Annotated in this window: 50 protein-coding genes (1 of these 50 running past the window's edge); 35 read left to right on the top strand and 15 right to left on the bottom strand. The window is 70.7% G+C overall.

The genetic code is table 11. From position 1 onward, the window contains the following. From glmU to cysN, 8 genes are all read left to right on the top strand, one after another. Window positions 1-663, top strand: partial view of a bifunctional UDP-N-acetylglucosamine diphosphorylase/glucosamine-1-phosphate N-acetyltransferase GlmU gene (glmU, locus tag AB0M36_RS11155; RefSeq protein ID WP_364155333.1) — the end only. The gene continues 786 nt to the left of window position 1, outside the view; the window shows 663 of its 1,449 coding nt (coding positions 787-1,449); its start codon lies beyond the left edge, outside the window; its stop codon occupies window positions 661-663. A 179-nt stretch (window positions 664-842) separates the two neighbouring features. After that, window positions 843-1,823 carry a ribose-phosphate diphosphokinase gene (locus AB0M36_RS11150; protein ID WP_364155331.1) on the top strand — a complete coding sequence of 327 codons (981 nt, stop codon included), beginning with the start codon at window positions 843-845 and terminating at the stop codon, window positions 1,821-1,823. A gap of 310 nt (window positions 1,824-2,133) precedes the next feature. Next, on the top strand, window positions 2,134-2,766 hold the full coding sequence (locus AB0M36_RS11145; RefSeq protein WP_364155329.1) for a 50S ribosomal protein L25/general stress protein Ctc: 633 nt from the start codon (window positions 2,134-2,136) through the stop codon (window positions 2,764-2,766). Between the two features lie 65 nt (window positions 2,767-2,831). Beyond that, complete coding sequence (gene pth / locus AB0M36_RS11140) at window positions 2,832-3,419, top strand: aminoacyl-tRNA hydrolase (RefSeq protein ID WP_364155328.1); 588 nt, start codon at window positions 2,832-2,834, stop codon at window positions 3,417-3,419. Between the two features lie 534 nt (window positions 3,420-3,953). After that, window positions 3,954-5,405, top strand: coding sequence for a sugar transferase (locus AB0M36_RS11135; protein WP_364155432.1), 1,452 nt, complete (start codon window positions 3,954-3,956; stop codon window positions 5,403-5,405). 15 nt (window positions 5,406-5,420) lie between these two features. Then, window positions 5,421-6,311 (top strand): 3'(2'),5'-bisphosphate nucleotidase CysQ, encoded by an 891-nt coding sequence (locus AB0M36_RS11130; protein ID WP_364155326.1) that lies wholly within the window; start codon window positions 5,421-5,423, stop codon window positions 6,309-6,311. Window positions 6,312-6,349: 38 nt separating this feature from the next. After that, a complete protein-coding gene (gene cysD, locus AB0M36_RS11125; protein WP_364155324.1) occupies window positions 6,350-7,261 on the top strand; it encodes a sulfate adenylyltransferase subunit CysD in 912 nt (303 codons plus the stop codon). Beyond that, on the top strand, window positions 7,261-8,559 hold the full coding sequence (cysN, locus tag AB0M36_RS11120; protein WP_364155322.1) for a sulfate adenylyltransferase subunit CysN: 1,299 nt from the start codon (window positions 7,261-7,263) through the stop codon (window positions 8,557-8,559). Before cysD ends, cysN begins: the two co-directional genes overlap by 1 nt. A 57-nt stretch (window positions 8,560-8,616) precedes the next feature. On the opposite strand, the gene AB0M36_RS11115 is transcribed toward cysN, so the two are convergent. The 3 genes from AB0M36_RS11115 to galE are packed head-to-tail and all read right to left on the bottom strand — an operon-like array spanning window position 8,617 to window position 11,010. After that, the gene (locus AB0M36_RS11115; protein WP_364155320.1) at window positions 8,617-8,838 is read right to left on the bottom strand and encodes a hypothetical protein; all 222 of its coding nucleotides are present in this window, start codon (window positions 8,836-8,838) and stop codon (window positions 8,617-8,619) included. A gap of 38 nt (window positions 8,839-8,876) precedes the next feature. Further along, window positions 8,877-10,019: a galactokinase gene (galK, locus tag AB0M36_RS11110; protein ID WP_364155319.1), complete on the bottom strand. Its 1,143-nt coding sequence runs from the start codon at window positions 10,017-10,019 to the stop codon at window positions 8,877-8,879. A gap of 13 nt (window positions 10,020-10,032) precedes the next feature. Continuing rightward, a complete protein-coding gene (gene galE / locus AB0M36_RS11105) occupies window positions 10,033-11,010 on the bottom strand; it encodes a UDP-glucose 4-epimerase GalE (protein ID WP_364155317.1) in 978 nt (325 codons plus the stop codon). A 137-nt stretch (window positions 11,011-11,147) separates the two neighbouring features. Between galE and trpS the strand changes: the two genes are divergently transcribed. The 12 genes from trpS to AB0M36_RS11045 all read left to right on the top strand — a co-directional run bounded on the left by trpS (window position 11,148) and on the right by AB0M36_RS11045 (window position 22,784). Further along, on the top strand, window positions 11,148-12,173 hold the full coding sequence (trpS, locus tag AB0M36_RS11100; RefSeq protein ID WP_364155316.1) for a tryptophan--tRNA ligase: 1,026 nt from the start codon (window positions 11,148-11,150) through the stop codon (window positions 12,171-12,173). A gap of 5 nt (window positions 12,174-12,178) precedes the next feature. Continuing rightward, the gene (locus tag AB0M36_RS11095) at window positions 12,179-12,745 is read left to right on the top strand and encodes a 2'-5' RNA ligase family protein (RefSeq protein ID WP_364155314.1); all 567 of its coding nucleotides are present in this window, start codon (window positions 12,179-12,181) and stop codon (window positions 12,743-12,745) included. A 63-nt stretch (window positions 12,746-12,808) separates the two neighbouring features. After that, the gene (locus tag AB0M36_RS11090) at window positions 12,809-13,729 is read left to right on the top strand and encodes a YhjD/YihY/BrkB family envelope integrity protein (protein ID WP_364155312.1); all 921 of its coding nucleotides are present in this window, start codon (window positions 12,809-12,811) and stop codon (window positions 13,727-13,729) included. Between the two features lie 7 nt (window positions 13,730-13,736). Beyond that, the gene (locus AB0M36_RS11085) at window positions 13,737-14,141 is read left to right on the top strand and encodes a hypothetical protein (RefSeq protein WP_364155310.1); all 405 of its coding nucleotides are present in this window, start codon (window positions 13,737-13,739) and stop codon (window positions 14,139-14,141) included. 34 nt (window positions 14,142-14,175) lie between these two features. Further along, complete coding sequence (locus AB0M36_RS11080) at window positions 14,176-14,457, top strand: hypothetical protein (RefSeq protein ID WP_364155309.1); 282 nt, start codon at window positions 14,176-14,178, stop codon at window positions 14,455-14,457. 194 nt (window positions 14,458-14,651) lie between these two features. Then, window positions 14,652-15,749: a BMP family ABC transporter substrate-binding protein gene (locus tag AB0M36_RS11075; protein ID WP_364155307.1), complete on the top strand. Its 1,098-nt coding sequence runs from the start codon at window positions 14,652-14,654 to the stop codon at window positions 15,747-15,749. 102 nt (window positions 15,750-15,851) lie between these two features. Then, complete coding sequence (locus tag AB0M36_RS11070; RefSeq protein ID WP_364155306.1) at window positions 15,852-17,435, top strand: ABC transporter ATP-binding protein; 1,584 nt, start codon at window positions 15,852-15,854, stop codon at window positions 17,433-17,435. 122 nt (window positions 17,436-17,557) lie between these two features. Next, a complete protein-coding gene (locus AB0M36_RS11065) occupies window positions 17,558-18,760 on the top strand; it encodes an ABC transporter permease (RefSeq protein ID WP_364155430.1) in 1,203 nt (400 codons plus the stop codon). A 5-nt stretch (window positions 18,761-18,765) separates the two neighbouring features. Then, the gene (locus AB0M36_RS11060) at window positions 18,766-20,034 is read left to right on the top strand and encodes an ABC transporter permease (RefSeq protein WP_364155304.1); all 1,269 of its coding nucleotides are present in this window, start codon (window positions 18,766-18,768) and stop codon (window positions 20,032-20,034) included. Window positions 20,035-20,108: 74 nt separating this feature from the next. Then, a complete protein-coding gene (locus AB0M36_RS11055) occupies window positions 20,109-20,825 on the top strand; it encodes a cytidine deaminase (RefSeq protein WP_364155303.1) in 717 nt (238 codons plus the stop codon). Further along, a complete protein-coding gene (locus AB0M36_RS11050) occupies window positions 20,822-22,099 on the top strand; it encodes a thymidine phosphorylase (protein WP_364155301.1) in 1,278 nt (425 codons plus the stop codon). Before AB0M36_RS11055 ends, AB0M36_RS11050 begins: the two co-directional genes overlap by 4 nt. Before the next feature lie 7 nt (window positions 22,100-22,106). Then, complete coding sequence (locus AB0M36_RS11045) at window positions 22,107-22,784, top strand: DUF4272 domain-containing protein (RefSeq protein WP_364155300.1); 678 nt, start codon at window positions 22,107-22,109, stop codon at window positions 22,782-22,784. Here the strand turns inward: AB0M36_RS11045 and AB0M36_RS11040 are convergent. Further along, window positions 22,781-23,584 (bottom strand): putative RNA methyltransferase, encoded by an 804-nt coding sequence (locus AB0M36_RS11040; RefSeq protein WP_364155298.1) that lies wholly within the window; start codon window positions 23,582-23,584, stop codon window positions 22,781-22,783. The genes AB0M36_RS11045 and AB0M36_RS11040 overlap by 4 nt on opposite strands. Window positions 23,585-23,610: 26 nt before the next feature. Here AB0M36_RS11040 and AB0M36_RS11035 point away from each other — a divergent pair, with 26 nt between their 5' ends. From AB0M36_RS11035 to AB0M36_RS11010, 6 genes are all read left to right on the top strand, one after another. Beyond that, a complete protein-coding gene (locus AB0M36_RS11035) occupies window positions 23,611-24,678 on the top strand; it encodes an adenosine deaminase (protein WP_364155297.1) in 1,068 nt (355 codons plus the stop codon). A gap of 443 nt (window positions 24,679-25,121) precedes the next feature. After that, window positions 25,122-28,955 carry a nitrate- and nitrite sensing domain-containing protein gene (locus AB0M36_RS11030; protein WP_364155295.1) on the top strand — a complete coding sequence of 1,278 codons (3,834 nt, stop codon included), beginning with the start codon at window positions 25,122-25,124 and terminating at the stop codon, window positions 28,953-28,955. Beyond that, the gene (locus AB0M36_RS11025) at window positions 28,952-29,356 is read left to right on the top strand and encodes a roadblock/LC7 domain-containing protein (protein ID WP_014447580.1); all 405 of its coding nucleotides are present in this window, start codon (window positions 28,952-28,954) and stop codon (window positions 29,354-29,356) included. Before AB0M36_RS11030 ends, AB0M36_RS11025 begins: the two co-directional genes overlap by 4 nt. A 92-nt stretch (window positions 29,357-29,448) precedes the next feature. After that, the gene (locus tag AB0M36_RS11020; RefSeq protein WP_071807367.1) at window positions 29,449-29,823 is read left to right on the top strand and encodes a DUF742 domain-containing protein; all 375 of its coding nucleotides are present in this window, start codon (window positions 29,449-29,451) and stop codon (window positions 29,821-29,823) included. Between the two features lies 1 nt (window position 29,824). Further along, complete coding sequence (locus AB0M36_RS11015) at window positions 29,825-30,412, top strand: ATP/GTP-binding protein (RefSeq protein ID WP_041832917.1); 588 nt, start codon at window positions 29,825-29,827, stop codon at window positions 30,410-30,412. A gap of 147 nt (window positions 30,413-30,559) precedes the next feature. Next, a complete protein-coding gene (locus AB0M36_RS11010) occupies window positions 30,560-31,297 on the top strand; it encodes a VOC family protein (protein WP_364155293.1) in 738 nt (245 codons plus the stop codon). Between the two features lie 178 nt (window positions 31,298-31,475). Here the strand turns inward: AB0M36_RS11010 and AB0M36_RS11005 are convergent, their stop codons facing one another. The 5 genes from AB0M36_RS11005 to deoC form a co-directional block, all read right to left on the bottom strand. After that, a complete protein-coding gene (locus AB0M36_RS11005; protein ID WP_364155291.1) occupies window positions 31,476-33,716 on the bottom strand; it encodes a transposase in 2,241 nt (746 codons plus the stop codon). 24 nt (window positions 33,717-33,740) lie between these two features. Beyond that, on the bottom strand, window positions 33,741-34,646 hold the full coding sequence (locus AB0M36_RS11000) for a DNA primase (protein WP_364155289.1): 906 nt from the start codon (window positions 34,644-34,646) through the stop codon (window positions 33,741-33,743). Between the two features lie 114 nt (window positions 34,647-34,760). Next, complete coding sequence (locus AB0M36_RS10995) at window positions 34,761-35,561, bottom strand: aldehyde dehydrogenase family protein (RefSeq protein ID WP_364155428.1); 801 nt, start codon at window positions 35,559-35,561, stop codon at window positions 34,761-34,763. A 145-nt stretch (window positions 35,562-35,706) separates the two neighbouring features. Further along, entirely contained in the window at window positions 35,707-37,134 is a 1,428-nt protein-coding gene (locus tag AB0M36_RS10990; protein ID WP_364155287.1) for an aldehyde dehydrogenase family protein, read from the bottom strand. A 47-nt stretch (window positions 37,135-37,181) separates the two neighbouring features. Then, window positions 37,182-38,132, bottom strand: coding sequence for a deoxyribose-phosphate aldolase (gene deoC / locus AB0M36_RS10985; RefSeq protein WP_364155285.1), 951 nt, complete (start codon window positions 38,130-38,132; stop codon window positions 37,182-37,184). A 62-nt stretch (window positions 38,133-38,194) separates the two neighbouring features. Here deoC and upp point away from each other — a divergent pair, with 62 nt between their 5' ends. Continuing rightward, a complete protein-coding gene (gene upp, locus AB0M36_RS10980; protein WP_364155284.1) occupies window positions 38,195-38,827 on the top strand; it encodes a uracil phosphoribosyltransferase in 633 nt (210 codons plus the stop codon). A gap of 215 nt (window positions 38,828-39,042) precedes the next feature. Here the strand turns inward: upp and AB0M36_RS10975 are convergent, their stop codons facing one another. Both AB0M36_RS10975 and AB0M36_RS10970 read right to left on the bottom strand, forming a co-directional pair. Continuing rightward, window positions 39,043-40,191, bottom strand: coding sequence for a glycosyltransferase (locus tag AB0M36_RS10975; protein WP_364155282.1), 1,149 nt, complete (start codon window positions 40,189-40,191; stop codon window positions 39,043-39,045). Continuing rightward, complete coding sequence (locus AB0M36_RS10970) at window positions 40,184-43,042, bottom strand: CDP-glycerol glycerophosphotransferase family protein (RefSeq protein WP_364155280.1); 2,859 nt, start codon at window positions 43,040-43,042, stop codon at window positions 40,184-40,186. The genes AB0M36_RS10975 and AB0M36_RS10970 overlap by 8 nt, the downstream gene beginning before the upstream one ends. A gap of 319 nt (window positions 43,043-43,361) precedes the next feature. On the opposite strand from AB0M36_RS10970, the gene AB0M36_RS10965 reads away from it, so the two are divergent. After that, entirely contained in the window at window positions 43,362-44,045 is a 684-nt protein-coding gene (locus AB0M36_RS10965; RefSeq protein ID WP_364155278.1) for a GPP34 family phosphoprotein, read from the top strand. 54 nt (window positions 44,046-44,099) lie between these two features. Here AB0M36_RS10965 and AB0M36_RS10960 read toward each other — a convergent pair whose 3' ends face one another. Together AB0M36_RS10960 and AB0M36_RS10955 are read right to left on the bottom strand one after the other, a co-directional pair. Then, window positions 44,100-45,740, bottom strand: coding sequence for a phospho-sugar mutase (locus AB0M36_RS10960; protein ID WP_364155276.1), 1,641 nt, complete (start codon window positions 45,738-45,740; stop codon window positions 44,100-44,102). 64 nt (window positions 45,741-45,804) lie between these two features. Beyond that, the gene (locus AB0M36_RS10955; protein WP_364155274.1) at window positions 45,805-47,730 is read right to left on the bottom strand and encodes a protein kinase; all 1,926 of its coding nucleotides are present in this window, start codon (window positions 47,728-47,730) and stop codon (window positions 45,805-45,807) included. 209 nt (window positions 47,731-47,939) lie between these two features. Between AB0M36_RS10955 and AB0M36_RS10950 the strand changes: the two genes are divergently transcribed. Then, complete coding sequence (locus AB0M36_RS10950) at window positions 47,940-49,511, top strand: methylmalonyl-CoA mutase family protein (protein WP_364155272.1); 1,572 nt, start codon at window positions 47,940-47,942, stop codon at window positions 49,509-49,511. Window positions 49,512-49,752: 241 nt separating this feature from the next. Further along, a complete protein-coding gene (locus AB0M36_RS10945) occupies window positions 49,753-51,012 on the top strand; it encodes an amidohydrolase (protein ID WP_364155271.1) in 1,260 nt (419 codons plus the stop codon). A gap of 12 nt (window positions 51,013-51,024) precedes the next feature. On the opposite strand, the gene AB0M36_RS10940 is transcribed toward AB0M36_RS10945, so the two are convergent. Continuing rightward, a complete protein-coding gene (locus AB0M36_RS10940; RefSeq protein WP_364155270.1) occupies window positions 51,025-51,999 on the bottom strand; it encodes a DUF4349 domain-containing protein in 975 nt (324 codons plus the stop codon). Between the two features lie 111 nt (window positions 52,000-52,110). On the opposite strand from AB0M36_RS10940, the gene AB0M36_RS10935 reads away from it, so the two are divergent. From AB0M36_RS10935 to AB0M36_RS10920, 4 genes are read left to right on the top strand one after another with little or no spacing between them, the layout of a single operon-like run. After that, a complete protein-coding gene (locus AB0M36_RS10935) occupies window positions 52,111-52,743 on the top strand; it encodes an MBL fold metallo-hydrolase (protein WP_364155268.1) in 633 nt (210 codons plus the stop codon). Window position 52,744: 1 nt separating this feature from the next. After that, complete coding sequence (locus tag AB0M36_RS10930; RefSeq protein WP_364155267.1) at window positions 52,745-53,755, top strand: hypothetical protein; 1,011 nt, start codon at window positions 52,745-52,747, stop codon at window positions 53,753-53,755. 42 nt (window positions 53,756-53,797) lie between these two features. Next, window positions 53,798-54,535 carry a hypothetical protein gene (locus tag AB0M36_RS10925; protein ID WP_364155265.1) on the top strand — a complete coding sequence of 246 codons (738 nt, stop codon included), beginning with the start codon at window positions 53,798-53,800 and terminating at the stop codon, window positions 54,533-54,535. A 14-nt stretch (window positions 54,536-54,549) separates the two neighbouring features. After that, a complete protein-coding gene (locus tag AB0M36_RS10920; protein ID WP_364155264.1) occupies window positions 54,550-55,488 on the top strand; it encodes a GNAT family N-acetyltransferase in 939 nt (312 codons plus the stop codon). Here AB0M36_RS10920 and AB0M36_RS10915 read toward each other — a convergent pair. Beyond that, window positions 55,485-55,946 carry a gamma-glutamylcyclotransferase gene (locus AB0M36_RS10915; RefSeq protein WP_364155262.1) on the bottom strand — a complete coding sequence of 154 codons (462 nt, stop codon included), beginning with the start codon at window positions 55,944-55,946 and terminating at the stop codon, window positions 55,485-55,487. The genes AB0M36_RS10920 and AB0M36_RS10915 overlap by 4 nt on opposite strands. A gap of 105 nt (window positions 55,947-56,051) precedes the next feature. Between AB0M36_RS10915 and AB0M36_RS10910 the strand changes: the two genes are divergently transcribed. Continuing rightward, window positions 56,052-57,452 carry an NAD(P)H-quinone dehydrogenase gene (locus tag AB0M36_RS10910; protein ID WP_364155260.1) on the top strand — a complete coding sequence of 467 codons (1,401 nt, stop codon included), beginning with the start codon at window positions 56,052-56,054 and terminating at the stop codon, window positions 57,450-57,452. The last annotated feature ends 219 nt before the right edge of the window (window positions 57,453-57,671 follow it).

The following is a 57,671-nucleotide window of genomic DNA, read 5'->3' as shown; positions in this document are numbered from 1 at the left end:
GTCTCGATCCTCGACCCGGCCACGACCTGGATCGATGTCACTGTGACCCTCGAGCCGGACGCCGTGGTCGACCAGAACTCGCAGCTTCAGGGCTCCACGACGGTCGCGACGGGTGCGGTGATCGGGCCGGACACGACGCTGGTCGACACGACCGTGGAGGAGGGTGCGACCGTGCTGCGATCGCACTCGCTCGGTGCGGAGATCGGCCCCGAGGCGTCCGTCGGGCCCTATTCCTATCTGCGGCCGGGCACGCGGCTGGGGCGCAAGGCGAAGGTCGGCGGCTTCGTGGAGACCAAGAACGCCGAGCTCGGCGCGGGCGCCAAGGTGCCGCACCTGTCGTACGTCGGCGACGCGACCGTGGGCCCGAAGGCGAACATCGGCGCGGGCACGATCTTCGCCAACTACGACGGGGTCGCCAAGCACCACACGACGATCGGCGAGGCGGCGTTCGTGGGCAGCGACACCGTGCTGATCGCGCCGGTGGAGATCGGGCCGGGTGCCTATGTGGCGGCGGGCAGCGCGATCGCCAAGGACGTCCCGGCGGGCAACCTGGGCGTGACGCGCGCGCAGCAGCGCAACGTCGAGGGCTGGACGGCGCGCAAGAGGCCGGGCACGGTCTCCGCGGAGGCGGCGGACAAGGCGACCTCCGACTCCGGCGAGTAGCGAGGTGGTCGCCTCACCGTGCCGGGAACGCGTCCGGCGCGGCCCTAGTCATCGGGCCGCCGGTCGCGCAAGCTGGGGTGAGTCATCCCACGACGCGGATCCGGCACGTGGCCTTCCGGCGGCCGCGGGTAATACTTCACGTGAACTCACCCCTCGAGCCTGTAGGAGCGGACGAGCCCATGGGCAGCATCGTCGCGGAGAACCGTAAGAGTCTGATGCTTTTCTCCGGGCAGGGCTTCCCGGAGCTGGCCGAGGAGATCGGCCAGGTGCTGGGCGTCGCCCCCACCCCGTCGGACTCGTATGAGTTCGCCAACGGCGAGCTCTTCGTCCGGTTCAAGGAGTCCGTGCGCGGCTCCGACGCCTTCGTGGTGCAGTCGGTGACCGAGGGCGTGAACCGCTGGGTCATGGAGACCCTGATCATGATCGACGCCCTGAAGCGGGGGTCGGCCAAGCGGATCACCGTGGTGCTGCCGTTCTACCCCTACTCGCGGCAGGACAAGAAGCACCGGGGCCGGGAGCCGATCTCGGCGCGGCTGGTCGCCGACCTGCTGAAGACCGCGGGCGCCAACCGCATCCTCACCGTCGACCTGCACACCGCGCAGATCCAGGGCTTCTTCGACGGCCCGGTGGACCACCTGTTCGCGATGGACATCCTGGCCGACCACGTGCAGCGCAAGTTCGAGGGCCGGCCGATGACGGTGGTCGCGCCGGACTCGGGCCGGGTGCGGGTGGCGGAGCGCTGGACGGACCGGCTGGGCGGCTGCCCGCTGGCGTTCATCCACAAGACGCGCGACCCGCTCAAGCCCAACCAGGTCGTCGCCAACCGGGTCGTCGGCGAGGTCGAGGGCCGGGTCTGCCTGGTGGTCGACGACATGATCGACACCGGCGGCACGATCACCAAGGCCGCGGACATCCTCTTCGACGCCGGTGCGGCGGATGTGATCGTGGCCTCGACGCACGCGCTGCTGTCGGACCCGGCGACGGAGCGGCTGAAGAACAGCAAGATCTCCGAGCTGATCGTGACGAACACGCTGCCGCTGCCGCCGGAGAAGCGCCTCGACAAGATCACCGTGCTGTCCATCGCGCCGCTGCTGGCCCGGGCGATCCGTGAGGTCTTCGACGACGGCTCGGTGACCACGCTTTTCGGCGGCCTGAGTTAATCCCTCCAAACGCCGCTGCAAGTTGCATCGGGCGGGTGAAAATTTCGCAGGGAGAGTGAGCCCTCGGGACCCGCCCGCTAAGGCGCGGATTAACCAGGTAAGCTGGTGCGGTTGCCACGGCGAGGGTGCCACGCGGTCTGTTGCAGTTCTGCAGAGTTCGCTTGAGGCACCGTGATCGACGCGGTGCTCCGGGCCTGTGCCCAGTGCGCCCCTGCCGAGCACTGAGCACCACCCAAGCTCGGCTCCGCCGATCACCGCCCGTAGCCCGCAGACTTAGACGCAGCCCGATCAAAGTTTCAGGAGTTTCCCCGTGTCCGAGGTAAAGATCAGCGCCGAGCCCCGCACCGAGTTCGGCAAGGGTGGTGCCCGCCGCACGCGCCGGGCCGGCCTGGTGCCCGCAGTGCTGTACGGCCACGGCGAGAAGCCGCAGCACATCGCTCTGCCGGCGCGTGAGTTCGCGGCCGCGATCCGGCACGGCGGTCTCAACCAGGTGTTCACCATCGACATCGTCGGTGGCTCGGGCACCACGCTCGCGCTGCCGAAGGCGATCCAGCGTGACCCGATCCGGGACACCTACGAGCACGTCGACCTGATCATCGTGAAGCGTGGCGAGAAGGTCCAGGTCGACGTCCCGGTGACTCTGGTCGGCGAGGCCGCCAAGAACACCCTCGTGGTGAGCGAGAGCACGACGCTTTCGGTGACCGCCGAGGCGCTGCACGTGCCGGCCGCGCTCGAGGTCTCCATCGAGGGCCTGGAGGCCGGTGCGCAGGTGACCGCCGGCGACGTGACGCTGCCGAAGGGCACCGAGCTGGCCGTGGACCCGGGTCACGTCATCGCCATCGTGTCGCAGGCGCAGTCCGCCGCGCAGATGGAGGGCGACACCGGTGAGGGCGCCTCCGCGGAGGCCGCCGAGGGCGAGGCGACCCAGGAAGCCGCCAGCTGAGACGACGAACCGCCGAACAGGGAAAGTGCCGACCGGCACTTTCCCTGTTTTCGTGAGGAGGGTTGATGGCGCAGGACGCACCCTGGCTGGTGGTCGGCCTGGGCAATCCCGGCCGGGAGTACGCGGCCAACCGGCACAACGTCGGATTCATGGTCGCGGACCTGTTGGCGTCCCGGGTTAATGGCAAGTTCGGGCGGCACAAGCGCGCGGTGGCCGAGGTGGCGGAGGGGCGGCTCGGTTTCGGTGGCCCGAAGCTCATTCTCGTCAAGCCGCTGACGTACATGAATCTTTCGGGTGCTCCGGTAGTGGCGCTGGCGCAGTTCTTCAAGGTGCCGATCGAGCAGGTGATCGCCGTGCACGACGAGCTGGACGTGCCGTACGGCCAGGTGCGGGTGAAGCGCGGCGGTGGTGAGGGCGGTCACAACGGGCTGCGCTCGATGTCGAAATCGTGGGGCAGCAAGGAGTACGCGCGGGTGCGGTTCGGCATCGGCCGGCCCCCGGGGCGTCAGGATCCGGCCGACTTCGTGCTCTCCGACTTCTCCGGCGTGGAGCGCAAGGAGCTGGAGTTTCTCGTCGATCGGGCGGCCGACGTGGTCGAGGCCGTGGTATTCGAGGGCGTCGAGTGGGCGCAGAACAAATACCACGGGAATTGATGGCGTGAGGCCGGAATGGATAGATCGTTTGGACCGTTTTGTCCGTCTATCGGTCCCGTGACGCTGCCTGCCGTTAGCGCGTTGGTCACATAGCGCACCGAATCGGTGCGCATGATCGACGGCGCGGGGGAGGTTCGGGTGACACAGGACCTGTCCGGAATCCACAAGGCGACGCTGGACGAAACGACGGTGGTCCTCCCGACGATCCAGCGGCAAGGTGGTCCGGAACCCGTCCGGGTGGACATTCCGGAGCACCAGGGCCTCGCGAACCATCCGCCGGCCAATCACGGTCCCCGCCCGCATCGCCTGGCGCCGCAGCGGGACCGCGGCCGCAACAGCAAGATTCCTCTACCCACCCGGCCCGCGAGCGACGAGGACAACGCGCCGCCGCAGGCGGGTGCCGGTGGGCTGCTGGCGGGCGAGCGGGCGAAGAACCAGGCGGCGGACCGCCTCTGGTCCCCGCGGCCCAACCGGTCGTCGGCGGCCCGGCCCGCCGCCCGGCCCTTCGTTCGGGTCCGCGGCAAGCACGCCGCGATGTCGCGGCGGCAGCGCTGGGAGCGCCGGTACGTGCGGGCCCTGGTCCTTTGTGACCTCTTCGCCGGGGTGGCGGCGGGGGCGGTGACGTTCGGACTGCGCTTCGGCGACGAGGTGACCACGTACAACCGGTGGTATCTGCTGCTGTCGGCGCTGTTGCCGGTGGCGCTGCTGGCCGTCCTGGTGGTGAGCCGGGCGTACGAACGCCGGTTCCTGTTCGTCGGCACCGACGAATACCAGCGGGTGTTCCGCGGTGGCGTCGGACTGATCGCGGGCGTGGCCGTCGTCTCGTACGCGCTGGAGCTCGAGCTCGCCCGGTCCTATGTCCTGGCCGCGTTGCCGACGGCGATCGTCTCGGCCGTGGTGCTGCGCTTCGCCCTGCGCAAACGGCTGCACCTCGAACGGGCGCGGGGAGCGAGCCTGCGCCGGGTGCTCGTGGTGGGGCACGAGCTGTCCGTCATCGGAATCACCCGGCAGCTGCGCCGCGAGCGCTACCACGGCCTGGAGGTCGTCGGCGCCTGCCTGCCCGCCGAGCACGATGGCGGCATCGACCGCGCCGAGCGGCGCGAGGGCCGACCCCGGCCGAAGGCCAGCGACGTGGACCTGCCGGTGTACGGCACCTTCGACGACGTCGCGAATGCCGTGGACGCCGCCGAAGCGGACACGGTGGTGGTGCTGAGCTGCCCGGAGCTCGACGGCGTCGCGCTGCGCCGGCTCGCGTGGCGGCTGGAACGCGACGAGGTCGACCTCGTCGTGGCGAGTGCCCTGATCGACGTGGCCGGGGCGCGCACCACGATCCGCCCGTTCGACGGATTGCCGATGCTGCACGTCGAACATCCGCGGCTGCACGGCGGCGCGCGGATCGTCAAAGATCTTTTCGACCGCTTCGGCGCCCTGTTCCTGCTGGTCCTTTTCGGTCCGGTGCTGTTAACCGTCGCACTATGCGTGCGGCTCACCTCGCGAGGGCCGGTACTCTTTCGGCAGGTTCGGGTCGGTCGCGACGGGTCCGAATTCCGGATCTACAAGTTCCGCAGCATGTATGTCGACGCCGAGGCCCGGCTGGCCGAGCTCCGGCACCTCAACGAGCACGACGGTGTGCTCTTCAAAATCCGCGACGACCCGCGTGTCACCCCGGTCGGCCGGTGGTTGCGCAGGCTCTCGCTGGACGAGTTGCCGCAGCTTCTCAACGTCCTCTCGGGCCAGATGTCGTTGGTCGGCCCGCGGCCGCCACTGCCGTCGGAAGTCGCCGTCTACGCCGACGACGTGCGACGCCGACTCGCGGTCAAACCGGGCATGACGGGCCTCTGGCAGGTTTCCGGTCGCTCGGACCTTCCGTGGGAGGAGGCGGTCAGACTTGACCTGCGCTATGTGGAGAACTGGTCGCTCAGTTTGGACCTGGTGATCCTTTTGCGGACCATGACCGCCGTGGTGCGATCGTCGGGAGCGTACTAATCCATGAGGAGAGCGATGAGCGAGCAGACAGGGACGTCGGCACGCATAGCGGGGCAGCGGGAGCCGGAGTCCGGCGGCACGCCGCCGGTGAACGACTCCGCGTTCGCCCGCTGGCTGGCGGACCGCGCCGGGCAGGTTCTGCTCCAGGTCCGTGCGGAGCTGGGCCACGCGGACGGCAAAGCCCTGAAGGCCGCCGGCGACAAGGCCGCACACGACCTGTTGCGCGCGGAACTCGCCCGCTGGCGCCCGGCCGACGCCGTGCTCTCGGAGGAAGACGACCACTCCCGGACCGCATGGCAGGACGGCGAGCGCGGCATCGTCCGACCGGACCGGCTCGACGCCTCCCGCGTCTGGATCATCGACCCGCTGGACGGCACCCGCGAGTTCTCCGAGGAGGGCCGCGCCGACTGGGCGGTGCACGTGGCGCTCTGGACCGCCGACTGTTCCAGCCCGAGCTGCCTGGCGGCCGGGGCGGTCGCGATGCCGGCCCAGCACCGGACGCTCGCCACCGACAACACCCCGGCGTACCCGCCGCTGCCCCTGACCGCGGCCACCGGCGGCCCGATCCGGATCGCCGCGAGCCGCACCCGGCCGCCGGCCTTCGTCACCGCCCTCGCCGAGGACATCGGCGCGGAGCTGGTTCCCATGGGATCGGCCGGCGTGAAGATCGCCGCGGTGATCAGCGGGGAGGCCGACGCCTACGTGCACGCGGGCGGCCAGTACGAGTGGGACAGCGCGGCGCCGGTCGCTGTGGCGTCAGCCACTGGACTTCACGCTTCCCGAATTGATGGAAGTGAGTTGAAATACAACCAGGCCGATCCCAAACTGCCGGATCTCGTGGTCTGTCGTAAGGACCTTGCTCCCCGATTGCTTGCAGCGCTGCAGCGTCACCTCCCGCTAACCTGACCCCCTGCACACACGCACATCGAAAGGCTAGGGATCCTGTGAGCCAGGCGAAGCCCTATCGCGTATCCCATCTCGATGCCCTGGAGGCCGAGAGCATCTTCGTGATGCGCGAGGTCATGGCCGAGTTCGAGCGGCCCGTGCTGCTCTTCTCCGGCGGCAAGGACTCGATCGTGATGCTGCGGCTGGCCGAGAAGGCCTTCGCCCCGGCCCGCATCCCGTTCCCGGTCATGCACGTCGACACCGGCCACAACTTCCCCGAGGTGCTCGAATACCGCGACGCCCGGGTCACCGAGCTGGGCCTCAACCTGGTGGTCGCCAGCGTGCAGGAGGCGATCGACTCCGGTCTGGTCCGCGAGCTGCCCGACGGCACCCGCAACCGCATCCAGACGCCGGTGCTGCTCGCCGCCGTGGAGAAATACCGCTTCGACGCCCTCTTCGGCGGCGCCCGCCGCGACGAGGAGAAGGCCCGCGCCAAGGAGCGCATGTTCAGCTTCCGCGACGAGTTCGGTCAGTGGGATCCGAAGAACCAGCGCCCCGAGCTCTGGTCGCTCTACAACGGCCGGCACCACCCCGGCGAGTCGATCCGCGTCTTCCCGCTCTCCAACTGGACCGAGCTGGACGTGTGGCACTACATCGCCAAGGAGAACATCTCACTGCCGAGCATCTACTACGCCCACGACCGTGAGGTCGTCGAGCGCGACGGGATGTTCTACGCGGTCAACGAGTTCATCACCCCCCGCGACGGCGAGAGGGTGGAGACCCGCCGGGTGCGTTACCGCACGGTCGGCGACGCGTCGCAGACCGCCGCCGTGCTCTCCGACGCCGACACCGTCGAGAAGGTCATCGACGAGGTGGCGGCGACCCGGATCACCGAGCGGGGCGCCACCCGGGGCGACGACAAGGTCAGCGAGGCCGCGATGGAAGACCGCAAGCGGGAAGGCTACTTCTGATGAGTCAGGCAGTTCTGGAGACCGAGGCGGCCGCCGCCCGCAACATGGACCTGCTGCGGTTCGCCACCGCGGGCAGCGTCGACGACGGGAAGTCGACCCTGATCGGTCGGCTGCTCTACGACACCAAGTCGCTCTTCTCGGACCAGCTCGAGGCGGTCGAGGCGGTCAGCGCCGCGCGCGGCGACGAGTACACCAACCTCGCACTGCTCACCGACGGCCTGCGGGCCGAGCGGGAGCAGGGCATCACGATCGACGTGGCGTACCGCTACTTCGCCACGCCTCGGCGCAAGTTCATCATCGCCGACACCCCCGGGCACATTCAGTACACCCGGAACATGGTCACCGGCGCCTCGACGGCCGACCTGGCGCTGATCCTGGTGGACGCGCGCAAGGGCCTGGTCGAGCAGTCGCGCCGGCACGCGTTCCTGACCTCGCTGCTGCGCGTGCCGCACCTGGTGCTCTGCGTCAACAAGATGGACCTGGTCGGCTGGGACAAGGACGTCTACGACCGGATCGCCGACGAGTTCACCTCGTTCGCCGCCAAGCTGGACATCACCGACCTCACGATCATCCCGATCTCCGCGCTCGAGGGCGACAACATCGCCTCCCGCTCGGAGAAGAGCCCCTGGTACGAGGGCCCGTCGCTGCTGCACCACCTGGAGCACGTGCACATCGCGTCCGACCGCAACCTGGTCGACGTCCGCTTCCCGGTGCAGTACGTGATTCGTCCCCAGTCGACGACGGTGACCGACTACCGCGGCTACGCCGGCCAGGTGGCCTCGGGCGTGCTCAAGCCCGGCGACGACGTGATGGTGCTGCCGTCCGGCATGACCAGCAAGATCGCGGCGATCGACACCGCCGACGGCCCGGTCGACGAGGCGTTCCCGCCGATGTCGGTGACGGTCCGGCTCGCCGACGAGATCGACATCTCGCGCGGCGACATGATCTGCCGGCCGCACAACGCCCCAGCGGTCGCCCAGGACCTCGAGGCGATGGTCTGCTGGATGGACGAGACGGCACCACTGCGGGTCGGCTCGAAGTACACGATCAAGCACACCACGCGCACCGCCCGTACGGTCATCCGCGGGCTGCAGTACAAGCTCGACGTGAACACCCTGCACCGCGACGAGGGCGCGCCGCAGCTCGGGCTGAACGAGATCGGCCGGGTCCGCCTGCGCACGACCCTGCCGCTGCTCGCCGACGAGTACCGCCGCAACCGCACCACCGGCGGCTTCATCCTGATCGACGAGACGACCAACCGCACGGTCGGCGCCGGCATGATCATCGAAGCCGCCTGACCGCTCACCCGGGATGTTCCAGCCCGTCCGGCTCTCGCCGGGCGGGCTGGTGTCGTGTCAGTGGTCTTCGTCGCCCGTCGTCGCGTCCTCGATCGCCGCGCTGACCGCGCCGGTGATGTCGCCGGCGGGCACCGCGATGCTCTCGCCGTCGACCCGCTCGGCCGGCTCGACCCGCTCGCCCGACTCGGCCGGCTCGGTCGTGCGGGCGGGCTCGGGGGCGGTGGCGGCGCCGGCGAAGCCGTGCTCGTTCGGCCGGTGCTCTTCCGATTCGACTGTCATGCCCTGCGCATACCCGCGTGACCCCGCGGATATGCCAGTCAGAGGCGGCGGGCGCCCGGGCCGGGGGTGGCGGACCAGGCGGTCGGCGCGGCGAAGGACCGGGCGCGGTAGGCCTGCTCGATCGCGGTCGCCACGGCACCGGCCCGGTCCGCGTCGATCAAGGCCAGGACGCACCCTCCGAAGCCGCCGCCGGTCATCCGGGCGCCGTACGCCCCCGCGGCGAGCGCCGCCTCGACCGCCACGTCGACGCGATCCACGGTGATCTCGAAGTCGTCGCGCATCGAGGCGTGCGACGCCGTCAGGAGCGGGCCGATCTCGCGGACGCGTCCCGCGCGCAGCAGAGCCACGGTGTCCAGCACGCGCTGGTTCTCGGTGATGATGTGGCGGACCCGCCGCCGCATGACCTCGTCGTCGAGCCTGGCCAGCGCCGCGCCCAGGTCGCCGGTGGTGACGTCGCGCAGGGCCGGCACGTCGAGGATGCGGGCCGCCTGTTCGCAGGATGTCCGGCGGGCGCCGTACTCGCCGTCGACGTGCTGGTGCGGGGCGTTGCTGTCGACGACGAGGATGGACAGGCCCGCGGCCGTCAGGTCGAACGGGATCTGCTCGATCTCCAGTGACCGGCAGTCCAGGAAGAGCGCCCGGCCGGTCTCGCAGCGGATGGACGCCGACTGGTCCATGATCCCGGTCGGCGCGCCCACGTAGGCGTTCTCCGCGCGCTGGGCGAGTGCGGGCCGCCGCGCGATCGGCAGGTCGAGCCCGCCCAGGTCGGCGAGCGCGGTCAGCACCGCGGACTCCAGCGCCGCCGAGGAGGAGACCCCGGCGCCGACCGGCACGTCCGAGGCGAGCGCGATCCGTGCGGGCGGTACGGCGTAGCCCGCCTCCCGCAGCGCCCAGACCACGCCGGCCACGTACGCCGCCCACCCCTCGACCCCACCGGGCGCCGGTTCGGCGAAGGTCACGGCGTCCGGGGCGAAGTCCGTGCAGACCGTCCACCCCGAGCCGTCGCCGGGCGCCGCGGCCGCCACCACCTGCTGCGGCAGGGCGAAGGGCAGCACGTAGCCGTCGTTGTAATCGGTGTGCTCGCCGATCAGATTGACCCGGCCGGGCGCGGCCCAGAGACCGGCGGGATCGGTGCCGAAGGTGGTGCGGAAGGCCGCCGTTGCCGAGGACGCGACATCCATGGCGATGATCAGATCACGCGATGTGGGCGCGGTAGAAATCCCAGGCGTCGCCGATCATGTCCCGCAGCGTGTTCTTCTCCGGCACCCAGCCGAGCTCGTCGCGGGCCCGCTGCGAGGAGGCCACCAGGGTCGCGGGGTCGCCCTCGCGGCGCGGGGCCATCTCGACGCCGAACTCGGCGCCGGTGACCTCGCGGGCCACCTCGACGACCTGACGGTTGGAGAAGCCGTTGCCGTTGCCCAGGTTGTAGATCTTGTGCTCGCCGCCGGTCGCCGCCTCCAGGGCGAGCAGGTGGGCGCGGGCGAGGTCGGCAACGTGGATGTAGTCCCGGACGCAGGTGCCGTCGGACGTGGGGTAGTCGTCGCCGAAGAGCTGCAGCTTGTCGCGCTTGCCGGCGGCGGCCTGCAACGCGATGGGAATGAGGTGGGTCTCCGGGTTGTGCCGCTCGCCGATGGCGGTGCCGTCGGCGCGGATCAGGGCCCCGGCCACGTTGAAATACCGCAGCGACACGGCGGCCAGCCCGTGCGCGAACGCCTCCGAGGTGAGCGCGAAGTCGAAGGTCAGCTTGGTGGCGCCGTACGTGTTGGTGGGTGCCTTGGTCGCGGACTCGGTGATGGGCAGCTCGGTGGGGTTGCCGTAGACGGCGGCGGTGGAGGAGAAGACGAAGCGGGGGACGCGGGCGGCGCGGACCGCGTCGAGCAGCGCCAGCGACCGCTGGACGTTGTGGTCCCAGTACAGCTCGGGCTTGGTCATCGACTCGCCGGCGGCGATGAGGCCCGCGAAGTGCAGCACGGCGTCGAAGTTCGAGCCCGGGGTCAGGACCGAGGCCGCGTCGGCGATGTCGGCCTCCACGAAAGTGGCGTCCGGTGCCACCGCTTCCCGGAAGCCAGTGCTGAGGTTGTCCAGGACGACGACCTCGTGACCGGCGTCGAGCAGCAGGCGGCTGGTGACGCTGCCGACGTAGCCGGCGCCTCCGGTGACGAGAAGTTTCACCACACGACCCTTCGTAACGGTTGAGTTCACCCCTCAGGGTTGCTCAATAACACTCACAAGTCAACATGTTCGAACACTGACCCCGAGCGCGGCGGGCGTTTGACGAGACGCCTGACGAGACTGACACAATGGCGCTCATGTCCGACGCCGACCGCCGCCCCCGGGTGCTTTCCGGCATCCAGCCGACCGCCGACTCGTTCCATCTCGGCAATTATCTCGGAGCGGTCCGCAACTGGGTGGCCATGCAGGAAACGGCGGACGCCTTCTACTGCGTGGTCGACCTGCACGCCATCACCATGGGACACGACCCGGTGGCCCTACGGAACAGGACCCGGCTCTCGGTCGCGCAGCTGCTCGCCCTCGGCCTCGACCCCGAGCGCTGCACCCTCTTCGTGCAGTCGCACGTCCCCGAGCACGCCCAGCTCGGCTGGGTGCTGAGCTGCATCACCGGCTTCGGCGAGGCCGGGCGCATGGTGCAGTTCAAGGACAAGTCGGCCAAGCAGGGCTCCGACACCACCAGCGTCGGCCTGTTCACCTATCCGATCCTGCAGGCCGCGGACATCCTGCTCTACCAGGCCGACGCGGTGCCGGTGGGCGAGGACCAGCGGCAGCACCTCGAGCTGACCCGCGACCTGGCGCAGCGGTTCAACACCCGCTTCGGGCGGACGTTCACCGTGCCCTCGGCGTACATCGTGAAGGACACCGCCAAGATCACCGACCTGCAGGACCCGACCTCGAAGATGTCGAAGTCCGCCTCGTCGCCGAACGGCATCATCGAGCTGCTCGAGGACGCCTCGCGCTCGGCCAAGAAGATCAAGTCTGCGGTCACCGACACCGGCCGGGAGATCCTCTACGACGAGGAGAACAAGCCGGGCATCAGCAACCTGCTCACCATGTACGCCGCGCTCACCGGGCGGACCATAGACGAGCTGCTCGAGCAGTACGACGGACGCGGCTACGGCGACCTCAAGAAGGACCTCGCCGAGATCGTCGTCGAGTTCGTCAGGCCGGTCCAGGAGCGCACCCGCGCCTACCTGGAGGACCCGGGCCACCTCGACAAGGTCCTCGCGATCGGCGCGGACAAGGCGCGGGCCGTGTCGGCGGCGACGCTCGCGAGTGCGTACCAGAACATCGGCTTCCTCAGCCCGTCCCGCGGAGCCTGACGCCGGTGGCGCGGACATCCACGACGCGGATCGGCGTCGCGATCGACATCCCCCAGCCGTGGGGGCACGAGCTGACCCGACGCCGGGCGGAGGCGGGTGACCCGCAGGCCGCGTACACGCCCGCGCACGTCACCCTGCTCGGCCCGACGGAGGTCTCCACCGCGGCGCTGCCGGCGATCGAGAAGCACCTCGATACGGTCGCCACCGGGCAGGAGCCGTTCGCCATCCACCTGCGCGGCACGGGCACATTCCGGCCGATCACCGAGGTGGTGTTCGTGACGCTGGCGGTCGGCATCAGCGAGTGCGAGCTGCTCGCGGAGGCGATCGCCGCCGCCGAGGGGGTGCACCGCGACTCGCGGTTCCCCTACCACCCGCACGTCACCGTCGCCCAGGACGTCTCCGCCGAGGCGCTCGACGCGGTCTTCGACGACCTGGCCGAGTTCGAGGCGCGGTTCGACGTGCCCGCCTTCACGCTCTTCTCGCACGACCTCTCCGCCGCCGGCGACGGTCCCTGGCAACGCCGCCGCGACTATCCGCTCGGCGTACCGCGGCGTTCTTCGCCGGTTCTCTGACCAAGCGTGAACGTCCGTGGACGCAGCGCCAGGTGAAAGGCTTTTTCGGGTACGGTCACCGGCGTGAACGCCATCGACCGGGCGTACGCGGTGGTCGAGGCGCGGATCATGGCCTGGCGGCACCGCTCCCGCTATTTCGACCACCTGTGCCGTGCCGCCCTGCGCTACGACGAGGTCCTCGGCGGACGGCTCGCCGCGGCGATCGCCTACTACGGATTCTTCGCGGTCTTCGCGCTCGCTTTGATCGGCTACTCGATCTTCGGTTTCTTGATCAATTCCAATGTGGGCCTCTTCGGCGTCGTCCAGGGCTTCCTGGCGAAGAACCTGCCGTTCCTTGACATCCAGGCGATCCTCGACAGTGGCAGGACGGTCGGCATCGTCGGCATCGTCGGCCTGATCTTCACCGGCATCGGCTGGGTCGAGGCGATCCGGTCGTCGCAGCGGTTGATCTGGCGGCTCAACGAGCATCCGGGCTACTTCGGCGTACGGCAGGCGGTCGACCTGCTGGTGCTGGTCGGCATCCTGGTGCTGCTCACGGTCTCGGTCGGAGCCGTCTACGGGCTGGAGGCGCTGCTCGAATGGCTCGCCGACGGGCGGGTCGGCGTCCTGCTGTCGGCGGTCAGCGTGGTGCTCACCATCGTGCTCGACATGCTGCTCGCGGCAGCGCTGCTCGCCGCCGTGCCACGGCTGCGGATGACGGCACGGCGGATGGCCCCGCCCGTGCTTCAGGTCGGCATCGGCATCTACCTGCTCAACACCGTGGGCAAGTCGGTCGTCGGGCTGATCCAGCGCAACCCCGCCTACGGTCTGGTCGCGAGCGCCGTCGGTCTCCTGGTCTATCTCTACGTCTTCAACCAGCTGCTGCTCTTCGGCGCGGCGTGGGCGGCGACGAGCCCGCACGGGCGCGTCGTCGACCTCTCGGCAGACGATAAAACCGCTCCGGTGGGGCAAAATACCTGGATTCGGCACCGCCGCCCGGAATGATGATCCCGTGGGCACTCTCGTGACGCTGCACCTGCCGCCGGGTTCACCGGTGGCCGACCTGCCGTGGATCATCACCATCGGCCCGCTGGACGACGACGAGGGCTGGGAGCCGCTGGTCTGCGGCCCGTACGAGCGGCCGCACGCCCTCGCCCTCGCCCAGGCCGTCGTCGCGGACGAGGATCTGATGGCGGTGGTCGAGCCGTTGCTGCCCCTGGCGGACGCCGAGGCGATCCGCGCCGAGGTCGAGCTCGCCAAGTCCGGTGCTGCCGGCGACGCGGGCACCGACGAGTTGTCCGCCGAGAGCTTCGACCGCGACGGACCGCGGCGCACCACGCCGGGCCGCCCGCCCACGCGGGCCGAGGTCCGCGCGGGGTTCGCCCGCATCGCCGACAAGCTGACGTCGGCCGGCTAGGGAGGGTCTCGCGCCGGACCCGCATACTGGTCCCGTGGTGCTCTCCCGGAAGTGGTCCGCCTTCCTGATCGCGGTCGGCGTCTGGACCTGGCTGATCTGGCCGCGCTTCGGCGTCGCCATCGTCAACGACGACAGGTCCTTCGCGGGCGGATCGCCGACGTCGTTCCTCTGGGTGCACGCGCTGCTGATCGTCGCGTCCCTCGCCGTCGGCACGACGGTCGGCGTCCTCGGCGTCCGCGCCTGGCGGGCGGCGGGCTCACGGCCTTCGGCCGTCGAGGATTCCGCGGCATACGCCGCCAATTCGCCGGAAAAATAGCCGGCCGGTAGCGGGCACGCTGGCTTTTCCCGCAGTTTGGCATCTGAACGCCGGTTCGTTCCGACTCGCGGTTGCGGCCAGGTAACGGTGCGCCAACAGTCCGGTCCGAATTCCTGACGCGGACTTTACCTGCGGCTACGCTCCCGACCTGAGATGCACCGCGCTGTGTCGGTGCGCTGTGGAAGGAGGGCGTCTTGCGCCCAGTAAGTGGGAAGCGAATCGTTGCGATTCTTGCGGCGGGTGGGCTGACGCTCGCCGCCGCTGCCTGTGGCGACGCCCCGAAGGAGACCCCGAGCGGTTCCGGCGCGAGCGCCGCCGCGGGATATAAGGCGTGCATGGTCACCGACACCGGTGGCATCGACGACCGGTCCTTCAACGCCTCGGCGTGGGCCGGCCTGCAGGCCGCCAAGCAGGCCCAGAGCAACATCGACCCGAAGTACGCGCCGTCGACGGCCGAGGCCGACTACGAGCCCAACCTGCGCGGCTACGTCACGCAGAAGTGCAACTTCATCCTCTCGGTCGGCGGCCTCATGGGCGGCGTGACCAAGAAGGTCGCGGCGGAGAGCACCAGCCAGCAGTTCGGCATCGTGGACAGCGCCGTCGAGGGGGCGACCAACGTCTACCCGATGCAGTTCGCCACCGAGCAGGCCGCGTTCCTCGCCGGCTACCTCGCCGCGGGCTACTCGAAGAGCGGCAAGGTCGCCACGTACGGCGGTCTGAAGATCCCGCCGGTTACCGTCTTCATGGACGGCTTCGCCGACGGCGTCGCGCACTACAACAAGACCAAGAGCAAGAACGTGGTCGTGCTGGGCTGGGACAAGGCCAAGCAGAACGGCACCTTCGCCGAGAACTTCGGCGACCAGGCCAAGGGCAAGACGATCACCAGCACGTTCGTCTCGCAGGGCGCCGACGTGATCATGCCGGTCGCCGGCGGCACCGGCCTGGGCACCGCGGACGTCGCCAAGGCGTCCGGCGACAAGCTCGCGGTCATCTGGGTCGACCAGGACGGCTGCAAGAGTGCCGAGCAGTACTGTGACGTCTTCCTGACCACCGTCGTCAAGAACATCGCCGGCGCCGTGGAGCAGGCCGTGGTCGACGGCGCGCAGGGCAAGCCCCTCGCCGCCACCCCGGGCTACCTGGGCACGCTGAAGAACGAGGGCGTCTCGCTGGCGCCGTACAGCAAGTTCGACAGCAAGATCGACGCGGGCCTCAAGTCCGAGGTCGACAAGCTCAAGGCGGACATCATCGCGGGCACCATCACGGTCGAGTCGGCCAGCGCCCCGAAGAAGTGACACTGAATTTGATCTAGCAAACCGGCCGCCGCGCGGTCGCGGGGACACACCCCGCGGCCTGCGCGGCGGCTCTGCTCGGGCAGTCGCCGCGCCCCTCGCGTCGTGCGCCCGGCCCCTCGTCTGCAGGAGATTCCGCTGAGACTCGAGCTGCGCGGCATCACCAAGCGCTTCGGCGACCTGGTAGCCAACGACCACATCGACCTGACCGTCGAGCCCGGAGAGGTTCACGCCCTCCTCGGCGAGAACGGCGCGGGCAAGTCCACCCTGATGAACCAGCTCTACGGCCTGCTGCAGCCGGACGAGGGCGAGATCCTCGTCGACGGCGAGGCGCGGACCTTCCGCAGCCCCCGTGACGCCATCGCCGCCGGCATCGGCATGGTCCACCAGCACTTCATGCTGGTCCCCGTCTTCACCGTGGCCGAGAACATCGCGCTCGGCGCCGAGAAGACCCGGGCGGGCTTCCTGGACCGGCGCCGGGCCCGGCGCGAGGTCCTCGAGGTCTCCGAACGGTACGGCCTGCCGGTCGACCCCGACGCGCTCGTCGAGCACCTGCCGGTCGGCGCGCAGCAGCGTGTGGAGATCGTCAAGGCCCTCACCCGCGACGTCGACGTGCTCATCCTCGACGAGCCGACCGCGGTGCTCACGCCGCAGGAGACCGAGGAGCTGCTCGCGGTCATGCGCGGCCTCTCCGACGCGGGCAAGTCCATCGTCTTCATCACCCACAAGCTCAAAGAGGTCAAGGCCATCGCCGACCGGATCACGGTGATCCGGCGCGGACGGACCGTGGGCACCGCCAGCCCGGACGCCGCCGAGGACGAGCTGGCCTCGATCATGGTCGGGCGCGCGGTGAACCTCGAGGTGAACAAGGCGCCCGCCGAACCCGGTCGCGAGGTCCTCCACGTCTCCGGCCTGATCGTCGATGACGACCGGGGCGTGCGCGCCGTCGACAACGTCGACCTGACCGTGCGCGCGGGCGAGGTGCTCGGCATCGCGGGCGTGCAGGGCAACGGGCAGACGGAGCTCGTCGAGGCGGTCATGGGCCTGCGCCGGCCGCGCGCCGGGTCGATCAAGGTCGACAACGAAGAGCTCACCGGCATGTCCACCAAGCAGATCCTGCGCTCGGGCGTCGGGTACGTCCCCGAGGACCGCAGCCTCGACGGCGTGGTCAAGGAATTCACCGTTGCGGAGAACCTGGTGCTCGACCAGTACGACCGGGCGCCGTACGGCAACGCGTTCCAGCTCAACCCGGCCGCGGTCGCGGAATCGGCGCGCGAGCGGGTGGAGCAGTTCGACATCCGCACGATGTCGGCGGAGACCGCCGTGGGCACGCTGTCGGGCGGCAACCAGCAGAAGGTCGTCGTGGCCCGCGAGCTGTCCCGGCCGCTGCGGCTGTTCATCGCCGCTCAGCCGACCCGGGGCGTGGACGTCGGCTCCATCGAGTTCATCCACAGCCGGATCGTGCACGAGCGCGACGTCGGCACGGCCGTGATCGTGGTGTCGAGCGAGCTGGACGAGGTCGTCGGGCTCGCGGACCGGGTGGCGGTGATGTACCGCGGACGGATCCTGGCGATCGTCTCGCCGGACACGCCGCGCGAGGAACTGGGCCTGCTCATGGCCGGCATCACCGGCTCGAGGGACACGCCGGCGACCGACGCTGACGGTGCCGAAGAGAAGGGGACGAAGTGACTACCGACGGACCGGTCGGCACGTCGAAGGACGCCGACGAGACGGCCGCGGAGACCGCGCCGGAGGCCGCCACCGCGACGGCTCCCCAAGAGCCGAAGAACGACAGCGCTGAGGAATCCTTCCTGAGCCACTTCGTGCACAACCTGTGGGCGGCCAACACCGTGACGGTGACGCTGCTCTCCGTTCTGTTGGCGATGGTCATCGGCGCGGTCCTGATCGTCATCTCCGACCCCGCGGTGCTCAGCACGTTCTCCTACTTCACCGCGCGCCCCGGCGACGCGATGAACGCCAGCTGGACGCTGGTCAGCACGGCGTACGCCGACCTGTTCAAGGGCGCGATCGTCGACCCGGCCGCCATCACCGCCTGGGCCGACGGCTCGGGCACGTGGAAGCAGGTCTTCGCCCCGATCTCCGAGACCCTCACCTACGCCGCGCCCCTGGTCTTCACCGGCCTCTCCGTGGCGGTGGCGTTCCGGGGCGGCCTGTTCAACATCGGCGGCCAGGGCCAGGCGATCATCGGCACGATCATCGCGGCGATGGCGGGCTTCCTCCTGCCGTTGCCGCCGGTGATCCACCTCTTCGCGGCACTGCTGGCCGGCGCGCTCGGCGGCGCGCTCTGGGGCTTCGTGCCGGGCATCCTCAAGGCCCGCACCGGGGCCCACGAGGTCATCGTGACGATCATGCTGAACTACACGGCCAACCTCTTCCTCGGCTGGCTGATCCTGCAGAAGGGCATTCAGCAGCCCGGCCGCAGCGACGCGATCAGCAAGACCGTCGACGAGTCGGCGCAGCTCCCGTCGTTCGGCGGCGAGCTGCGGGCCAACGTCGGCATCATCCTCGCCGTGCTGGCCACGGCCGGGGTGGCCTGGCTGCTCAACCGCTCCGCGTTCGGCTTCGAGCTGCGGGCTGTCGGGCACAACCCGGCCGCCGCCAAGACCGCGGGCATGAGCGTCGCCAAGACGTACACCATGCTCATGGTCACCGCCGGCGCCCTCGCCGGCCTCGGTGGGGCGACCCAGGTCCTGGGCACCGCGCACGCGCTGACCCCGCAGGTGGCCGGCAACATCGGCTTCGACGGCCTGCTCGTGGCCCTGCTCGGGCGCAACCGTCCCTGGGGCACGCTGCTCGCCGCGATCCTGTTCGGCGCCCTGCGCGCCGGCGGCAACCGGATGCAGTCGTTCACCGGCATTTCCCTGGAGCTCGTGACCGTGGTCCAGGCCCTGATCGTCATCTTCATCGCCGCACCGGCGCTGGTGAAGGCGATCTTCCGACTCCGCGCCGCCCGCACCGCCCGGCTTGGCGCCTCCATGGCGAAGGGCTGGTGACCGGCGTGTCGACGGCGACAGTGGAAGAGATCGTGCCGACCGCGGCACCCGCGCGGTTCTGGGACCGGCAGCGCCGCCTCGGCGTCGGCGTGGTGTTCATCGGTCTCGTGGCGACGGTGGTCTTCGGCGCCCTCGCGGCCCCGGATACCGCCCGGTTCACGCTCAGCGACGACGCCGAGGGCGCCGCGCTGTCGATCAACGGCCAGTTCGGTGCGATCCTCTTCGGCATTGTCTCGCTGGCGGCGGGCGCCGTGCTGCTGGCCGGCCTGCTCCGCAAGTACCAGACGGGTGTGCTCAGCCTCGGCATCCTGACCTTCGTCCTGTCGTTCCTGTGCTGGCAGGTGGCGGGCAAGTTCCTGCCGCTCGTGGACACCGCCAGCGGCACCCTGGAACTGGCCGTGCCGCTGATCCTCGGCGCCCTCGCCGGCGTCCTGGGTGAACGCTCCGGCGTGGTCAACGTGGCGATCGAGGGCCAGTTCCTCATGGGCGCGTTCGGCGCCGCCCTGGTCGGCACCATGGCCACCAGCGTCTGGGCCGGCGTGCTCAGCGCGGCCCTCGGCGGCGTGCTGATCGCGGCGATCCTGGCCGTGCTGGCGATTCGCTACCTCGTCGACCAGGTCGTCGTCGGCATCGTGCTCAACCTGCTCGCGCTCGGCGTGACCGGGTTCCTCTACGAGCGGCTGATGCAGCCCGACGCCCAGTCGTACAACCAGCCCCCGAAGATGCCCGAGTGGAGCATCCCGGTCCTTTCCGACATTCCCGTGGCCGGCCCGGTGCTGTTCCAGACCAACGGCCTGGTCTTCCTCGCGCTGATCCTGGTCTTCGCGGTGCACTTCGGGCTCTCGCGCACACGCTGGGGGCTACGCACCCGGGCGGTCGGTGAGCACCCGACGGCGGCGGACACCGTCGGCATCCGGGTCCGCGGCCTGCGCTACCTGAACGTCCTCATCGGCGGCCTGATCGCGGGTGCCGGCGGGGCGTACTTCACCCTGGCGGCGACCGGCAGCTTCAACAAGAACATGACGGCGGGCGCGGGCTTCATCGCGCTGGCCGCCCTGATCTTCGGTCGCTGGACCCCGTTCGGGGCGCTGGGTGCGGCGCTGTTCTTCGGCTTCGCGCAGAAGCTGGCCACGTACCTCAGCGCGGTCGGTAGCCCGGTGCCGAGCCAGTTCCTCAACATGCTGCCGTACCTGGCGACGATCATCGCGGTGGCGGGCCTGGTGGGCCGCGTGCGTGCCCCGGCGGCCGACGGACAGCCGTACATCAAGAGTTGATCCGTTGGGGTGCGGAGCGGCCCGTTGCCGGGGAGCCGCTTCGCACCGTAACGGCGTGGGGCAGAATCGGCGGCATGGAGATCGACTGGGGATCGCTGCGGGCCGCGGCCGTCGAGGCGATGCGGCACGCGTACGCACCCTATTCCGACTTTCCCGTCGGGGTGGCCGCGCTGGTGGACGACGGCCGCGTGGTCGTCGGATGCAACGTGGAGAACGCGTCCTACGGCGTCACCCTCTGCGCCGAATGCGGGCTGGTCAGCTCGCTGCACGCCACGGGTGGTGGCCGGCTGGTAGCGGTCTCCTGCGTCGACGCCACCGGGCAGCCGCTGATGCCCTGTGGGCGCTGCCGCCAGCTGCTCTACGAGCACGGCGGCCCGGAGTGCCTGGTCGAGGCGGTGCCCCGGCCGCTGCGGATGGCGGAACTGCTGCCGAACGCGTTCGGCCCCGACGACATCGACAAGGTCACCGGGCCGGCCGCCGTGCCCGCCGTGCCGGCTGAGCTCGCCCGGTGGCGCGGTCGCGGCACGGTCTTCGTGCATCCGGATCTCTCCGGCGGCACGCAGGTCTGGACCGGCTACTGGGAACGCTCCGGCGGCAGCCGCGAGGAGAGCGACGCGGACAAGGGCATCCTCGAGGAGGGGCCCATCTTCCCCACCGCCGCCGCGGCGGTGACCTGGGGTCGCACCCGTACGTCCCGGGTGGTTGTGGTGGACGCGGAAGGCGGGCTCTCATGGGCCGGCGAAGGAGAACCGCCGGAAGGCATCGGCGCTAGGTGGGAGCAACAACAATGACGGAATTCGCGGCTGTCGATGTCATCCGCACCAAGCGGGACGGGCACACGCTGTCCGACGCGCAGATCGACTGGGTCGTCGACGCGTACACGAAGGGCGTCGTCGCCGACGAGCAGATGTCCGCCCTCGCCATGGCGATTCTGCTGCGCGGGATGGCGCCCGGCGAGATCGCGCGCTGGACCGCCGCGATGATCGCCAGCGGTGAGCGGCTCGACCTGTCCGCGGTGACCCGCCCGACCGTCGACAAGCACTCCACCGGTGGCGTCGGCGACAAGATCACGCTGCCGCTGACCCCGCTCGTGGCCGCGTGCGGTGCCGCCGTGCCGCAGCTCTCCGGCCGCGGCCTCGGCCACACCGGTGGCACCCTCGACAAGCTCGAGTCGGTGGCGGGCTGGCGCGCCCGGATGAGCAACGACGAATTCGTCCGGCAGCTCCAGGACGTGGGCGCGGTCATCTGCGCGGCCGGCGAGGGCCTGGCCCCGGCCGACCGCAAGCTGTACGCCCTGCGCGACGTCACCGGCACCGTCGAGGCGATCCCGCTGATCGCCAGCTCCATCATGAGCAAGAAGATCGCCGAGGGCACCGGCGCGCTGGTTCTCGACGTGAAGGTCGGCACCGGCGCCTTCATGAAGGACCTGGACATGGCTCGCGAGCTCGCCAGGACGATGGTGGAGCTCGGCGGCGCGCACGGCGTCAAGACGGTCGCGCTGCTCACCGACATGAACACGCCGCTGGGCCTGACGATCGGCAACGCCATCGAGGTCGAGGAGTCGGTGGAGGTCCTGGCCGGCGGTGGACCGGCCGACGTGGTCGAGCTGACCCTCGCCCTGGCCCGCGAGATGCTCGCCGCGGCGGGCATCGACGCCGACCCGGCCGAGGCGCTGCGGTCCGGCGCCGCGATGGACTCGTGGAAGGCGATGATCCGCGCCCAGGGTGGCGACCCGGACGCGCCGCTCCCGGTGGCCCGCGAAACCGAGTTCCTGCGCGCCACCGAGGACGGCGTGGTCGCGTCGGTGGACGCGCTCGGGGTCGGCCTGGCGGCGTGGCGGCTGGGTGCCGGCCGGGCCCGCAAGGAAGACCCGGTGAGCGCCGGGGCCGGCGTCGTGCTCAAGGTGCGCCCTGGCGACCGGGTCAGCGCCGGCGATGTGCTGCTGGAGCTGCGTACCGATGAACCCGGCCGGATCCCCGCCGCGCGGGCCGACGCGGCCGGAGCGATCCGCATCGGACAGGACGCACCCGAGCCCGGGCGGTTGCTCCTCGACCGCATCGCCTGAGCCGGCCATGAAGGCCGCCCCCGACCCCCGCGCGGTACGCGAAGCGAGCCTGGACGAGCTCGAGCGGCTCGGCCTGCCGCTGCCGCCGCCGGTGTTCCCGCTGGTCTGGGAGCCGGGTGACGGCGTGGAACTGCGGCCGACGGCGGAGCTGGAGGCCCGGGCGGCGGTGCTGCACGTGGTCGTGGCCCGGTGCTTCGGCATGCCCGCCGAGACCGCGATGAGCTGGCTGCTCGCCTCGAAGCTTGTCGATTTCGTCACACCGCCCGAGTGGCAGTTCGTCGCCGGGGGCAAGGGCGATCACCGGTCGTTCGTGCTGCACCACGACGCGGCGTTCGCCCTGGCCTGGCTGCTCGGGCTCAGCCGGCACCTCGACCCGACGGCCCCGCCCGAGGACAGGTTCATGCGGCAGATGCCGGACCTGCCCGGCGGTGAGCTGTTCAACGCCTGGCGGTCCCGGTCGCTGATGTCGCCGCGGGACCCGGTCGAGGCCGCGGTGCTCCTCGACCTCTACTACTGCCTCGACTGGGCCTTCCAGGAGGCCGAACGGGCCGGGGTGCGCCCCCCCGGCGAGGTCGACAGCAATGCCGTCGGGCAGCGGCGGTGGGCCCTGGAGTGGGCGGTGCTCTTCTCGGGGCCGTACCACGACGCCCCGCCCGAATGGGAAGAAGTCGACCTCTCGATCTAGATCGGCTGGTAGGCCGTGAGGTCAACTGCCGCGGTCACCTCGTGGGTCCCGGCCGCGTCGCGCGGGACGTGCCGGGCACTCGGCGTCATTCCGATCAATGTACGGGTTTCCGCCTCCGACAACCGCAGCGTGCGGTGATGCCTCGACGTGCTCCGCACGGCGAAGCCGCCGCCGAGGGAGTCCGCCACCCGTTCCGCCTTGTCCGGGTCGACCTTGATCAGCCCGAACTCCGCGATGAGTTCGGCGAGATGATCCGCGGCCGGGGTGACGACCAGCAGCAGTCCGTCGGAGCGCAGGACCCGGCGGAATTCCGGGCCGTTGCGGGGTGCGAAGACGTTCAGCACCGTGCTGGCCGAGGCGTCGGCAAGGGGCAGTGGGCTCCAGAGGTCGGCGAGGGCGGCCGCGGCCCGGGGGTGCGCGCGGGCGGCGCGGCGCAGGGCCGGCTTGGAGACGTCGATCCCCAGTCCCCGTGCCGCCGGGTGGGCGTCGAGAACCCCGGCGAGGTAGCGGCCGGTGCCCGTACCAGCGTCGACCACCAGGCCGTCGCCCGGATGTGCCGCCTCGGCCAACGCCTCGGCGATGAAGTCGTAGTGGCCCTCGGCGAGAAACGCCTCCCGGTCCTCGATCATCTCGACCGAGTCGCCGGAGTGGGGGGTACGGCCCGCCGTCAGGTTCACGTACCCCTGTCGCGCGATGTCGAAAGAGTGGCCGAGTGGGCAGCGCAGCGCCCGTTCGGCGGGGCGCGTGAGTGCTCCGCCACACACCGGGCACCGCAGGTATGGCAATGCGCCGTCGATCATCTGCCGCGCCCCTCTAACATCTGCTGATGACTGCCATCTCCTACGACGACATCATCAAGGCCCCCAAGGCTCTCCTGCACGACCACCTCGACGGCGGGTTGCGGCCCGCGACGATCGTGGAGCTGGCGGCCGCCGTCGGACACGAACTGCCCGAAACCGATCCGGAACGGCTGGGGGAGTGGTTCGTCGCCGCCGCCGATTCCGGCTCGCTGGAACGCTACCTGGAGACGTTCGCCCACACGGTCGCGGTGATGCAGACCGAGGAGGGTCTGCACCGGGTCGCCAAGGAATGCGCCCTCGACCTCGCCGCCGACGGCGTCGTCTACGCCGAGATCCGGTACGCGCCCGAGCAGCACCTCGAGGCCGGCCTGAGCCTCGACCAGGTGGTCGACGCCGTGCACGCGGGCTTCGAGGAGGGCACCGCCGAGGCGGCGGCCCAGGGCCGGCGGATCCGCGTCGGCACCCTGCTGACCGCGATGCGGCACGCGGCCCGCTCCCAGGAGATCGCCGAACTGGCCGTGCGTTACCGGGACACCGGCGTCGTCGGCTTCGACATCGCCGGCGCCGAGGCCGGCTTCCCTCCCACCCGGCACCTGGACGCCTTCGAGTACCTGCAGCGGGAGAACTTCCACTTCACCATCCACGCGGGCGAAGCCTTCGGCCTGCCGTCGATCTGGCAGGCGATCCAGTGGTGCGGGGCGGACCGGCTGGGTCACGGGGTCCGGATCGTGGACGACATCACCGCCGGAAACCTGGGGCGGCTGGCGTCGTACGTGCGCGACAAGCGCATCCCGCTGGAGCTGTGCCCGTCCTCGAACGTGCAGACCGGCGCGGCCGCCTCGATCGCCGAGCACCCGATCGGGCTGCTGAAGGATCTGCGGTTCCGGGTCACGGTCAACACCGACAACCGGCTGATGAGCGGCACCTCGATGTCGCGGGAGATGGCTCTGCTGACGGAGGCGTTCGGTTGGGGCTGGAGTGAACTCCAGTGGCTCACGATCAACGCGATGAAGTCCGCTTTCATCCCGTACGACGAGCGGTTGGCCATTATCAACGACGTGATCAAGCCGGCATACGCGAAGTTGCTGGTTTAATGTCCGGTTTTAACCGGCATGTGAGACACCGACGTACTTTCGGCTTACGAAACTACCGATTCGGTGGAGGGGGTCAGCCGTTCGGACAGATGGCGTCTACAAACACTGCATAATCCGGCATCTTGCCTTGCCGTCGGCTTCTGTGCGAGCCATCGTCTGTGCAGCACGATCGAAAGAGATCGGGCCAGATCGGCACGGACGGGGACCCGGACGCGCCGACCGAATCGAGTGACGTTAAGAGACTTGCCATATACGAGCAGTGATGACTGGCCGGCGATGTCGGCGTCTCCGGACGCCGCGTCGCGTCACACAAACGGTCCGGGTCAGGCTGCTCTTTCTCTTTGACACTCGTCGTGATGGAATCTCGGGGGCCCGACCGGCGTGTCGGCCGTGTGCGGTGCCCGGTGATCCGAAGCCCGGGTCCGAATCAGGAGGACGGTGACGTGAGCAAGCGCCCCAAGACGGCGAACGCTGTCATGTCGCGGCTCCGCCGGCCGGCGGGTCGGCTGCGGGACCTCCCGATCTGGTCAAAGCTCGGGCTCATCATGCTGGTGCCCACCCTGGCGACGATCGTCGTCGGCACGCAGGGCCTCATCGACCACATCGACGAGGCCACCAACGCCGAGCGCGCCCGGACCCTGTCCGTGCTGTCCAAGGAGGCGGGTGGTCTCGTCGACCACCTGCAGAGCGAGCGCGCCTTCGGCGTGATGATCGCGACGACGCGCGCCGATTCCGAGGAACGCAAGGCCGCCGACGTCAACTACCGGCGGGAGCACCAGAAGGTCGACGCCGCCAAGCTGCCGTACTCGCAGCAGAAGGCCGCCCTGGACGACATTCCCCCGCAGGTCAACACCCTCCTCACGCGGCTCGACCGCAACCTGGAGGAGCTTCCGGCGCTGCGCAGCCAGACGACCAACGACGACCTCTCGGTCAAGATCATCGACGCCAGCTACAGCACGATGATCAACGACCTGCTCAACGTGCGTGACGCGTCCGCACAGCTGGCGCTGGACACCGCGCTGAGCGACCGCCTGCGCGTGGTGGCCGGCATCGCCCGGTCGAAGGACTTCATCGCCCAGCAGCGTGACGTCGGTCACGAGGTGCTCGGCGGTGGCGACTTCACGACGGCTCTGCGCCGCAAGTTCCTGCTGACCGACACCGGTTTCCAGATCTCCGACGCGGCCATGCGTCAGGTCGCCACCAACGAGGACCTGGCGCTCGTCGACCGCGTCATCACCGGTCCGTCCGAGCGGAACGCCACCAACCTCACCAAGCCGCTGCAGGCACTCGCCGCGACCCGGTCCACCCAGATCCCGTTCAACCGGGAGCAGTGGGAGACCGCCATGATCGGCTACAACAACCTCTTCCGCAGCGTGGAGAACCGGCTCGACGGCGAGATCGTGGCCCAGGCCACCGACATCCGTGACGACGTGCAGCGCCGCGTCTTCGTCGAGACCAGCATCCTGCTCGGCATGCTCCTGCTCGCCATCGTCTTCGCCTGGCTCGTCGCCCGGTCGATGGCCCGGTCCCTGCGCGAGCTGCGCCAGGGTGCGCTCAACGTCGCCCAGTTCGGCCTGCCGCAGGCGGTCGAGAGGCTGCGCGACCCCGCGCTCACCGGCTCGCTCACCCCGGCCCAGGTGGCCGACCAGGTCGCCGAGCCGCTGCCGGTGCGCAGCCGGGACGAGTTCGGTCAGGTGACCGAGGCGTTCAACGCCGTCCACCTGGAAGCCGTCCGCACCGCGGCCGAGCAGGCCGCGCTCCGCTCCTCCGTCTCGACGATGTTCGTCAACCTCGCCCGCCGCTCGCAGATCCTGGTCGACCGGCTCATCGGTCACCTCGACCGTCTGGAGCGCGGCGAGGAGGACCCGGACCGCCTGGCCGAGCTCTTCCAGCTCGACCACCTGGCCACCCGAATGCGCCGTAACGACGAGAACCTTCTCGTTCTCGCCGGTGCCGACTCCACCCGCGTCCAGCGCGAGCCCGCCGCTCTCATCGACGTGCTCCGCGCCGCGCAGTCCGAGGTCGAGCACTACACGCGTATCGAGTTCGGCATGATGGACCGCGACATCGAGGTGTCCGCGCACGCGGTCAACGACATGGTCCACCTGGTCGCCGAGCTCTTCGACAACGCGACCGCGTTCTCCCCGCCGAACTCCCACGTCGTGGTCGAGGCCCGGCGCCTCGGCGACGGTGTGGTGCTCTCGGTCGAGGACCGCGGCATCGGCATCAGCCGCGAGCAGCTGCGCGATCTCAACGAGCGGCTGGCCAACCCGCCGATGGTGGACGTCGCCGTCTCCCGGATGATGGGCCTGGTCGTGGTCGCCCGCCTGGCGAACAGGCACGGCGTCAAGGTCGAGCTGCGGCCCGCCGACACCGAGCGCGGCACGGTGGCCGATGTCGGCCTGCCGGTCGGCGTGCTCGCGTCGTCGGCCTCGGCCGCTCGGGTCCCGGCCGGTGCGACCGCCGGCGTCGGCTCCTTCGGGGGCCCGGAGCAGGCCCGTCCCGCGTTCGCCGAGCCGCCGCTGGCGCTCGAGAGCGGCACCAACGGCCGGGGCGGTTACCCGGGCGGACGGCCGTTCGACCCGAACCCGCCGATGCCCACCGGCGGCATGCTCGGCACCGGTGGCGGCCGCTCCACCCCGGCGTGGTCCGACCTGACCGGCGCGCCGTCCAACGGCTTCGAGCCGCCCAGCGGCTTCGGTGGCCCGTCCAACGGCTTCGGCGGACAGCCGAACGGCTTCGCCAACGGCGCGGGCGGTGCCAACGGCTTCCACGGACCGCGCAGCAACGAGCCGATCCCGCCGCTGCCGCATGCCGGCCCTCAGGGCTTCGCTGGTGGCGAGGGCCTGCCGCAGCGCCGCAACGGCGAGACGTTCCGGCCCGACGACACGGCCTCGTTCGGTCACACGATCCCGCGCCAGCTCCCGCCGAGCTCGGAGTCGCAGAACCGGTCCTCCTTCGCGCCGCCGCCCGTCTCGGCGCCTCCGGTTCCGCCCGTCTCCGCGCCTCCGGTGTCGTCCGCCCCGCCGTTCGCCGGCGGCCGCCCGATCTCGGTGCCGCCCGTGTCGGGCCCGCCGATCTCGGCTCCGCCGAGCGTCGACCGGCCGTACTCGGCCCCGCCGAGCACCAACCGGCCGCAGTCGGGCCCGCCGAGCACCAGCCGGCCGCACTCGGCTCCGCCCGCCGCCGCTTATCCGCCGGCGTGGCCGCCGGTATCGGCCGACCGCGAGCACAGCACCCCGCCCGTCCCGGAGAGCCTCGCGGCCGCCCTGGACCTGACCGCCGAGTTCCCGCACTACCGTGCGGAGCGCTCCGGCGCCGGGTCCCAGCCGCGGGCCGCCCGTCCGACCACCCCGCAGAGCGGAGCGCCGTCGACCGAGTCGACGCCGCAGAGCGAGGCCGAGCGGTCGGCAGCGGCCGCCGCGGCGGCGCACGAGGCAGCGACCCAGCAGGCCGCGGCCGCCCAGGCGACCGCCGCCGCGCAGATCGCCGCCGCGCAGGCCGCTGCCCGTCAGCGGGCCGCCGGCGACGGTCCGGCGAAGTTCTCGGACGAGACGATGGAGCTGCCGATCTTCCGGGAGCTCGAGTCGGCCTGGTTCGTCACCGCACGCCCGGCAGAGCCTCGGATCACCGAGTCCCGCGCCAGCGAGCCCCGGGCCACCGAGCCCGAGCCGTCGGCCGCGGACGAGACGATCACCTCGCAGCGCTTCTCGACCGGGGAGCCGGCCCGCACGGCCGCCGTGCCGCAGCAGGCCGCCTCGCCGGAGACGCGTGACGGTGACCGTGACCGTGACCCGGCCCCCGTGGGCGCGGTCGCCAACGGTTCGGCCGCCGCGAACGGTTCGTCGACCGCGAACGGTTCCGCTGGCGCGAACGGTGCGGCCGCTGCCAACGGCTCGGCTGCCGCGAACGGCTCGGGTGCCGCCAACGGCTCGGGTGCCGCCAACGGCACCTCTGGCCCCGGCGGACCGGTCAACCCGTGGCAGACCGCGGCCGACGAGGGCTGGCAGGCCGCCCGCAAGGCCGCCGAAATGCCGGTGGAGACCACGACGACGGCCGGCCTACCGCGCCGTACGCCGATGGCACAGCTCGTTCCGGGCGGTGTCGACCGGGCCGAGACCTCGGTCCAACGCCGCACTCCCGAGGCGGTTCGTGGGCTACTGTCCGCGTATCACCGTGGGGTGCAGCGGGGTCGCACGAAGGATCAATCGACCAACCCGGAGGAAACTCCGGGAGGGCAGCAGTCCTCGCAGGCTGGCAAGGAGCATGAGGCATGACAAGTACGCAGGATCTGGGTTGGCTGCTCGCCAACTTCGCCGACCGCGTTCCCGGGGTTGCGCACGCGATCGCGGTCTCCGCCGACGGTCTGCTGCTCGCGGCCTCGCGGGACCTCCCCCGTGACCGGGCCGACCAGCTGGCGGCCATCGCCTCCGGCCTGGTCAGCCTGACTCAGGGCGCCGCACGGTGCTTCGAGGGCGGTGCGGTGCTGCAGACCGTCGTGGAGATGGACAACGGGTTCCTCTTCCTGATGTCGATCTCCGACGGCTCCTCGTTCGCCGTACTGGCGGCCCGGAGCTGCGACGTCGGTCAGGTGGGCTACGAGATGGCGCTGCTGGTCGACCGCGTGGGTGAGGCTCTGACGCCGGCTCCGCGCTCGGCCGCCGGGGTGCTCGGCTGAACGGATGGCCGACCGGATCCGTCCGGTATCTGTCCAAAACCTTGACAACACGAGACACTTCTATGGGCCTAGGGATGGGGTGAGCGGTGACGATGCCCGAACGCGATGAGCCGACCGGCGCACTGGTCAGACCGTACGCCGTGACCCGTGGCCGGACCCGGCCCAAGCTTGAGATCGCGCTGGAAGCGCTCGTCGAGACCACCGTCCGCGGCCGTTCCACCGGGACCGGCAGGGGCGGGAGCGAACACCAGTACATCGCGGCGATGTGCGACGGCGGCAGAGTGCAGTCGCTGGCCGAAATCGCCGCACGCATGCAACTGCCGCTCGGGGTGGCTCGAGTGATCGTCGCCGACATGGCCCACGACGGCCTGGTGGCGGTCTACGAGCCGACATCCCTGGAGGATGAAACCGATGCGGTGGGTACGGAACTGCTGGAAAGGGTGCTGAGTGGACTTCGCAGGCTCTGACATGTCGCGCCGGCCGACCGCCGGACGCGTGACATCGGCGAAGATTGTAATCGCCGGTGGGTTCGGCGTCGGTAAGACGACGCTGGTGGGGTCCGTCTCGGAGATCACCCCGCTGACCACGGAGGCGATCATGACCTCCGCGGGCGTGGGCGTCGACGACAACCGGCAAGTGCCGGGTAAGACGACCACCACGGTGGCGATGGACTTCGGCCGCATCAGCATCGATCGCGACCTGATCCTGTACCTGTTCGGCACGCCTGGCCAGACGCGGTTCTGGTTCATGTGGGACGAGCTGGTCCGGGGTGCGATCGGTGCGGTCGTCATGGTGGACACGCGTCGGCTCGCCGACTGCTTCGCCGCCATCGACTTCTTCGAGCACCGGCGGCTGCCGTACCTGGTAGCCATCAACTGCTTCGACGGCATGCAGTACCACAACGCCCAGGACGTTCGCGACGCCCTCGCGATCTCCAGCGACGTGCCGGTGGTGAGTTGCGACGCCCGCAACCGCGAATCGACGAAGAACGTGCTGATCTCGCTGGTCGAGTACGTTCTCACGATGCGCCGGTCGCGTGCGGTAGCGCCCGCCTGACAGTCGGTCGAAAGTCCCGCTCTGTGCGACAGAGCGGGACTTTTGCATGCCCGGAGCTTCCTCATCTTCAGGAGGGTGCTTCCTCGGCTGTCGCGGGCGGTGCTTTATCGGCTTTCGTGAGCGTGCTTCCTCGGCTAGGAAGGACGAATGGCTGGCGAAGTAACCATTCCCCTGTTGCCCTGCGCGTCCATCGATGACCTGGCCGACTTCTACCGCGCCCTCGGCTTCGAAGTGACCTACCGGCAGACGAAGCCAAACCCCTACGTGGCGCTGCGGCGCGAGGACCTGAACCTGCACTTCTTCGGGCTGCCGGACTTTGATCCGGAGCGGTCGTACGGTACCTGTCTGGTCCAGGCGGAGGACATCGGTGCCCTTCACGCGGCCTTCGCGAAGGGGCTGCGGGAGCGGTATGGCAAGGTGCTGGTTTCGGGCATTCCCCGGATGACGCGGCCGAGGCCCAAGAAAAACATGGACGGTCTGACCGGCTTCAGCGTCATCGACCCTGGCGGGAACTGGATCCGCATCACTGCCAAGCCCGGCTCGCCCGCCGCCCAGCCCGGCCCGTCCGCCCCCGCGGTTGCCGGGCGGCTCGCCGCCGCGCTGGAGAACGCCGTCGTTCAGGGCGACAACCGGGGAGACCACGGTCAGGCCGCGAAGATTCTCGACGGTGCTCTGCGCCGCGCGGATGCCGCCGACGATCCGGCGGTGGAGGTCCAGGCCGTGGTCTACCGTGCCGAGCTGGCCCTGGCCATGAACGATTCGCGGAAGGCCGCCGAGATGTTGACGCGAGCCCGGGCGATCGAGCTGACACCGGCAGAGCGCCGCCGCGCGGAGGCGGCATTGCAGACGGCGGAAGAACTCACCCATTCCCTCGACGCCGAGTAGCCCGACTGCTGGGGAACCGCCGGCTTCCGAGCCCATAGGGCGCCGAACCCGCTGAACGGGAGGCTAAGCGCCGAATGTCCCAGGGATGCCGCCGAGGCTAGGCCTTGAAGGCTAAGCCCCGGAAATCCGCTCTGAGCCTGGATCGCCCCCGAGCTGGATATGCCCGAGTCGGGTCGCGTCAGCGGCTGGGGTAGCCCGCGTTGCGGTAGTCCTCGACTTCCTGGCCGTCGCGGCTGAAGTCCCAGCCGCCCGCCGCCTCGCGTCCGGGGCGTCCGCCGATCGCGTAGCCGCCGATTTCCTGGCCGCGACGCCAGCCGCGGAAGTAGCCGGTGGTGTGTGCCGCGATGCTGGCCGCGTCGCGGACGATCCGCAGCGGACGCTCCTCGCGCAGGGGAGAGCCCGGCACCAGGTTTGCCTGTGGGACGCGCTTGGGCAGGCCCGCCGAGGTTTCCGCGGTCACCTCCGGCGCCGAGGCCTTCTCGGCCGCGCGCCAGCCGGTGTCCATCGGGCTGGTCCAGTCGAGGTCGGCGGCCGACGATGTCGAGGACTCGTCGTGGCCGGTGAACCAGGCCGAACGGGCCGCCGCGAAGATCAGCAGGTCGCCGTCGCCCTCGGCGGGGACCGGCGGGGTGGTGCTGCGGTCCAGGGCGGTCAGCGTCGGCGCGGCGCGGCGCACCGGCGCTCGGCCGTTGCGACCGCCGCGGTCGTCGACCAGGCGCAGGGACGGCGGTTCGGTGATGGCCGCGAGGTCTGCCGAGGCGTTGGCGAGGCCGGATTCGACCAGGCGCAGGGCCGGCGGCTCCTTGGGCATGTCCTGCCATGGCGGCTTGACGCGACCGTCGGCGGGCGAGCCGCTCACCGAAGCGGCCGGCAGGGTGGCCGCCGGAGTGGCCGGGGGGCCGGCCGGTTCGTCGCTGTTGAGCAGCGGCCAGTTGGCGCGTGAGCCCGGCTCCGGAGTCTCCGAGGCCGACCGCTGGACGGGCATGGGCAGCGAGTAGTCGGTCGCGCCGTTCGCCGCTGGCGGTGCGCCGTTGCGGGTGCTGGGCGGAATGACCGTGCGCTGCCGTTCGGCGCGGGCGCTGCTCATCGCGGCGTTGGTCAGGGTCGGGCGGAACGGCTGCCCGGAGTCGGCCGGGGGCACCGAGGACGGGCGCGTACCCGGGGTGATCGGGGTCATTCCCGGCGGCGGTGGCGGCACCGAGACCGGGCGACTGGCCGGGCCCGGGTTCGGGACACGGGCCGGCAGGCTGGCGGCCGGGGCCACCGGAGGCGGCGTCACCGGACGCGGCGCCAGCGGCGGCGGCATGATCGGCTCTGGCGCGACCGGCGGGGAGGTCAGCGGGCGGGGCGTCGCCGGGCCGTTGCCGGAGACGGCGGGCTCGGGACGGCCGCGGCGGCCCATGCGCGCCGCCGCGCTGGCGGTGCGGGTGGGCAGGCTCGCGGCGTCCGGCTCGGTGGCCCGGCGGGAACCCGCCTGACGGCGACCCTGGCTGCCGGCCTGCTGGCTGACCCGGGCGGCGAGGGTGCCGACCAGGGCTTCGCAGGCCGCGTCGCAGGACCGGACCGCGGCGACCGCGTGCCGGACCGTGTCGGCGGCGGCCGGGGCGAGTGCCTTGTTGACGCCGCCTCGGCGGGGCGACTCGTTGATCGCCACGACCAGCGCGGTGACCGCCGATACGACCTGGTCCTCGGTGCCGGCGCCGGCGCGGGTCAGCTCGACGGCGACCTCTTCGGCAACTCCCTCGGCGTCCTTGCCGCGGCTGGTGAGGCGGCCGGGCTCCGGGAGCGCGTCCAGCACGGCCAGGGCCAGCGGGTGGGCGGGATCCGGGTACGCCCGCAGCGCCGCCGGATACAGCTCCCGCAGCACCTCGCGCAGGGCGATCGAGGCGGAATGCCGGCCGTTGAGCATGGCGATGTGGGCGGCGAGCACGGGCTTGTAGCTGACCAGCTCGCGCGGGGCCGGGATCGTGACGGCCGCGATGGCGCCGGCCTGGAGCGCGCGGGCGAGGCCCACGGCGCGACGGGCGGCGGGCGGCGCGGCGATCTCCTCGGGGGAGTCGTCGTCGGAGAAGCGCTCGGCGAAGTCGTCGGCGGAGTCGTCGTCGGCCACCACGAGGGGGCGTCCGGCGGCGGTCAGCAGCGAGGTGACCATGTGGTCGTCGCTGTCGGCGGCTACCGCGGCCTCGGCGAAGCCACTCGTCCTCTCCACGAGCAGCGTCCCGAGCTGGGCGTACCCGGCAGGGTCGTCACTGATCTCGTGGACGCCGAGCAGCCGCCCCGCGTCGTCCACCACGGCGATGGTCAGTGCCGATCCGGCCGAGGCCGTGCGCACCGTCTCATCAGCCGACGCCAGACCGCAGTACACGCGCACGAGCGCCACGGCGTCGTCCTCCTCCCCAGGTGAGGGTTGTTCGGCCAACGACTGATGGTCCCTGGTGAGGGGTCAGTCGCGCCAGTCCACAGCGGCAGAGATCTTGCCGATGACCGAACGCCAACCCAGACTCGCCTGCTGTGCACCGATTTTACGGAGCTTGCGGCGGCCGAAGAAACCGCCCATTCCGCCACTTTCCGCGGACCGCAGGGACTCATCCAGGTCGTCGAGTGGCGATCCGGGAGCCAACGCCAGGATCACGGGCTTCAGGCGCAACGCGTGACCCAGGTCGCGGGCCACCTCGCCCGCGGCGATGAGCAGCGGCAGGTCCCATGTGTCGTGACCGCCACGCAGGTTCTCCACCACGAGGTCGAGCTCGTAGCGATCCTCCGGCAGCGGGTCGATGTCGGTCGACTGTACCCGCTCGGCCACGGTCGCCCAGGTGTCGAGTTGCGCCAGGTCGTGCGGGGCACCCGATCGAATGAAGGCGACCAGCGACTCGGGGGACTTGAAGGCCAGCAGTTTGCCGCGGTGGCTCAGGAAGACGGGTACGTCCTCATCCTCCGGTTGGCTGTCGGCCTCCTCCACCACGTCGTCCTTGAAGTCCTCGGGGTCCGGCTCCTCGACGACTTCGCCGTCCTCGTTGCGCAGGACCTCGCCGGCCTTGCGGTCCTTCGGGTCGGCTTCCCCCTCGGCGACCAGCGCGGAGAACTCGTCGTCGACGATCACGCCCTCTTCCTCGGCCGCGCGCGCGGCCGCGGCGCGTTCACGCGCCTCGAACGGGTCGTCCTCGTCGACCTCGATCTCGGTGGGGACGAGCTCCGAGGACTTCCGGTGCGCCCGCAGGGTCAGCGCGACGCCACCCGGCATGGCGATCTCCACCGGCGAGACCCGGACGTCGTCCCAGAGCGCACGGCCTGAGAGGCCTCCCTTGGCCGACGAGGTTTCTGCGGCCTCTTCGGGCGACTGGCTGGCCACACTGACCTCCGGGTTGGTTCTCGCGAGCTGTTCGGACGGGTGAGTCTGGGCACACACCTTAGTGGTCCAACCTGGAAGCAGGCCGACCGCGGTCGGAAACACCCCTCCCGCGGGTCAGAAGCCCTTCGGGTGCCAGACGGTCTTGGTCTCCAGCAATGCCGTCATCGCACCCAGACCCGGGTCGGCGGTGAAGTCGGGCTCCGAGACCGGCGGGCGGACGACCCGCTTGAGGCTGCCGGCGGCGGACCGTTCCAGGTCGGCGGCGAGCGCCGGGTCGGTCACGCCGGTCAGGTCGAGCGCGTTCACATCGTCGTGCGAAGCCAGCCAGGGCGCGGTCTCGGCGGCGTGGCCGGTGAGGATGTTGACGACCCCACCCGGCACGTCCGAGGTGGCCAGAACCTCGGCGAGGGTGATGGCGGCCTGCGGTGCGGCGGCGAGCACCACCACGGTGTTGCCGCTGACGATCGCCGGGGCGATCACGCTGACCAGGCCGAGGAAGGACGGCGGTGCCACCACCGCGACAACCCCGGTGGGCTCGGGCGCCGAGATGTTGAAGAACGGGCCGGCGACCGGGTTGGCCCCGCCGTGCACCTGGGCGATCTTGTCGGCCCAGCCGGCGTACCAGACCCAGCGGTCGATGGCGGCGTCCACCTCGGCGGCCGGCACGCCCCGGGCGACGAACTCCGCGTGACGCGCCTCGAGCATCTCCGCGACGCGATAGAGCACTTGTCCCCGGTTGTAGGCGGTCGCTCCGGCCCACTTGGGCTGTGCCTTGCGTGCCGCGACGACGGCGTCCCGCGCGTCCTTGCGGGAGGCGAGCGCGACGTTGTCGCCGTCCACGAGATAGGTCCGTCCTGATTCGCTGCGCGGGAACGCCCCGCCGATGAAGAGCTTGTAGGTCTTACGGACCGCCAGCCGCCCGGGCGTGCCGGCCGTCCCGGCGGTCGCGACGGCGGGGACGGCCGCGGTGGAACCGGCCCGGACCGCGGACGACCGTCTGACCGCGACGGCCTTGCCGGCCGCCACGGTGCCGGGCTTGCGCGAGCGGGACGAGGAAGATTCAGGCAAGGTACGCCTCCAGACCGTGGCGGCCGCCCTCACGGCCGTATCCGGACTCCTTGTAACCCCCGAAGGGCGAGGTCGGGTCGAACTTGTTGAACGTGTTGGCCCACACCACGCCCGCGCGCAGCTTGTCGGCCACGGCGAGGATCTGGGAGCCCTTCTCGGTCCAGATGCCGGCCGACAATCCGTACGGCGTGTTGTTGGCCTTCTCGATCGCCTCGGCGGGGGTGCGGAAGGTCAGCACCGACAGCACCGGACCGAAGATCTCCTCCCGGGCGATCCGGTGCGCCTGGGTGACCCCGGTGAAGATCGTCGGGGCGAACCAGAAGCCCTGCGCCGGCAGCTCGCACGGCGGTGACCAGCGCTCGGCACCCTCCTCGGCGCCGATGTCGGAGAGCGTACGGATGCGCTCCAGCTGCTCCGCCGAGTTGATCGCGCCGATGTCTGTGTTCTTGTCCAGCGGATCGCCGACCCGCAGGGTGGCCATCCGGCGCTTGAGCGCCTCGATCACCTCGTCGTAGACGGACTCCTGGATGAGCAGCCGCGAACCGGCGCAGCAGACGTGCCCCTGGTTGAAGAAGATGCCGTTGACGATGCCCTCGACGGCCTGGTCGATCGGCGCGTCGTCGAACACGATGTTGGCCGCCTTGCCGCCGAGCTCCAGGGTGAGGCGCTTGCGGGTGCCGGCGATCGAGCGGGCTATCTGGCGACCGACCTCGGTGGAACCGGTGAACGCCACCTTGTCGACCCCGGGGTGCTCGACCAGGGTGCGGCCGGTCTCGCCGGCGCCGGTGACGATGTTGACCACACCGGCCGGCAGGTCGGCCTGGCGGCAGACGTCGGCGAAGAACAGCGCCGACAGGGGCGTGGTCTCGGCCGGCTTGAGCACGACCGTATTGCCGGTGGCCAGCGCTGGGGCGATCTTCCACGCGAGCATGAGCATCGGGAAATTCCACGGGATGACCTGCGCGGCGACGCCGAGCGGCCGGGGGTCGTCGCCGAAGCCCGCATGCCTGAGCTTGTCGGCCCAGCCGGCGTAGTAGAAGAAGTGCGCCGCGGCGAGCGGAAGATCGACGTCGCGAGACTCCCGGATCGGTTTGCCGTTGTCGAGCGACTCGAGCACCGCCAGCTCGCGGGAGCGCTCCTGGATGATCCGGGCGATGCGGAAGAGGAATTTGGCGCGCTCGGCGCCGGGCAGCGCGGACCAGGTCCCGGCCGCGCGCCGGGCGGCGGCCACGGCCCGGTCGACGTCTTCGGGTCCCGCGGTGGAGACCTCGGCCAGCACCTCCTCGGTCGCCGGGTTCACGGTCTTGAAGACCCCGCCAGAGGACGCCGGCGGCACGAACTCACCGTCGATGAAGAGACCGTACGAGGGTGCGATGTCGACGACCGAGCGAGACTCGGGCGCGGGGGCGTATTCGAACATTTCTACCGGTTTCTCCTCGCAGTGCGGCGGAGCCGCTTCTAGCCGGCTCAGTCCAGCGTGAAGTAGTCAGGGCCCGCGTAGTGGCCGGTGGCGAACTTGGTCCGCTGCATCAGCAGATCGTTGAGCAGCGAGGAGGCGCCGAAACGGAACCAGTCCGGGTCGAGCCAGTCGTCGCCGACGGTCTCGTTGATCATCACCAGGTACTTGATCGCGTCCTTCGTGGTGCGGATGCCGCCGGCGGGCTTGACCCCGATCTGCCGGCCCGTCCGGGCCCGGAAGTCGCGGACCGCCTCCAGCATCACGAGCGTGACCGGCAGGGTTGCCGCGACCGGCACCTTGCCCGTGGAGGTCTTGATGAAGTCGGCACCGGCCAGCATCGCCAGCCAGGAAGCGCGGCGGACGTTGTCGTACGTCCCCAGCTCGCCCGTCTCGAGGATCACCTTGAGATGCGCGGAACCGCACGCCTGCTTCACCGCGACGATCTCGTCGAACACGTGGTCGTAGCGTCCGGCGAGGAACGCGCCCCGGCTGATCACCATGTCGATCTCGTCGGCGCCGGCGGCGACCGCGTCACGGGTGTCGGCGAGCTTGACGTCGAGCGGCGCCTGGCCGGACGGGAAAGCGGTGGCCACGCTCGCCAGGTGAACGCCGGTGCCGCGCAGCACCTCGGCGGCGACCGGGACCATCGCGGGGTAGACGCAGACCGCGGCGACGCTGGGACAGCTCGGGTCCGCCGGATCGGGCCGCAGTGCCTTGGCGGACAGCGCGCGCACCTTGCCGGGTGTGTCGGCGCCCTCGAGGGTGGTCAGGTCGACCATGCGGATCGCGAGGTCGATGGCCGCCAGCTTGGCGCTGGTCTTCACCGACCGGGTGCCGAGCGCCGCCGCCCGCGCCTCGACGCCGACCTTGTCGACCCCGGGCAGTCCGTGCAGGAAAGACCGGAGGTTGAAGGAGGAATCGGACAGTGAGGACAGCCTCGACGTCGTCGTCGCAGTCATGAAAGGGATTCTACGCGGCCCACCGACAGTTGATCTTGAAATACCCCGGTAGGTTGAGCCACGTGGACGTACTTGTTGTTGATCACCCGCTGGCCCAGACCCGACTCACCGTCATGCGCGACGCCCAGACGGACTCCGGCGTGTTCCGTGCCGCCCTGCACGAACTCACCACCATGGTCGTGTACGAAGCCGCCCGCTCCTTCTCCGTCGAGCAGTTCCCGATCAGCACCCCGGTCGCGCCGACCCAGGGCACCCGGCTCGCCAACCCGCCACTGATCGTGCCCGTGCTGCGCGCGGGCCTCGGCATGGCCGACTCCGCGCTGGCCCTGCTCCCCGAATCGTCCATGGGCTTCGTCGGCCTCGCCCGCGACGAAGACACCTACGAGCCGCGCGCCTACATGGAGTCCCTGCCGGGCGACCTCTCCGGCCTGCCGGTGCTCGTCCTCGACCCGATGGTGGCGACCGGCGGCTCACTGGTGCACTGCTGCCAACTCCTCGTCGACCGCGGCTGCACCGACGTGACCATCTGCTGCGTGCTCGCCGCACCCGAGGGCATCCAACGCCTGAAGGACTCCGGCCTCCCGCTGCGCCTGGTGACCGCGAGCATCGACGAAGGCCTGAACGACAAGATGTACATCGTCCCCGGCCTCGGCGACGCGGGCGACCGCCAATTCGGCGGGATGCCCAGGTTCTGATCCCGGCTGGGCTGCTGATCCCGGCTCCGCCGGGATGGGGATTTGCGCCCCGGGAGGTCGGTGTCGAGGACGCCAAAACAGACCACGGCAAAGGGCGCCTAGTCTGTTTTGGCGCCCTCGACACCGACGGGCGCAAATCCGAGTTGGGTTGCGGTTACTTCCCCGGGGGTCTCAGGTGCGTTCCCGGGCGCCTTAGGTTGCGGCCATCCCGGGGGTTAGCGCTCCAGGAAGGTGAAGAGGGCTTCCCAGCGGTCGATGATGGAGTCGGGGGAGAAGCGGCGGACGGATTGCCGGCCGGCTGATCCGAGGCGTTTGCGGAGGTCGGCGTCCTTGATGAGGCGTTCGAGGGCGGTGGCCATGCCGAGGATGTTGCCGGCCGTGATGACGATTCCGCCGCTGATCTCGTCGTCGATCAGTTCGCGGATGCCGGGGGCGCAGTCGAAGGCGACGGTTGGTAGGCCGTAGGCCATAGCCTCCATGACGGCGATGGGGAAGCCCTCCTCGCGGGAGGGCAGGGCGTAGATGGACGCGGCGGAGAGCGCGGCGTCGATGTTGGTGGTCTTGCCCTGGAAGATCGGCTTGTCGTCGAGGCCCAGTTCGCGGGCCTGAGCCCGGAGCTGCTCCTCGTCGGGGCCCGCGCCGAAGACCTTCAGGTTCCAGTCCGGGTGCTGCGACGCGACGAGTGCCCATGCCTCGAGCAGCATGTCGATGCCCTTGTCGTGGGAGAGCCGGCGGAGGGTGACCACCGTTTTCTCGTCCAGCGTCGGCAGGGTCGCCGGCACGGTCATCAGCGGGTTCGGCATGGCGCCGACGTTGGTCATGCCGGCGCGGGCCCAGGCGTCCGCGTCGGCGTCGGTCAGGGCCAGGTGGATGTCGGCCTGGGTGTAGTACTCGAGGACGCGGGCGTAGCGGCTGCTGTTGCGGGACGCCTCGAAGGACTCGTGGGACATTCCCACCACCACCATGTCCGTGGTGTAGGCCCGCACGACCCACTCCATCGCCCAGATCTGGGCGGCGATCACCACGGCGCCGGGGCCGGCCTCCTTGAACAGCGCGGTCAGCTGCCGGGCGCCCCGCTCCTGGAGCGACTCGCGCAGGCGGTTGCGCCTGCGGACCGCCGGATTGAGCCGGTCGAGACCCACCATCTTGCGACGCCGGGGCAGGTGATGGTCGTGCAGCGTGATCGTCGGGTACGGCAGATCCGACCCGTAGTCGCGCGCCTCCGTGGCGGGCTCGACGCCGATCAACCGGACCCGGTGGCCGCGGGCGGTGAAGAGCTTCGCGACGTCGTGCGCCCACTGGACCAGGCCGCCGAGCTCGTTGACGCTGTTGCAGACGATGAAGATGTCACGGGTCTCAGCCACGGCGTCCTCCCGGACGGAAGAAGCGGTCGACGATGGCCTTGGCGGCGTTCCCCGTGTCGTACTCGCCGTACTGGGCGACGAAGTTCTTGCGCTGATCGCTGTAGCGGCCGGCGAGCTGATCGAGGTCGGCGATCGCGGTGAGTAGGTCGTCGGAGGTCCGGGTCAACGGTCCGGGCGCGACGGTGGCCAGGTCGAAGTAGGAGCCGCGGCTGCTGCCGACGTAGTCGTCGTAGTCGGGCACGTGGAAGATCATCGGCCGGTTCAGCAGCGCGTAGTCGAACATCAGCGACGAGTAGTCGGTGATCAGCGCGTCCGAGATTTCCAGCAGCGGCGTCACGTCGTGGACGTGTGCCGCGTTACGTACGGTGTGACCGTACTTCGGGGGAAGGGCGAAGTGGGTCAGGTAGTGCGGCCGGACGAGCAGCACGGTGTTACCGCCGAAACGCTCGACGAACTCGTCGAGGGAGAACGGCAACTGCAGTCCTGATGACCCCCGCCCGAGCTCCTGCGGACGGAACGTGGGTGCGTAGAGCACGACCCGGCGGCTGTCCGCCAAGCCGAGCGATCGGCGCAGCTCCGCGGCCTCGGCCCTGTCCTCGTGCCGCACGAGCGCGTCGTTGCGGGGGTAGCCCACCCGCATCAGCTCGGCGTCGACGCGCAGGCCCTTGGTCAGGGTGCGTACGTCGTGCTCGGAGCGCACCAGGAACACGTCGAACCGGTCGATCGCGTTCTTCAGGCGCCGCTGCTGGGCCGCCGTCTGGCTCTTGATGGTCGCCTCGTCGAAGCCCATCCGCTTGAACGCCGACCCGTGCCAGGTCTGGATGTACGTGGTGCCCCGGCGCTTCTTGATGTCGAACGGGAAGCCCTGGTTGTCCACCCAGAAGGCGGCACGACCGAGCTCCCGCAGGTACGCCAGCGACTGCCGGCGTACCAGCTTCACGCCCGCGGGGAAGCCCGTCGGGTGCTTGCCGGCGTAGGACCAGACGGCCCGGAAGTCGACCCCGGCCCGCTTGAGCTCCTCGTAGATCGCCCGGGGGCTGTCCGAGAACTGCTTGCCCATGTGGCTTTCGAAGACCACGGTCCGCTTGTCGATCGGCACCCGCGTGAACACGTTCTCGTAGAGCGCCATCTTGGTGGTTCGGCGCTCGAGCAGGGCGCGGGTCTCGCGTTGCAGGCCGCGGACCGCGTTCCAGGCGCGTCCGCCCAGACCCGTCGCGCGCAGCCGGCAGATGGTGGAACTGCCGACGACGGCCGCGCGTCCGGCCGCCCCCAGCCGCAGCCCGACGGAGTAGGCGTCGGTTCTGTAGGCCTGCAGGACGTCGGCGGCGAATCCGCTCAGCCGTGGGCGTACGGGAAGGACGAGCTTCTCCATCACGGACGGCTCGGCGAACAGATGCAGCTCGGTCGCGTCCTGCCCGGCGGTGAGGCGCAGCCGCATCGAGTAGAGGGGGTCGACGAAGCCGATCGGGCGCAGGGCCTTGGCGGGCGCGAACCGGGCCGTCCAGCGCACCCTGGTCGCGTCGACGTCGAGGCTCACCGGCACCGAGAACGTGCGTCGCGACGCACGCCGATCCCGGAAGACGAGCTTGGCCTTGGTCTTCCCGGCGGGGATTCGGCCCAACGGGTTGATGAGGACGCCCTCGAGGGTCATCTCGTCGCCAGAGGCCCGGACGTCGAGGATCTTGCTGCCCAGTTTTAGTTTGGACAGCGGGAGATCCTGGAGGCCGAGCGAGGTGACGTCGAGAATCTGGCGGCCCAGCGGGTCGTCCAGGTGGCGGTCGCACCAGAACACCCGGCCGTCGTGGATGGTGAGATCGGTCCTCAGGAACGCCCGGTGACTCCTGCTCACCATGTAGTCGTGCACGATGGCGACGCCGGCGTAGTCGCCCTCGCGCGCCAGGTAGGCGGCGACGGCCGGCAGCGGCTTGGCCTGCCGGAACGCCTCCGGATCGAGCGTCGCGAGGTACGGCCGGGCGATGTCGACCAACCTCCGCTGCGTCTCCTCCGGCAACTGGCTCAGCCCGGAGAGATGCGTCCGCAGGTCGTTCTCGATGAACCGCACGTCCTTCTGCAGCCGCAGCTCGTCGGTGCCGTACTCGACGAGGAGCTTGTCGATCTCCTGGGCGACGGCGATGCGGTCGATGAGGTTGCGCTGGTCGCCGGAGCGGTTCGTGACGGACAGCGTGGCGGCCTTGCGCTCCACGTTCCACGTGTAGATGCGCTGCGGGATCACCGCGATCTTCTTCGCGGTGAGGTAGGCGTGGGCCGAGAACAGGTTGTCCTCGTAGAGGCGCCCCTCGGGAAAGCGGAGGTTTTCCCGGGTGAGGAAGTCGTGGCGGTAGAGCTTGTTCGTCGACAGCACGTCGTAGAGCAGGTCGGGCTGGTCGCAGAGCGACTCGTGCACCACCTGGTTCTGCACGAGCCACGGCATCCAGGAGTGCTCGCTGCCGCTCAGGACGTCCCTGCGTACGCACCGGCCGATGACAAGGTCGGCGCCGGAGCGTTCGGCCATCGCCAGCAGATTGCGGCAGGCGTGCGGGTCGAGCGTGTCGTCGCTGTCCAGGAACATGACGTAACGCCCGGCGGCGTGCTCGATGCCGACGTTGCGGGGACGGCCGGCGGCGCCGGAGTTGGCCTCCAGCCGCAGCGAACGGACGCGATCCGGATATTCCGCGGCGAGTCGCCCCACCACCGCGGGGGTGCCGTCGGAGCTGTAGTCGTCGACGACGACGACCTCGTGACTGCGCAACGACTGGTCGAGCACCGAGCGGACCGCCGTCTCGACGCGCGCGGCGTCGTTGTAGACGACCACGATGACCGTGACATCGGGCCGGGGAGTTGGCGAGGTCACGGGAAACCTACCTTCCGGGTCGTCTGGGGGCTCGCCAGTCGCCTCGGGTGATCGCCGCGGAGCGGGACGAGCGACCGGGCGGTCGCGTGCCGTCGGGCGCATCACCGTGAGGCATCGACGCGCTGAGCGCAGGACGTGCAGCATGCTCGGCGTGCCAGCATCAGACTACAGCCGGTGAGCGGCGCGGAGGCCCGCGAGCGGTGCCGTTCCCGGTTTTTCGGACACCGTGTGCGACCTGGCACAAGACGGATTTCGGGCGGAAGATTGCCGGCCGCGCCCGGGACGCGGGACTGTACCCCGACCACTATCCTCGTGAGCCATGACCTCCATCCCTCTCGCCGAGGAGCTCCTCCTCCTGGCGTATGACGACCAGACCGGCAAGGCGACCGGTTCCCGCATCGGGCTCGACCTCGGCATGGCCGCGGCCGTACTGGTCGATCTCGCGTTGGCGGGGCGGATCGCGTACGTCGACGGCTTCCTCAAGGTGACCGACCCCACGCCGATCGGTGAGCCGATCGCGGACGCGGTCCTGGCGCGGGCCGCGGCCGACGAGCCGCACACGCCCGCGCAGTGGGTGCAACGACTGCGCCACCGGCTGCGGACCCGGGTGCTCGAGGACCTGGTGGCCCGCGGCGTGGTGTGCGACGTCGACGAGACCGCGCTCGGCGTCATCCACGTGCACCGCTACCCGACGACCGACCCCGCCTACGAGGCGGAGATCCGGCGACGGCTGGCGGAGGCTCTGACCAGCAACGACATCCCGGACGAGCGGACCGCCGCGCTGGCGACCCTGCTGTGTGCGTGCCGGATGGAGCCGGCGCTGCGGCTGCGTCCCGAGGAGGCGGGCCAGGCGCATCAGCGGCTTGAGGCGATCGCGTCCGGGGCCGGTTTCTCCGGCGGCGCCAACCTGGAGGACTCGATCGTGCGTCCGAGCGTCGCCCTGGTGGTCGCCACCCTGAGCCGGGCGATCCAGGCCGCGCTGGGCAACCCTAAGGTCGTCTGACCCGCGCCGCCGGCCGGGCGCTGCCACGCCCGGCCGACATCGACGCTCGCGCGGCTATGCGACGCCGAGCGTTGTCGCGATCTCGCTGCGTAGCGTGCGCAGGTTCTCGGCGGCCCGGGTACGGGCGGCCGACAGGTCACCGTCGGTGACCTCCGCGACCACTTCCAGGTACGCCTTGAGCTTCGGTTCCGTGCCGGACGGCCGGATGACGACCCGGGCGGTGTCGGTGCGGAACGTCAGCACGTCGTTGTCCGGCAGGAGGTCGAGCACCTCGGTCACCGGGGCACCGACCAGGGCGGCCGGCGGTTGCCGCCGTGCCCGGCTCATCGCCCGGCCGATGTCGGCCAGGTCGTCGACGCGGATCGACAGCTGATCGGTGGCGTGCACGCCGAACTCGACGGCCAACTCGTCCAGCCGGTCCGCGAGCGTGCGTCCCTCCACCTTGAGCGCGGCGGCCAGCTCGGCGACGGTCAGGGCGGCCGTGATGCCGTCCTTGTCGCGGACCAGGTCGGGAGCGACGCAGTAGCCCAGCGCCTCCTCGTAGCCGAACGCCAGATCCTCGGCGGCGCGCACGATCCATTTGAAGCCCGTCAGGGTCTCCGCGTACGGGACGCCGCGGGCTGCGCAGATCCGGCCCAGCAGCTGCGACGAGACGATCGTGGTGGCGTACGTGCCGGGTGTGCCCCGGCGCATGAGGTGGTCGGCGAGCAGGACGCCGAGCTCGTCGCCGCGCAGGGGGCGCCAGCCGTCCGCGGCGGGGATCGCCACCGCGCACCGGTCGGCGTCCGGGTCGTTGGCGACGGCCAGGTCGGCGGCCCGCTCGGTGGCCAGGGCCAGCAGCCCGTCCATCGCTCCCGGCTCCTCCGGGTTGGGAAACGCCACGGTGGGGAACTCGGGGTCGGGCGTCGCCTGGTTGGCGACCACCGCCGGCTCGTCGAAGCCCGCCGCAATGAACGCGGCCGTCAGCACCTCGCCGCCCACACCGTGCAGCGGCGTGTACGCGACCTTGAGCTCGCGGGCACCGGCCGGGATCACGGCGGCGGCGCTCTCGACGTACCCCCGGACGATGTCCTCGTCGAGGACCGTGCCGGGATCGCCGAGCTTGACGTCGGTCAGCGTGCCGACCGCCTGGATGGCGGCCTCGATGCCGGCGTCGGCGGGCGGCACGATCTGGCCCCCGGCGCCGCCCGGGCCGCCGAGCCGCACGCCCAGGTAGACCTTGTAGCCGTTGTCCTGCGGCGGGTTGTGGCTGGCGGTGACCATGACCCCGGCGACGGCGTCGAGCTTGCGGACCGCGTACGCCAGCACGGGCGTCGGCAGCGGGCGCGGGAGCACCAACGCCTCGCGTCCGGCGGCGGTGGCGACCCGGGCGGTCTGCTCGGCGAACTGGCGCGAGCCGTGCCGCGCGTCGTACCCGATGATCAGGGGTCCCTCGCCGCCCTGGGCGGCGAGCCAGCCGACCAGGCCGGCGGCGGCGCGGGTGACGACCGCGAGGTTCATGCCGTTCGGCCCGGCGCGCAGCCGGCCGCGGAGACCGGCGGTCCCGAAGGTCAGCGGGCCGGCGAACCGGTCGGCTAGCTCGGCGGCGCTGTCCGGGAGCCGGTCGAGCAGCGCGCGGATCTCCTCGCGGCCGGCCGGGTCGGGGTCGTCGGCCAGCCAGGTCTCGGCCAGCGTGCGAAGGTCGTCAGTTGCCATGCCATGTGGATAGCACGGCAACTGTCCCTACCTGCTCTTGCCCTTGGTTTTTGAGCCGGCGGGCTCAGCCGATGGCGAAGGTTCTGACCAGTTCCTCGAAGACCGGCTTGCTCTCGGCGAACTGTTCTTCCGTGCTGGTCAGGTAGAACGAGTACGCCTTGCCGTTGCGCATGACCGCGCCCCAGAGGCCGTGGCGCTTGTCATCGCAGGTGTATTCGAGGACAGCGCCGGGCTGTCCGGCGATGGTCCGGTCGGTGAGGCCGACCTGCGCGTACGGCTTCGGGCAGCTGGAGCCCTTCTTCTTGAGGTTGTTCTCCGCGATCTTCAGGAAGCCCTGCGGCGAGCCGTTGCCCGACTCGACCAGGAGCCGTACCTTGCGCTCGGCGCCCCCGTCCACGTAGTCGACCCAGCTGCCGCCGCTCTTCTTCGTCCAGCCCTTGGGCACCGACACGCTCGTGCCGCGGCCCTTGTAGGTGACCGTGGGGAACGGTGCCTGCGGGGCGGCGCTGGTCGTCGGCCCGCCGGCGGCGACGGGGGTCTTGGCGTCGCCGCCCCCGGAGAGGGCCAGGACGAGCGCGAGCACCAGCAGCACCGCGAGGCCGCCGCCGGCGGCGAGCTGGGTGTTGCGGGGCCAGCCCCGCACCGTGGTGACCGCCTTTGCGGTGGTCTCCCGGGCGGTGGTGATCGTCTTGTCGATGACCGCCTTGCGCTTGGCGCCGGGGCTCATCACGACGGTGCCACCCACCATCGGCTCGCGGGCCGCGCGGGCGCCGTCCCACTGCCGCCGGGGCGGGATCACGCTGGTGGTGTCGCCGCCACCCGACGGCGGGATCACGCTGGTGGTGTCGCCGCTCTGCCTGGGTCCCGGGTACGGGCCCGTCGGCTGGTCGGCGGCGGCGTTCCCAACGTCGCGGCGCGGGCCGCCGTCGGCGTCGTTGTGCTTGAGCTTGGCGAGGTGCCCCGACAGCGACTCGCCGGGCGCCAGCATGGCCCGGCCGCCGATCTGCCCGGTGGGCTTCGCCTGCGGCGGGATGGGCTGGGTCTCGGCGGCCGGCGGGCGTTGCGACGGGACCACCGAATAGGGGTCCGTCATCAGATGCGCGGGCGCCTTGCTGGCCAGCGGCCCGGCGAGCTGCTGGCGCAGCATGGTGCGGGCGGTCTGCACGTCGAAGCGGCGGGCCGGGTCCTTTTCCAGCAGGCCCATCAGCATCGGCGTCAGCGAGCCCGCGCGCACCGCCGGGGTGGGCGGGTCCTCGACGACGGCGTGCATCGTCTCGATCGGGTCACCCTTGTCGAACGGCGGCCGGCCCTCGATCGCGGTGTAGAGCGTGACGCCGAGCGAGAACAGGTCGCTGGGCGGGCCGAAGTCGCTGCCCATGGCCCGCTCGGGCGAGATGAAGTGCGGCGAGCCGAGCACCATGCCGGGCGTGGTGAGCTGCACGTCCGTGGGCATCCGGGCGACGCCGAAGTCGGTGAGCACGCAGCGGCCGTCGGTGCAGATCAGCACGTTGGCCGGCTTGACGTCGCGGTGCAGGACGCCGTGGGCGTGTGCCACCTCGAGGGCGCCGAGCAGGGCGATGCCGATCTTCGCGACCACGCGGGCCGGGATCGGGCCGTCCTCGATCACCATGTCGGCGAGGCTGCGCGCCTCCAGCAGCTCCATGACGATCCACGGCCGGCCGTTCTCGTGCACGACGTCGTAGACCTGCACGACGGCCGGGTGCTGAAGCGCCGCGGCAGCGCGCGCCTCGCGCATCGTGCGTTCATACATCGCGTCGCGGTCGGTGGGGGCCAGGCCGGGCGGGAGGATGACCTCCTTGATGGCCACGTCACGCCGCAGCAGGGTGTCGGCGGCACGCCAGACGGTGCCCATGCCGCCGTGCCCAACCGCTGCGCGCAGCGTGTATCGCCCGCCGATGAGCGTGCCCGGGGCTGCGCGTCCGCTGGTCGGAGCGGTGCTGCCACTGCTCCACGTCGGGATCTGAGTCACGTAGGTGCCACCGAAGGGGGTCTAGGGGGCGGTCGGCCAACCCCGCTATCTTGCCGGGTCATACCCCTTTTCGAAAAGCCGCTGGTCGGGTGTTCTCTGGATCTCGACCCTGCGTGGTCGCGGCGTTGCGCAGGGTGGAACTTATCGGACGGTGTGTACAAAATCCCTCACGCGCACCGGAGGATGAACGACGCCTTAGGATCCGTGGGGTGAACGCAGAATCCGGGTTCGAGATCAAGCCGGTTTACGACAGCGGCGACCTGCCCGACGACGTGGCCGAAAAGCTCGGCCGGCCCGGCGAGTACCCGTACACCCGCGGCGTCTATCCGACGATGTACACCAAGCGGCCCTGGACCATGCGGCAGTACGCGGGCTTCGGCACCGCGGCCGAGTCCAACGCCCGCTACCACCAGCTGCTCAAGGCCGGGACGATGGGCCTGTCGGTCGCGTTCGACCTGCCGACGCAGATGGGCTACGACTCCGACGAGTCGATCGCCAGCGGCGAGGTCGGCAAGGTGGGCGTCGCCATCGACTCCCTCGACGACATGCGGCGGCTCTTCCGCGACATCCCGCTGGACAAGGTGTCCACCTCGATGACGATCAACGCGCCGGGATCGGTGCTGCTGCTGCTCTACCAGCTCGTCGCCGAGGAGCAGGGTGTGCCCGGCTCGGCCCTGCAGGGCACGATCCAGAACGACATCCTCAAGGAGTACATCGCCCGGGGGACCTACATCTTCCCGCCCAAGCCGTCGCTGCGGCTGGTGGCGGACACCTTCGCCTACTGCCGGGCCGAGATCCCGAAGTGGAACACGATCTCGATCTCCGGCTATCACATGGCCGAGGCCGGCGCGTCGCCCGCGCAGGAGATCGCGTTCACCCTCGCCAACGGCATCGAGTACGTCCGCGCCGCGATCGCCGCCGGCCTCGCCGTGGACGACTTCGCTCCCCGCCTGTCCTTCTTCTTCGTCGCCCGCACCACCCTGCTGGAGGAGATCGCCAAGTTCCGGGCGGCCCGGCGGATGTGGGCGCGCATCATGCGCGACGAGTTCGGCGCGAAGAACCCCAAATCCCTGATGCTGCGGTTCCACACCCAGACAGCCGGGGTCCAGCTCACCGCGCAGCAACCCGAGGTCAATTTGGTACGGGTGGCAGTGCAGGCCCTCGGCGCGGTCGCCGGCGGCACCCAGTCGCTGCACACCAACGCGTACGACGAGGCGATCGCGCTGCCCACCGAGAAGTCGGCGCGGCTGGCGCTACGGACCCAGCAGGTGCTCGCGTACGAGACCGGGCTGGTCGACACCGTGGACCCGTTCGCCGGCTCGTACGTCATCGAGGCCATGACCAACGAGGTGGAGGCCGCCGCCACCGCCCTGATCGAGCGGGTCTTCTCGCACGGGTCCGCGGTCGACGCGATCGAGCAGGGCTTCCAGAAGCAGGAGATCGAGGCGTCGGCGTACAAGATCTCGCAGGAGATCGACGGAGGCGACCGGGTCGTGGTGGGCGTCAACCGGTTCGGCGCCGACGAGGAGGAGAAGTACGAACCGCTGCGCGTCGACCCGAAGATCGAGGCTGACCAGGTCGCCCGCCTCGCCGCCCTGCGCGCCGACCGGGACTCGACGGCGGTCGAGGCGGCGCTGGCCGATCTGCGCAAGGCCGCCGAGGGTACTGACAACGTTCTGCCATCAATGCGCGAAGCCTTGCGTCGCCGTGCCACCGTGGGAGAGGTGTGCCACACGCTGCGCGGCGTGTGGGGGGTGTACCACCCGGTGGAACACTTCTGACAGCGACGACGATTGATTCTGACAGCGACGACAATTGAACCGCGTCACCTCCGAGATCCGTAACCCGTTGTAGGAGGTGATGGGACGGATGCTGCCCGCAGAGCGCTCTTATCAGGGCTTTCGTGACACTGCGCAACCTCGTCCGTACGGGAATGGCGTTGCACAGCGTCACCAAAATGGGTCTAGGCTGTCGCGCGTCGCCGAAACCGGCCCAAACCTCGAGAGCGATAGAGAATCCGACGTGACGAGTGCATTGACGGCGCCCGAGGGCGCGGATACGGCACCTTTTCCGGGCCCGCCCCCCGGAGCCGAGCCCCTGCCCGGCCAGCTCGACCGCTGGCTGGCGTCCCGGGGCGCCGAGCTGGTGGCCATCCGCCGTCACATCCACGCCCACCCGGAGCCGTCGAACGCCGAGTTCGAGACCGCCGCGCTCATCGCCCGGGAACTCGCCGTCGCCGGGCTCAGCCCGCAACTGTTGCCCAAGGGCAACGGTCTGATCTGCGACATCGGCCAGGGCGACCGGGTGATCGCCTTCCGCGCCGACCTGGACGCGCTGCCGTTGCAGGACACCAAGGACGTGCCGTACCGCTCGACGGTCGAGAAGGTGGCGCACGCCTGCGGTCACGACGTGCACACCACGGTCCTGCTCGGGCTCGGCCTGGCCCTGGCGCAGCTCAACGAGCAGGGTGAGCTGCCCGGCCGGGTACGCCTGATCTTCCAGCCGGCCGAGGAGTGCGTGCCCTCCGGGGCGCCGGAGGTGATCGCGGCCGGGGCGCTCAAGGACGTGGACGCCATCTTCGCGCTGCACTGCTATCCGCAGCTTCCGGCCGGCCTGGTCGGCGTCCGCTCGGGACCGTTCACCGCGGCCGCCGACACCCTCCAGGTCAAGCTCACCGGCCCGGGTGGCCACACCGCCCGGCCCCATCTCACCGCCGATCTGGTGCACGCGCTCGGTCGGGTGATCGTGGACGTGCCGGCGCTGCTGGACCGCCGGGTCGACCCGCGCGCCGGGGTGTCGTTGGTGTGGGGCGCCGTGAAGGCGGGGCAGGCCTTCAACGCCATCCCGGGCGAGGGCGAGGTGCTGGGCACCGTACGCATCCTCAACCGGGAGGCGTGGCGCGACGCCCCGGAGCTGATCACCAAGCTGATCCGCGACGTGGTCGCGCCCACCGGCGCCGAGGCCGAGGTCGTCTACAACCGTGGCGTCCCACCGGTCATCAACGACCGGATGGCCGCCGCGGTCATCGCCGGTGCCGCCGGGGCCGCGCTCGGCGCCGACCGGGTGGTCGAGGCCGAGATCAGCATGGGCGGCGAGGACTTCGCGTTCTACCTGGAGAACGTGCCCGGCGCGATGATCCGCCTGGGCACCGGCACGCCGGGCGCCGAGACCAGGTACGACCTGCACCAGAGCAACTTCGACGTCGACGAGCGCTGCATCGGCTACGGCGTACGGGTAATGGTGCACACCGCCCTGGCCGCGCTCGCCACCGGCGCTTTCTGACCGCCCTCCCGTCTACTTTGTCTCGACCGCCGGGACAGTAGCCACGGCCGGCCGCACCCGGCGGCGGCGTCGCACGAGGTGGACGACGGCCCATGCCGGCAGGCCGAGCAACAGCAGCCACGGCAGCAACCAGCCCAGGATGGTCGCCAGCACGCCGAGCGAGACGAGCACGCCGTTCCAGCCGTTGCGCAGCCCGGCAAGGAACCCGGCCGGATCGTCGTCCTCCGGCGCCGCCGCGGACTGCGGGTCCAGCAGCACCAGAGTGATGGTGGACAGTGCGGTCAGGTCCGTCAGTCGGCGCTGTTTCGCCTGCAGCGACGCGAGGTCGGACTCGCGGGTCGCCACCTCGCGCTCCAGCATCACGAGGTCTTCGAGGGACTTCGCCTGGGCCAGCAGTTTGCGGCCGCTGACCACCCGGGCCTGCTGCGTCGCGATCCGGGCCTGGAGGTCGATCGTCGCGTCGGTGGCGTCCTCGGTGTCGATGCCGCGCCGCTCCTCGTCGCCGAGCTCGGCGAGCTGGTTGACCACGGCGTGGAACTTCTCCGCCGGCACCCGCAGGATCAGCGTGGCATCGGACGGCCCGTTGCCTGAGCTGCTGCGCTTGTCGCCGCCGATGAACCCGCCCACGCCGGCCACGATGCCGGTCGTCTGCGCGGCCGCGATGCCGACATCCTTGACCCGTACGGTGATCGAACCGGTGTAGATGATCGACCGCCGGCCCACGCTCAGATCCGGGGCCTGGGCGGCGCTGTCCTTGCCCTGCGGCGGCGCGGCACCACCCTGCTCGACCGCGTCGGCCTGGTCGGCGGCGCCGCCCGGGTTCGCCGGGGCGGGCGCGGCGACGCCCTCCCCGCGGCTTGACGTCGCCACCGAGTCGCTGCTGCTGTCGCCGCTGCAACCGGCCAGCGCGAGCGCGGCGGCGATCCCGACGGCGCAGAGGCCGGCGGCCGGCCGGTGCAGTGCTGATCTGTTGGTCGAACCCGCCATGGTGAATCTCCTGTCCCCGGTGAGGTCTGCCCCCTGGGACGTGCGGCGCACCTCCACCGGTTCCGGCAGACTGCGGGGTGGACGGTCACGATTCGGCAGCGGAGGAGACCCGTGCGCGTCACCAAGTTCACGCATTCCTGCCTACGTTTCGACGGCGACGGCGTGCTCGTCGTCGACCCCGGCGCGTTCAGCGAGCGCTCCGCCCTGCGCGGCGCGGACGCCGTGCTCATCACCCACGAGCACTTCGACCACCTGGACACCGACGCCCTCGCCGAGGCCGTCGCCACCCGGCCGGAGCTCACCGTGTACGCCCACGCCGACGTCCTGCCCGCACTCGGCGGGTTCGCCGGCGAGGTCACCGCGGTGGAGCCCGGCACCGAGTTCCGCGCCGCCGGCTTCACGATCCGGGCGTACGGGGGCCGGCATGCGGTCATTCACGAGGACATTCCGCGCATTGCCAACCTCGGCTACCTCGTCTCCGACGGCACCGACTCGGCGTACACGCCGGGAGATTCCTTCACGGTGCCGGACGAGGAGGTGGGCACGCTGTTCGTGCCGTTGAACGCGCCGTGGATGAAGCTCAGCGAGGCGATCGACTTCGTCCGCGCGGTCCGGCCGGAACGGGCGTACGCGTTGCACGACTCTTTGCTGACCGAGACCGGCGCGAAAGTCTCCAACGGCCACCTGGAACGCCTGGGCGGCACGAAGTACGCACAGGTCGCCCCCGGCACGATCCTCTCCTGACGTGGCCACACCCGAGACCGACGAGCTGATCCGGCGGCTGTACGAGGCGCCGCCGGAAGGCTTCGTCGCGGGCCGGGCCGCCGCGGTCGCCGCCGCCCGCAAGGCCGGTGACAAGGAGGCGGCCCGACGCCTCGCGGCCCTGCGCAAGCCCACCGTGGCGGCGTGGCTGGTCAACCTGCTCGCCCTGCGCCGGCCCGACCTCATCGAGGACCTCGTCGAGCTCGCCACCGCGCTGCGCCAGGCCCAGCGCAGCCTGCGGGGCGACGACCTGCGCGAGCTCTCCCAGCAGCGTCGCCAGGTGATTTCCGCGCTGGTCCGATCCGCGCAGCAGCTCGCGGTCGAGGACGACCCCGCGCTGCGGACGGCGAAGCTGCCGATGGCCGAGGTCGAGGCGACCCTCGGCGCGGCCCTGGCCGAACCCGACGTCGCCGAGCAGGTGCGCAGCGGCCGACTGATCAGGGCCGCCGCCTACGCCGGTTTCGGCGAGGTGCCCCGGCCGCGGCTGCGCCTGGTCACGGCCGACGACGCAGCCGACGACACCGACGACGCGGACGACGACACCGACGACGCCGATGAGTCGCCGGAGCCGGAGTCGTCCGCGTCGTCGGAGTCGTCGGTGCCGTCGGAGTCGGAGACTCCGGACGAGGCCGAGCCGAAACGCGTCTCGGTGCTGGACGAACGTCGACGTCGCGCCGAGGAGAAGGCCCGGAACGAGCGCGCCGCCAAGCGCCGCGACCTCCAGCGCGAACTCACCCTGGCACGCACGGCGGACCGCAAGGCGAAGACCGCCCTGGAACGCGCCGACGAGGCCGAGCGGGCGGCGAGCCACGCCGTCGACGAGCTCGAGGAACACATCGCCGAACTCGAACGCCAGCGCATCGTGGCCCAGGCCGAGGTGTCCCGCCGCAAGCTGGCCCGACGCTCCGCCGAGCGGGAGGCGTCGGCCGCCCGCAGACAGGTCGGCGACGTGGAAGCGGCACTCGAAGATCTCGATGCCGAGGAACCGGACTAACGGCGGTTTTCCAGAATCGGTCAGGGAGAGCAGAATCGGGCGGTGACCCCCGAACAGGCAGCCGCCAATGCCCGGCCGGGACTCACGTCCCTCGTCGGGGCGTTCGCCGAGTCCCCGCAGACGCTGCGTCGCGCCCGGCTGATGGGGCTGTCCGGATGGGCGTACCACGTCTCGGCCCGGGCCGGTGTGCTCGGTGACGTGCGGCCGGAGACCGTCGCCGCCGCCATCGGGTTCATCGCCCCCGACGCCGTGACCGACGGCTGGGAGTCGGCGGCGAAGACCATCCCGCCCGTCGAGGTCGCCACCTGGCACCTGCACGAGCTGTGCCGGTGGGGCATCGACCAGCTCGGCGGCTTTCCCCGGCTCACCCGCCTCCTCGAGTTGTCGAAGCGGATCGTGTCCGCAGTGGACTGCGCGGGACTGCCGCTGTTCGCCGCATGGCGGGCGATGCCGGTGCCGGACGCGGCGCCGGGGGCGCAGGCCGCGGTCATGCTGCACCTGCTCCACGAGCACTGGCTCGGCGTCCACGTCGTGGCCGTCCGCGCCAGCGGCCTCACCCCGCTGCAGGCGATCATCGCCGGGCCCGAGGGGGAGACGGGCGCGGTGGCGTTCGGCTGGCAGCCGCCGTACCCGCCGGCCGGCCCGATCGTCCGGCGTCTCATGTGGGCGGAGGCCGTCGCGGGATCGCTGGCCGGCCAGGCGTACGCCGCCCTCGACCGCGCCGAGCGCGTCGAGCTGATCGGCCTGCTCGAATCTCTGTCGCACCGCCTCTCCCGATGAGGCAGGCTGGCGCGGTGACCGAACTGCCCGCCGGATGGCACACCCGCCGGCCCACCCTCGACGACGTCCCTTCCATCCTGGCCCTGGCCCACGCGAGCGACATCGCGGCGGTCGGCGAGCCCGACTTCACCGCAGACGAGGTCAGGGAAGCGCTGACCGGCCCGAACACCGACATGGCGAAGGACTGTTGGCTGGCGTTCGACGCCGACGGCGCGCTCGCCGGGTGGGCATATCCGAACAACCCCAACGGGGAGGACCGCGACTTCCTCGAGATCTATGTGTGGCCGGAGCGCGGCATCCCCGCGCAACGGCCGCTGCTGGAGCTGATGCTGACCCGCGCGGCCGAGCGCGCCGGCGAATTCGGCCACAAGAACTACACGGTGCGGGCGGGCGCCATCCCCAGCGAGACGCCGTGGATCGAGACGCTGACCGCCGCCGGTTTCGTCTTCCTCAAGCAGCACGCGCGCATGACCATGTCGCTCGACGGCGTGTCGCCGGAGGCGCCGCGGCCGCCGGCCGGTGTCACCATCCGGCCGGTCCGCGCGGACGAGCTTCGCCGGTTCCACGCCACCATCGCCGAGGCGTTCCGCGACAGCGACCACCCGTCCCTCGGGTACGAGGAGTGGTCGTCCCAGGCCGGCGACGCCTCCGACGACTGGTTCGTGGCGTTCGTGGATGACGAGTGGGCCGGCGTGCTCCAGTCATCCGACTCTTCCGCGGAGGAGGGGGAAGGGTGGGTGCGCTCGCTCGCCGTGCTTCGGGCGTACCGAAGAAGGGGTGTGGGTGAGGCCCTGCTGCGCCGGGCGTTCGCGGCCTATGCGGCCCAGGGACGCACCCGGGCCGGCCTGGGTGTCGACCTGGCGAACCCGACGCGGGCCGCGCGGCTCTACCGCGCGGTCGGCATGCACCCGCTCTACGAGGCGAACATCTATCAGCGCGAGATCGAGATCTAGATCTCCGGCGAGGAGGTGCGGGTCGGCCGCTGCCGCAACTCGTTGACGTAGTCGTCGGGAGCGCCGGCCTTCTCGGCGGCGTTCGCGATCTCCGAGAGATACCACGCCGTCGGCATGCCGCCCTCGTAGCCGTCGAAGACATAGACCCAGGCGCTCAGGTCACCCTCCAGCGTCGAGACACGCACGGTGAGCTTTTGGTACGCCCCCGCGGTCACGCCCTCGACCTCGTCGAGCTGGGCCGCGTCCCAGGGGTGCACGTCGTAGAGCGCGACGAAGACCCGGTCGCCGGGAGACTCGACGATCGTGGTGACCGCGCCCTCCCAGCCGAGGTCGCCCTCGCCGGCGAAGGTCAGGCGCCAGCCCTCGACCCACCCGACTCCCACCATCGGCGAGTGCGGACAATAGGCCCGCATCCGGGCCGGATCAAGGTTGGAACCGTACGCGGCGTAATGACCCACGGCGATGACGATAGCCCGGCACCCGGTTGGGGGAGAATACGAGGCGTGCGTGTCGGCACAACTCAGTCACGTAAGTGACGAAACGTAACAATGGAGGTAGAGCGCGTGAGTCGGATCGTAATCATCGGCGGTGGTCCGGGCGGGTACGAGGCGGCGCTCGTCGCCGCGCAGCTCGACGCGGACGTGACCCTCGTCGAGGCCGACGGCGCCGGCGGAGCGTGCGTGCTCTCGGACTGTGTCCCCTCCAAGACCTTCATCGCCAGCTCCGAGGTCGTGACCGGCTACCGCCACAACGAGCGGTTCGGCGTGCGCTCCGCGGGCCTGGAAGGCGTGACCGTCGACGCCGTGGCGGTCAACGAAAGGGTGAAAAAGCTCGCACTCGCGCAGTCCGGCGACATCCAGGCCAAGCTCATCAAGGCCGGTGTGGACGTGGTGCAGGGGCACGCGCGGCTGGGCGAGGACACGCTGGGCCACACCCACCAGGTCCTGATCACCCCGCACGGCGCTTCCCCGTACGCGGTCGACGCCGCCACGGTCCTCGTCGCGACCGGCGCGACACCCCGCGTTCTGCGCACGGCCGTACCCGACGGCGAACGCATCCTCGACTGGCGCCAGGTGTACGACCTCACCGAACTGCCCACCCACCTCGTCGTCATCGGCTCCGGCGTGACCGGCGCCGAATTCGCCAGCGCCTACCTCGCGATGGGCGTAGCCGTGACCCTCGTCTCCAGCCGTGAGCGAGTGATGCCCCACGAGGACGCCGACGCCGCCATGGCGATCGAACGCGTCTTCCGCGAACGCGGCATGACGATCCTCAACCAGTCCCGCGCCGACTCCGTGGTCAACACCGGCGACGGCGTCGAGGTCACCCTCGCCGACGGCCGCACCGTCACCGGCTCACACGCCCTGATGGCGGTCGGCGCGGTGCCCAACACCGCCGACCTGGGCCTGCGCGAATACGGCGTGGAGGTGGCCCAGGGCGGATACGTCACGGTCGACCGGGTCTCCCGGACGAACGTCCCCGGCATCTACGCGGCGGGCGACTGCACCGGCGTCCTGCCGCTGGCCAGCGTCGCCGCCATGCAGGGCCGCATCGCCATCTGGCACGCCATGGGCGAGGCCGTGGCACCGCTGCGACTGCGCACGGTGTCCGCCAACGTCTTCACCGACCCGGAACTCGCCACCGTCGGCGTCTCCCAGAATGATGTGGACGCCGGCAAGGTCCCGGCCCGCCAGGTGATGCTGCCCCTCACCGGCAACGCCCGCGCCAAGATGGCGGGGTTGCGCGACGGCTTCGTCAAGCTCTTCTGCCGCCCGGCGACCGGCCAGATCGTCGGGGGTGTGGTCGTGGCACCGAAGGCGAGCGAGCTGATCCTGCCGATCACGATGGCGATCGAGAACAATCTGACGGTCGATCAGTTGGCGCATACGATCACGATCTATCCGTCGTTGTCCGGGTCGATTGCTGAGGCTGCTCGGCAGTTGATGCTGCACGAGCGTCAGTAACGGTGTTTTTGTCGGGCCTGGGCTGCGTTTTCTTTGGTTGACGGTCCGGGCTTCGCCGGTTTTCGGCAGGTGCGGGCTGGTTGTTCCGCTTGTTCCGGGGGCTGGTTGGTCCGCGGGCTGCTTGTTCCGCGGGCTGGTTGTTGTGCGGCTTGCTTGCTCTGGGGCCTGCTTAGTTCGCGGGCTGGTTGTTCTGCGGCTTGCTTGCTCTGGGGCCTGCTT

It is taken from the genome of Actinoplanes sp. NPDC051346 (genome assembly GCF_040682215.1).
Lineage (GTDB): Bacteria > Actinomycetota > Actinomycetes > Mycobacteriales > Micromonosporaceae > Actinoplanes.
The sequence above is the reverse complement of the archived record's forward strand: the minus strand, read 5'-3'. Positions and strand labels throughout refer to the sequence as shown.

Bases quoted from the DNA above. Each gene is read 5' to 3' on its own strand.
- AB0M36_RS11115 (WP_364155320.1), bottom strand. From the start codon at position 8,838: ATGACAGTCGAATCGGAAGAGCACCGGCCGAACGAGCACGGCTTCGCC.
- cysN (WP_364155322.1), top strand. From the start codon at position 7,261: ATGAGTCAGGCAGTTCTGGAGACCGAGGCGGCCGCCGCCCGCAACATG.
- AB0M36_RS11050 (WP_364155301.1), top strand. From the start codon at position 20,822: ATGACGGAATTCGCGGCTGTCGATGTCATCCGCACCAAGCGGGACGGG.
- AB0M36_RS10990 (WP_364155287.1), bottom strand. From the start codon at position 37,134: ATGTTCGAATACGCCCCCGCGCCCGAGTCTCGCTCGGTCGTCGACATC.
- AB0M36_RS11130 (WP_364155326.1), top strand. From the start codon at position 5,421: ATGAGCGAGCAGACAGGGACGTCGGCACGCATAGCGGGGCAGCGGGAG.
- AB0M36_RS10940 (WP_364155270.1), bottom strand. From the start codon at position 51,999: ATGGCGGGTTCGACCAACAGATCAGCACTGCACCGGCCGGCCGCCGGC.
- pth (WP_364155328.1), top strand. From the start codon at position 2,832: ATGGCGCAGGACGCACCCTGGCTGGTGGTCGGCCTGGGCAATCCCGGC.
- galK (WP_364155319.1), bottom strand. From the start codon at position 10,019: ATGGATGTCGCGTCCTCGGCAACGGCGGCCTTCCGCACCACCTTCGGC.
- AB0M36_RS11010 (WP_364155293.1), top strand. From the start codon at position 30,560: ATGGCTGGCGAAGTAACCATTCCCCTGTTGCCCTGCGCGTCCATCGAT.
- AB0M36_RS11055 (WP_364155303.1), top strand. From the start codon at position 20,109: ATGGAGATCGACTGGGGATCGCTGCGGGCCGCGGCCGTCGAGGCGATG.
- AB0M36_RS11025 (WP_014447580.1), top strand. From the start codon at position 28,952: ATGACAAGTACGCAGGATCTGGGTTGGCTGCTCGCCAACTTCGCCGAC.
- deoC (WP_364155285.1), bottom strand. From the start codon at position 38,132: ATGACTGCGACGACGACGTCGAGGCTGTCCTCACTGTCCGATTCCTCC.
- AB0M36_RS10960 (WP_364155276.1), bottom strand. From the start codon at position 45,740: ATGGCAACTGACGACCTTCGCACGCTGGCCGAGACCTGGCTGGCCGAC.
- AB0M36_RS10965 (WP_364155278.1), top strand. From the start codon at position 43,362: ATGACCTCCATCCCTCTCGCCGAGGAGCTCCTCCTCCTGGCGTATGAC.
- AB0M36_RS11040 (WP_364155298.1), bottom strand. From the start codon at position 23,584: ATGATCGACGGCGCATTGCCATACCTGCGGTGCCCGGTGTGTGGCGGA.
- AB0M36_RS11015 (WP_041832917.1), top strand. From the start codon at position 29,825: ATGTCGCGCCGGCCGACCGCCGGACGCGTGACATCGGCGAAGATTGTA.
- AB0M36_RS11135 (WP_364155432.1), top strand. From the start codon at position 3,954: ATGTCGCGGCGGCAGCGCTGGGAGCGCCGGTACGTGCGGGCCCTGGTC.
- AB0M36_RS11035 (WP_364155297.1), top strand. From the start codon at position 23,611: ATGACTGCCATCTCCTACGACGACATCATCAAGGCCCCCAAGGCTCTC.
- AB0M36_RS11150 (WP_364155331.1), top strand. From the start codon at position 843: ATGGGCAGCATCGTCGCGGAGAACCGTAAGAGTCTGATGCTTTTCTCC.
- AB0M36_RS11045 (WP_364155300.1), top strand. From the start codon at position 22,107: ATGAAGGCCGCCCCCGACCCCCGCGCGGTACGCGAAGCGAGCCTGGAC.
- trpS (WP_364155316.1), top strand. From the start codon at position 11,148: ATGTCCGACGCCGACCGCCGCCCCCGGGTGCTTTCCGGCATCCAGCCG.
- AB0M36_RS11020 (WP_071807367.1), top strand. From the start codon at position 29,449: ATGCCCGAACGCGATGAGCCGACCGGCGCACTGGTCAGACCGTACGCC.